Origin of the sequence: Rheinheimera lutimaris (assembly GCF_013283795.1) — a bacterium.
GTDB lineage: Bacteria > Pseudomonadota > Gammaproteobacteria > Enterobacterales > Alteromonadaceae > Alishewanella > Alishewanella lutimaris.
On record NZ_JABSOD010000009.1, the window covers coordinates 115343 to 173013 of the forward strand.

General features: G+C 49.0%; 50 protein-coding genes and 4 tRNA genes (2 of these 54 running past the window's edge). 39 read left to right on the forward strand and 15 right to left on the reverse strand.

Annotation, left to right across the window (positions count from 1 at the left end):
* From pyrD to HRH59_RS11070, 3 genes are all read left to right on the forward strand, one after another.
* A protein-coding gene (pyrD, locus tag HRH59_RS11060) for a quinone-dependent dihydroorotate dehydrogenase (RefSeq protein ID WP_173501324.1) crosses the window boundary here: on the forward strand, positions 1–922 show its 3' portion. Its footprint begins 89 nt before the window's first position; 922 of the gene's 1011 nt are visible here — the last part of the coding sequence; the start codon falls outside the window, past its left edge; its stop codon occupies positions 920–922.
* Positions 923–1038: 116 nt separating this feature from the next.
* Positions 1039–1554, forward strand: a complete 516-nt coding sequence (locus tag HRH59_RS11065; RefSeq protein ID WP_173501325.1) for a cell division protein ZapC domain-containing protein — start codon at positions 1039–1041, stop codon at positions 1552–1554.
* 75 nt (positions 1555–1629) lie between these two features.
* Entirely contained in the window at positions 1630–2826 is a 1197-nt protein-coding gene (locus HRH59_RS11070; protein WP_173501326.1) for a class I SAM-dependent methyltransferase, read from the forward strand.
* Here the strand turns inward: HRH59_RS11070 and HRH59_RS11075 are convergent.
* Positions 2823–3638, reverse strand: coding sequence for a CLCA_X family protein (locus HRH59_RS11075; RefSeq protein ID WP_173501327.1), 816 nt, complete (start codon positions 3636–3638; stop codon positions 2823–2825). The genes HRH59_RS11070 and HRH59_RS11075 overlap by 4 nt on opposite strands.
* 163 nt (positions 3639–3801) lie before the next feature.
* Between HRH59_RS11075 and HRH59_RS11080 the strand changes: the two genes are divergently transcribed.
* The gene (locus HRH59_RS11080; protein ID WP_173501328.1) at positions 3802–6498 is read left to right on the forward strand and encodes a M14 family metallopeptidase; all 2697 of its coding nucleotides are present in this window, start codon (positions 3802–3804) and stop codon (positions 6496–6498) included.
* An 8-nt stretch (positions 6499–6506) separates the two neighbouring features.
* On the opposite strand, the gene HRH59_RS11085 is transcribed toward HRH59_RS11080, so the two are convergent.
* Both HRH59_RS11085 and HRH59_RS11090 read right to left on the reverse strand, forming a co-directional pair.
* On the reverse strand, positions 6507–7028 hold the full coding sequence (locus tag HRH59_RS11085; RefSeq protein ID WP_173501329.1) for a YgjV family protein: 522 nt from the start codon (positions 7026–7028) through the stop codon (positions 6507–6509).
* A gap of 85 nt (positions 7029–7113) precedes the next feature.
* Positions 7114–8583 (reverse strand): protein adenylyltransferase SelO, encoded by a 1470-nt coding sequence (locus tag HRH59_RS11090; RefSeq protein WP_173501330.1) that lies wholly within the window; start codon positions 8581–8583, stop codon positions 7114–7116.
* 361 nt (positions 8584–8944) lie between these two features.
* Here HRH59_RS11090 and HRH59_RS11095 point away from each other — a divergent pair, with 361 nt between their 5' ends.
* The 6 genes from HRH59_RS11095 to HRH59_RS11120 all read left to right on the forward strand — a co-directional run bounded on the left by HRH59_RS11095 (position 8945) and on the right by HRH59_RS11120 (position 13605).
* Positions 8945–9823: a hypothetical protein gene (locus HRH59_RS11095; RefSeq protein WP_173501331.1), complete on the forward strand. Its 879-nt coding sequence runs from the start codon at positions 8945–8947 to the stop codon at positions 9821–9823.
* A gap of 69 nt (positions 9824–9892) precedes the next feature.
* The gene (locus HRH59_RS11100) at positions 9893–10810 is read left to right on the forward strand and encodes a restriction endonuclease (protein WP_173501332.1); all 918 of its coding nucleotides are present in this window, start codon (positions 9893–9895) and stop codon (positions 10808–10810) included.
* A gap of 70 nt (positions 10811–10880) precedes the next feature.
* On the forward strand, positions 10881–11747 hold the full coding sequence (locus tag HRH59_RS11105) for a hypothetical protein (protein ID WP_173501333.1): 867 nt from the start codon (positions 10881–10883) through the stop codon (positions 11745–11747).
* Positions 11748–11759: 12 nt separating this feature from the next.
* Positions 11760–12773, forward strand: coding sequence for a nuclease-related domain-containing protein (locus HRH59_RS11110; protein ID WP_173501334.1), 1014 nt, complete (start codon positions 11760–11762; stop codon positions 12771–12773).
* Between the two features lie 74 nt (positions 12774–12847).
* A complete protein-coding gene (locus tag HRH59_RS11115; RefSeq protein WP_173501335.1) occupies positions 12848–13114 on the forward strand; it encodes a type II toxin-antitoxin system TacA family antitoxin in 267 nt (88 codons plus the stop codon).
* A complete protein-coding gene (locus HRH59_RS11120) occupies positions 13111–13605 on the forward strand; it encodes a GNAT family N-acetyltransferase (RefSeq protein ID WP_173501336.1) in 495 nt (164 codons plus the stop codon). The genes HRH59_RS11115 and HRH59_RS11120 overlap by 4 nt, the downstream gene beginning before the upstream one ends.
* 379 nt (positions 13606–13984) lie before the next feature.
* Here the strand turns inward: HRH59_RS11120 and HRH59_RS11125 are convergent.
* The 4 genes from HRH59_RS11125 to HRH59_RS11140 form a co-directional block, all read right to left on the reverse strand.
* Positions 13985–14061: transfer RNA gene (locus HRH59_RS11125), tRNA-Met, on the reverse strand.
* A gap of 85 nt (positions 14062–14146) precedes the next feature.
* Positions 14147–14223: transfer RNA gene (locus HRH59_RS11130), tRNA-Met, on the reverse strand.
* An 85-nt stretch (positions 14224–14308) separates the two neighbouring features.
* Positions 14309–14385 (reverse strand) — tRNA-Met (locus tag HRH59_RS11135).
* A gap of 85 nt (positions 14386–14470) precedes the next feature.
* Positions 14471–14547, reverse strand: a tRNA-Met gene (locus tag HRH59_RS11140).
* Positions 14548–14752: 205 nt separating this feature from the next.
* On the opposite strand from HRH59_RS11140, the gene rlmKL reads away from it, so the two are divergent.
* The 4 genes from rlmKL to HRH59_RS11160 are packed head-to-tail and all read left to right on the forward strand — an operon-like array spanning position 14753 to position 20786.
* Positions 14753–16867, forward strand: coding sequence for a bifunctional 23S rRNA (guanine(2069)-N(7))-methyltransferase RlmK/23S rRNA (guanine(2445)-N(2))-methyltransferase RlmL (rlmKL, locus tag HRH59_RS11145; RefSeq protein ID WP_173501337.1), 2115 nt, complete (start codon positions 14753–14755; stop codon positions 16865–16867).
* 4 nt (positions 16868–16871) lie between these two features.
* Positions 16872–17108 carry a glutaredoxin family protein gene (locus HRH59_RS11150; protein ID WP_173501338.1) on the forward strand — a complete coding sequence of 79 codons (237 nt, stop codon included), beginning with the start codon at positions 16872–16874 and terminating at the stop codon, positions 17106–17108.
* Positions 17108–19009 carry an ATP-binding cassette ATPase Uup gene (gene uup / locus HRH59_RS11155; protein WP_173501339.1) on the forward strand — a complete coding sequence of 634 codons (1902 nt, stop codon included), beginning with the start codon at positions 17108–17110 and terminating at the stop codon, positions 19007–19009. Before HRH59_RS11150 ends, uup begins: the two co-directional genes overlap by 1 nt.
* A 28-nt stretch (positions 19010–19037) precedes the next feature.
* Positions 19038–20786: a DUF3466 family protein gene (locus HRH59_RS11160; RefSeq protein WP_173501340.1), complete on the forward strand. Its 1749-nt coding sequence runs from the start codon at positions 19038–19040 to the stop codon at positions 20784–20786.
* Positions 20787–20851: 65 nt separating this feature from the next.
* Here HRH59_RS11160 and HRH59_RS11165 read toward each other — a convergent pair whose 3' ends face one another.
* Both HRH59_RS11165 and HRH59_RS11170 read right to left on the reverse strand, forming a co-directional pair.
* Entirely contained in the window at positions 20852–21616 is a 765-nt protein-coding gene (locus HRH59_RS11165; protein ID WP_173501341.1) for a hypothetical protein, read from the reverse strand.
* 14 nt (positions 21617–21630) lie between these two features.
* On the reverse strand, positions 21631–22707 hold the full coding sequence (locus tag HRH59_RS11170; RefSeq protein ID WP_173501342.1) for a hypothetical protein: 1077 nt from the start codon (positions 22705–22707) through the stop codon (positions 21631–21633).
* 336 nt (positions 22708–23043) lie between these two features.
* Here HRH59_RS11170 and rmf point away from each other — a divergent pair, with 336 nt between their 5' ends.
* On the forward strand, positions 23044–23226 hold the full coding sequence (gene rmf / locus HRH59_RS11175) for a ribosome modulation factor (RefSeq protein WP_068238104.1): 183 nt from the start codon (positions 23044–23046) through the stop codon (positions 23224–23226).
* Positions 23227–23307: 81 nt separating this feature from the next.
* On the opposite strand, the gene fabA is transcribed toward rmf, so the two are convergent.
* Positions 23308–23820 (reverse strand): bifunctional 3-hydroxydecanoyl-ACP dehydratase/trans-2-decenoyl-ACP isomerase, encoded by a 513-nt coding sequence (fabA, locus tag HRH59_RS11180; protein WP_173501343.1) that lies wholly within the window; start codon positions 23818–23820, stop codon positions 23308–23310.
* A 145-nt stretch (positions 23821–23965) separates the two neighbouring features.
* On the opposite strand from fabA, the gene HRH59_RS11185 reads away from it, so the two are divergent.
* The 3 genes from HRH59_RS11185 (at position 23966) to HRH59_RS11195 (ending at position 25941) form a co-directional block, all read left to right on the forward strand.
* Positions 23966–24223: a hypothetical protein gene (locus HRH59_RS11185; protein WP_173501344.1), complete on the forward strand. Its 258-nt coding sequence runs from the start codon at positions 23966–23968 to the stop codon at positions 24221–24223.
* 82 nt (positions 24224–24305) lie between these two features.
* Positions 24306–25163 (forward strand): 6-carboxytetrahydropterin synthase, encoded by an 858-nt coding sequence (locus tag HRH59_RS11190; protein ID WP_173501345.1) that lies wholly within the window; start codon positions 24306–24308, stop codon positions 25161–25163.
* Positions 25126–25941, forward strand: a complete 816-nt coding sequence (locus HRH59_RS11195) for a M23 family metallopeptidase (RefSeq protein WP_173501346.1) — start codon at positions 25126–25128, stop codon at positions 25939–25941. Before HRH59_RS11190 ends, HRH59_RS11195 begins: the two co-directional genes overlap by 38 nt.
* A gap of 5 nt (positions 25942–25946) precedes the next feature.
* Here HRH59_RS11195 and HRH59_RS11200 read toward each other — a convergent pair whose 3' ends face one another.
* Complete coding sequence (locus HRH59_RS11200; protein ID WP_173501347.1) at positions 25947–27722, reverse strand: M61 family metallopeptidase; 1776 nt, start codon at positions 27720–27722, stop codon at positions 25947–25949.
* A 77-nt stretch (positions 27723–27799) separates the two neighbouring features.
* Here HRH59_RS11200 and HRH59_RS11205 point away from each other — a divergent pair, with 77 nt between their 5' ends.
* The 4 genes from HRH59_RS11205 (at position 27800) to HRH59_RS11220 (ending at position 30712) form a co-directional block, all read left to right on the forward strand.
* On the forward strand, positions 27800–28150 hold the full coding sequence (locus HRH59_RS11205; protein WP_173501348.1) for an HIT domain-containing protein: 351 nt from the start codon (positions 27800–27802) through the stop codon (positions 28148–28150).
* Positions 28151–28271: 121 nt separating this feature from the next.
* On the forward strand, positions 28272–28670 hold the full coding sequence (locus tag HRH59_RS11210) for an acyl-CoA thioesterase (RefSeq protein WP_173501349.1): 399 nt from the start codon (positions 28272–28274) through the stop codon (positions 28668–28670).
* 148 nt (positions 28671–28818) lie between these two features.
* Entirely contained in the window at positions 28819–29901 is a 1083-nt protein-coding gene (locus HRH59_RS11215; RefSeq protein ID WP_173501350.1) for a sensor histidine kinase, read from the forward strand.
* The gene (locus tag HRH59_RS11220) at positions 29894–30712 is read left to right on the forward strand and encodes a LytR/AlgR family response regulator transcription factor (RefSeq protein ID WP_173501351.1); all 819 of its coding nucleotides are present in this window, start codon (positions 29894–29896) and stop codon (positions 30710–30712) included. The genes HRH59_RS11215 and HRH59_RS11220 overlap by 8 nt, the downstream gene beginning before the upstream one ends.
* Positions 30713–30720: 8 nt before the next feature.
* Here the strand turns inward: HRH59_RS11220 and HRH59_RS11225 are convergent, their stop codons facing one another.
* Entirely contained in the window at positions 30721–31710 is a 990-nt protein-coding gene (locus HRH59_RS11225) for a 6-phosphofructokinase (protein ID WP_173501352.1), read from the reverse strand.
* A gap of 188 nt (positions 31711–31898) precedes the next feature.
* Here HRH59_RS11225 and HRH59_RS11230 point away from each other — a divergent pair, with 188 nt between their 5' ends.
* Entirely contained in the window at positions 31899–32870 is a 972-nt protein-coding gene (locus HRH59_RS11230) for a DMT family transporter (protein WP_173501353.1), read from the forward strand.
* A gap of 94 nt (positions 32871–32964) precedes the next feature.
* Here HRH59_RS11230 and pyk read toward each other — a convergent pair whose 3' ends face one another.
* Positions 32965–34401 (reverse strand): pyruvate kinase, encoded by a 1437-nt coding sequence (gene pyk, locus HRH59_RS11235; RefSeq protein ID WP_173501354.1) that lies wholly within the window; start codon positions 34399–34401, stop codon positions 32965–32967.
* Between the two features lie 133 nt (positions 34402–34534).
* Positions 34535–35392, reverse strand: coding sequence for a MurR/RpiR family transcriptional regulator (locus HRH59_RS11240; RefSeq protein WP_173501355.1), 858 nt, complete (start codon positions 35390–35392; stop codon positions 34535–34537).
* A 267-nt stretch (positions 35393–35659) separates the two neighbouring features.
* Here HRH59_RS11240 and zwf point away from each other — a divergent pair, with 267 nt between their 5' ends.
* The 15 genes from zwf to HRH59_RS11315 all read left to right on the forward strand — a co-directional run bounded on the left by zwf (position 35660) and on the right by HRH59_RS11315 (position 56425).
* The gene (zwf, locus tag HRH59_RS11245; RefSeq protein ID WP_173501356.1) at positions 35660–37129 is read left to right on the forward strand and encodes a glucose-6-phosphate dehydrogenase; all 1470 of its coding nucleotides are present in this window, start codon (positions 35660–35662) and stop codon (positions 37127–37129) included.
* A 3-nt stretch (positions 37130–37132) separates the two neighbouring features.
* A complete protein-coding gene (gene pgl / locus HRH59_RS11250; protein ID WP_218573502.1) occupies positions 37133–37831 on the forward strand; it encodes a 6-phosphogluconolactonase in 699 nt (232 codons plus the stop codon).
* A 3-nt stretch (positions 37832–37834) separates the two neighbouring features.
* A complete protein-coding gene (edd, locus tag HRH59_RS11255; protein ID WP_173501357.1) occupies positions 37835–39667 on the forward strand; it encodes a phosphogluconate dehydratase in 1833 nt (610 codons plus the stop codon).
* A complete protein-coding gene (locus HRH59_RS11260) occupies positions 39660–40634 on the forward strand; it encodes a glucokinase (RefSeq protein ID WP_173501358.1) in 975 nt (324 codons plus the stop codon). Before edd ends, HRH59_RS11260 begins: the two co-directional genes overlap by 8 nt.
* Position 40635: 1 nt before the next feature.
* Entirely contained in the window at positions 40636–41283 is a 648-nt protein-coding gene (locus tag HRH59_RS11265) for a bifunctional 4-hydroxy-2-oxoglutarate aldolase/2-dehydro-3-deoxy-phosphogluconate aldolase (RefSeq protein WP_173501359.1), read from the forward strand.
* A 148-nt stretch (positions 41284–41431) separates the two neighbouring features.
* Complete coding sequence (locus tag HRH59_RS11270) at positions 41432–43024, forward strand: ABC-F family ATPase (RefSeq protein ID WP_173501360.1); 1593 nt, start codon at positions 41432–41434, stop codon at positions 43022–43024.
* Positions 43025–43228: 204 nt separating this feature from the next.
* Positions 43229–43696: a Dps family protein gene (locus HRH59_RS11275; RefSeq protein ID WP_173501361.1), complete on the forward strand. Its 468-nt coding sequence runs from the start codon at positions 43229–43231 to the stop codon at positions 43694–43696.
* Positions 43697–43882: 186 nt separating this feature from the next.
* Positions 43883–44728, forward strand: coding sequence for an HDOD domain-containing protein (locus tag HRH59_RS11280; protein ID WP_173501362.1), 846 nt, complete (start codon positions 43883–43885; stop codon positions 44726–44728).
* A 71-nt stretch (positions 44729–44799) separates the two neighbouring features.
* Positions 44800–46482, forward strand: coding sequence for an NAD-dependent malic enzyme (locus HRH59_RS11285; protein ID WP_331460172.1), 1683 nt, complete (start codon positions 44800–44802; stop codon positions 46480–46482).
* A 94-nt stretch (positions 46483–46576) separates the two neighbouring features.
* Positions 46577–48433 (forward strand): DUF885 domain-containing protein, encoded by a 1857-nt coding sequence (locus tag HRH59_RS11290; RefSeq protein WP_173501364.1) that lies wholly within the window; start codon positions 46577–46579, stop codon positions 48431–48433.
* 231 nt (positions 48434–48664) lie between these two features.
* Positions 48665–49720, forward strand: coding sequence for an efflux RND transporter periplasmic adaptor subunit (locus HRH59_RS11295; RefSeq protein WP_173501365.1), 1056 nt, complete (start codon positions 48665–48667; stop codon positions 49718–49720).
* The gene (locus HRH59_RS11300) at positions 49717–52812 is read left to right on the forward strand and encodes an efflux RND transporter permease subunit (RefSeq protein ID WP_173501366.1); all 3096 of its coding nucleotides are present in this window, start codon (positions 49717–49719) and stop codon (positions 52810–52812) included. Before HRH59_RS11295 ends, HRH59_RS11300 begins: the two co-directional genes overlap by 4 nt.
* A gap of 91 nt (positions 52813–52903) precedes the next feature.
* Positions 52904–54205 carry a ribonuclease J gene (locus HRH59_RS11305; protein WP_173501367.1) on the forward strand — a complete coding sequence of 434 codons (1302 nt, stop codon included), beginning with the start codon at positions 52904–52906 and terminating at the stop codon, positions 54203–54205.
* Between the two features lie 85 nt (positions 54206–54290).
* The gene (locus HRH59_RS11310; RefSeq protein ID WP_173501368.1) at positions 54291–55607 is read left to right on the forward strand and encodes an ABC1 kinase family protein; all 1317 of its coding nucleotides are present in this window, start codon (positions 54291–54293) and stop codon (positions 55605–55607) included.
* Positions 55604–56425, forward strand: coding sequence for a MipA/OmpV family protein (locus HRH59_RS11315; RefSeq protein WP_173501369.1), 822 nt, complete (start codon positions 55604–55606; stop codon positions 56423–56425). The genes HRH59_RS11310 and HRH59_RS11315 overlap by 4 nt, the downstream gene beginning before the upstream one ends.
* A 48-nt stretch (positions 56426–56473) precedes the next feature.
* Here HRH59_RS11315 and yghU read toward each other — a convergent pair whose 3' ends face one another.
* A complete protein-coding gene (gene yghU / locus HRH59_RS11320) occupies positions 56474–57313 on the reverse strand; it encodes a glutathione-dependent disulfide-bond oxidoreductase (RefSeq protein ID WP_173501370.1) in 840 nt (279 codons plus the stop codon).
* A 147-nt stretch (positions 57314–57460) separates the two neighbouring features.
* Here yghU and HRH59_RS11325 point away from each other — a divergent pair, with 147 nt between their 5' ends.
* On the forward strand, positions 57461–57671 hold the beginning of the coding sequence (locus HRH59_RS11325) for a GNAT family N-acetyltransferase (RefSeq protein WP_173501371.1). 1013 nt of this gene lie beyond the right edge of the window; only the first 211 of its 1224 coding nucleotides appear in the window; its start codon is at positions 57461–57463; its stop codon lies off the right edge, out of view.

Genomic DNA, 57671 nt, shown 5'->3' on the forward strand with positions numbered 1-57671 from the left:
ACATACGCCCTTTGCCGGGTTGTGGCGGCAGCAACTGCCGTTAAAGCCGGTTACTGTTGCCGGGATCCGTTTTGACAACCCGTTGGGTTTAGCCGCCGGGCTGGATAAAAATGCCGAATGCATTGATGCCTTTGGTGAAATGGGTTTTGGCTTTATTGAAGTCGGTACGGTAACACCACGGCCGCAAGTGGGGAATGACAAGCCGCGAATTTTCCGGCTGCCGCAGTCTCAAGCCATTATTAACCGTATGGGCTTTAATAACAAAGGCGTTGATTATCTGGTAGAAAATGTAAAAAACGCCAGCTATAAAGGTGTGCTTGGTATTAATATCGGTAAAAACAAAGATACACCGAATGAGCAGGGTAAAGACGACTACATTCACTGTATGCGTAAAGTGTATGCACATGCCGGTTACATCACGGTGAATATTTCCTCTCCCAATACGCCGGGTTTGCGCGATCTGCAATTTGGTGATGCGCTGCTGGATTTGCTGCAAAGCGTGAAAAATGAACAATTGGATTTACAGGCATTACACGATAAATACGTGCCGGTGTTTGTAAAAATTGCCCCCGATATGGATCCGGTAGCGGTTAATCAGGTAGCCGAAACCTTGCTGAAAAGCAAAATGGACGGCGTGGTTGCAACCAACACCACCCTGGACAGAAGCCTGGTGCAGGGGCAACGTTATGCTGACGAAGCCGGTGGTTTAAGCGGCTTGCCGGTGCGGGAAAAAAGCACCGAAGTGCTGCGACTGCTGCGGGCGGCTGTTGGCCCGAAGCTGCCGATTATTGGTGTTGGCGGCATCAGCGATACTGAGTCAGCACAGGAAAAACTGGCCGCCGGCGCGAATTTGTTGCAGGTGTATACCGGCTTTATTTACCGTGGACCGGAGTTGATTAAACAGATCGTTACCAGCTTATAAGGATCTTCAGCTGATCTTGCATAGTTAGAACAAAATAGTCTTTAACATCTTGATCAGCTTAGTGTATTTCTTTAAATGTTTAATAAATAACCGTGTGGTACAGGGCAGGGAGTTGCATGCTTAAGCCGTCAGAGCGTTGGTACTGGACCTATTGTCCGCAAAAAGACCGCTTGTTGCTGGATATCAGTGACCAGGCGCAATTTTGCGCGCCTTTTGGTGCCTCGCAGTTAATACAGCTGCCGCAGCGCCAGGCGTTGACTATGGCTGAAGCTGAAGCTTTCCAGTTAATCGAAGACAGTCTGCAACAACTAGACATGCCCGCGGCAGTGCGGCTGGAGCTTTGCCTTACGGCATTGTGCGCGCCTTTTTTACAACAACAGGCGCATAAAAGCTGGTATTTTCAGCAAGGCAGTGACGCTGCCACAGCACAGTATGACATTGTGATGCTGCGCGGTTTAAGCAGCCAGTATGCCATAGTGTTGTCGGCTGACAGCGATTGCGCCAATTGTCTGCTGTTGGGTGACATCAGCACCCTGGCCGGTAAAAATGTGGCGCGGTTACAGGTAGTTCGCGTATTGCACAACCGTGTCAGTGCGCTTAATGTCAGCATTCCGTATCGCCACAGCGCCTGATTTTTAACGGCGTTATTTCCCTCAGCAGCAGATCCGACTACACTAGCGGCAATTTTTACCGTTGCGGAACCACCTATGTCTGCCTTAGCCGCTGTAGCAACTGAACTTGAACCTTTTTTACAACAATTGAGCAGCGCCATAATCGACCGGCAATTGCATAAACTGGTATTGAGTAAATATCATGGCTCTGAGCCGTTAAAACAGCTGCAGGTTCGTCCTGTCATGCTGAAACAACAATGGCAACTCAGCTTTACCTATAAATACCAAACTAACGATGTGACGCGTAATTTCAGTGCCGATGCTGCGCTTGGCGAAATAACAACCTTGCTGGGCCAGAGTTTCAGCGCGGCCAATTTGTTTACCGCAGAAACTGAAGTGCAACTGACGATCAGTAAAAAAGGTAAGGTGTTGTATCAACAAAAACGCCTGAGTCAGCCGTTGCACACGGCGCAAACTGAGCATAACCGTGATAAACAGCGTTATTTAACGCTGCAGCGACCGTTTTTGCGCGAGTTAGGGGTAACCGATGCCCAGCAGCAGTTGATCCCCGCCATGTCGCGAAAATGGAAGCAGATTAATAAGTTTATTGAAATTTTCTCCGGCGCTGTGCAAGACACCGGACTGAGCGCTAAAAAGCAATTACACATCGCCGATTTTGGCTCCGGCAAGGCTTACTTAACCTTTGCCGTGCATGATTACTTAACCAACACCCTGGCTCTGGATGCTAAAGTGACCGGAGTGGAGCTGCGGCAAAACCTGGTCGATTTATGTAACGGCACCGCGACCAAGCTTGGCTTAAGCGGTATTCAGTTTGAACAGGGCGACGTAAAGCATTTTAAAGCCCGTGGTATCAACGTAATGATAGCGCTGCATGCCTGTGACACCGCTACCGACTATGCCATTCATATGGGCATTGCTACCGGTGCTGAGATTATTATGTGCTCACCGTGCTGTCACAAGCAAATCCGGCCGCAAATACAACTGCCACAAGTATTGGCACCAATGTTAGTGCACGGTATTCACCTGGGCCAGGAAGCCGAAATGGTTACCGATAGCCTGCGGGCGTTACTGTTGGAAGCGCACGGCTATGATACCAAGGTGTTTGAGTTTATTTCGCTGGAGCATACCAGCAAAAATAAGATGATCCTCGCGACTAAACGTAAGCAGCCGCGGGATAACACTAAAATATTGCAGCAAATCGCCGCTATTAAGCAGTTTTACGGCATCACTGAACATTGCCTGGAAAGCTTGTTGCTGCAAGAACAGCATTAATTCTCATGCTGCCGGTTTTGCGCTTTGTAGCGTAAACCTTGCCCAAGCAGGTAAAAATACTCCAGCCAAACTTGGCTAAGCGCATCGCACAGCGGATCAGCCGGATAAATGCCGGCTGCCGCTGCTTTGCCTTTTTGTGTTCCTGATACCAGAAAGTTATTTTTCAGCGGCTGGCGTTGCAGCACTTTTTCAAAGGCTCTGGCGGCCATTTCTTCCGGCATGGCCAAATACAGCCGGTTGCGATTGGCATCCAGTTGCCGACAATGGCGAAAAAATTCGCTTTCATGTTCACCGTCCGCCGACAAGTACAATAATTTGTAGGCAGAACCGAGTAACTCATTGAGATAATGCGGAATAATCGGCAGGCTCTGCAGCCATGCTGAGCTGGAAAACTGGTTACGCGTAGCGTTTTTGCCAAACATTTTGCCGGCAATATAATGGTCAAAGGCATGAAACCACTCATGTACCAGGCTGCCGCCGCCGGCATTTTTTGCCAGTGCCAAAATACGCCCCTGTGGCTGATAGTGCGCACAAACCCCTGGTTGGCCGCCAATGCCAAAGGTAATCGCTAAACTGCCGTTAAGTGAGATCACTTGTGGTGGTACCTGCAGTAACTGCTGTAAATCACAAAAGGCATCAAAGAATAAATTGGCTGCCAGTTGCAACTCTTCAGCGGTTACCCAGCGCCCGATATGAATGCTGTTAAAACCAAAAATCTTAACCAGGTCGGCAAAGCTGACGTCGGCGCCACCACGATGCGGCGGGCCGTTGCGATAATACTTACGCTGAATGCGCGGAACGGAAATTGTCATCTGCTGATGATAGCGATAATTGGTATTTGGCGAAATACTCCGGGTTGTTCAAACCAGCGATAAAAACCGGGGTTTAGTCGCAGTACTTTTATCAGCCGATTGCCAAGCGGGCAGCAGCAAGGTAGTTTGCTGTTATAACAATACCGAAAATCATGGGAGCAACATGCGCAGTAACATCCGGCGGACCTTTATTCTCAGTGCTATTTTTGCAGCTTTAGGCAGCAGCTTTACAGTGTCGGCGTTGCCGGAATTTCCCGGTAGCCAATACAACAACAGCGTACCTGATACACAGCAAGTGCTGGGTTATAAATTGGGTAGCCGTATCTCAGAGCCTGCGGCCATCCGGCAGTATTTTATGACGTTGGCGGCGCAGTATCCGCAGCAACTTAAGCTGGTACCTTATGGCGAAAGCTGGCAGGGGCGACAGCTGTTTTATGTGGTGATAGGCTCAGCGCAAAATATCGCCCGTTTGGATCAACTTGAACAGAATATGCGCCGCCTGGCAGATCCGGTTAACACCAGCGAGGCAGACGCTAAAGCCCTGATTGCACAGCAACCGGCGTCAGTATGGATTGCCAATACTTTGCACGGCAATGAACTTAGCCCGGCGGAGTCCTCTATGGCACTGGCCTGGCACTTGTTAGCCGACCAAAGTGAGTTTACCGCTAATATTTTGGCCAATACGCTGGTGTATATTGATCCATTGCAAAACCCGGATGGCCACCATCGTTTTGTCAGCCGCTACTACGCTACCGCCGGTATGGAGCATTCAGACGATCGCTTGTCTGCCGAGCAAAACGAGCCCTGGCCCAATGGCCGCAGCAACCATTATTTGTTTGATATGAACCGCGACTGGATCAGCTTAACCCAGCCGGAAAACCGTGGCCGGGTAAAAGCGTTACAACGTGTCTATCCGCTGCTGTTTGTCGACTCGCATGAAATGGGCGGCGATATGACATACTACTTCAGCCCGGAGGCTGAGCCTTATAACCCGCATATTCAGCAGGCACAGCGGGAAGTATTAAACTGGGTGGGGCAAAACAATGCCAAATGGTTTGACCGCTTTGGTTATCACTATTTTACCCGCGAAATTTTTGATGCGTTTTACCCGGGTTATGGCGCCAGTTGGCCGCTGTATCAGGGCAGTATTGCCATGACCTATGAAATGGCGTCGGCCCGCGGCCATCATTACCGCCGCAGCGACGGTACTGTAGTCACTTTTGCCGACGGTATTCAGCGCAACTTTGTGGCTTTTATGGCTACGTTAGAAACCGCCAGCCAGCGCGCCAAACCCTTGCTGCAACGGTTTTATCAGTACCGTAAAGACGCTGTGGCACAGGGCCGTAAAGCCAAAACCCGCAGTTATATTTTTCCGGCCAGCCGCGATAAAGCCGGGCATCAGCGTTTAACCGCATTACTAACAGAGCAGGGCATCAAGGTTACTCAGGCAACGAAAGCCTTCAGCGCCTGTGGTACCGATTACCAGCTCGGTGCCTATGTAATAGACAGTGCCCAGAGCACCTATCATTTGCTGCGCACCTTACTCGATAGTGACGTACCTATGGACCAGCCGTTTATTAAGCAGCAGGAAGCGCTGCGGGCGAATAACTTACCGGATCAAATATACGATGTAACGGCATGGTCATTGCCGCTGATGTTTAATCTGGAAATGAATGAATGCAGCCGCAGTGTTAACGTCGAAGGTGTCACCGTAACTGAGCAGCGTATTTTACCCGGCAGCCTGACGCGACCCGATGCAAGCTACGGTTTTATTCTGCCATGGGATGGTATGGACGCCGCCCGCTTTGCTGCCGAAGCGTTAAAAGCCGGAGTGGTGATGCGTAGCAGCGACTTGCCTTTTACCCATCAGAACGGTACGCGTTACCCTTCCGGCAGCTTAATTATTGCCAGAGCAGATAACAATGCTGAGCTTAATCAAACTCTTGAAAAGCTCGCGGCACTAAGCGGTGCGGTATTGCAAGGTGTAGACAGCAGCTGGCATACCGACGGCCCTAATGCCGGTTCAGCTAATATGGTGCGGCTGCAACCGGTTAAGGTGGCCATGTTATGGGACGAGCCGGCCAGCAGTTTAAGTGCCGGTAGCGCCCGGTTTGTGTTGGAGCGGGAACTGGGGCAACCGGTAACCGCTATCCGGCCGGCGCAGTTAAAACAGGCTGATTTAAGCCGCTATCAGGTACTGGTGCTGCCCGCGAGTGCCGGTGGCAGTTATCAACAGGCACTGGGTGAAGCCGGTTATAACAATATCCGCCACTGGACAGAGCGCGGCGGTGTGCTTATTACGCTGGGTAACGCCACCAACTTTGCGTTAAGCGGTGAAACACCGCTACTGGCCAGTAAGCGTGAATACAAAGCAACAGATGCACCGGCAGCTGACACTAAAGACAGCAAGGATAAGCAGAAAGATCAGGTTGCCGGCACGGTACTGAATACTGAGCAGTATCAGCAAATGCTCAAAGCCAAACAGGCCCGGCCGGATTGGGTACCGGGTTTTCTGGCAAAAGCAGAGGTAGATCAGTCGCACTGGTTAACTGCGGGTTTGCCGGCCAGCGCAACAACAGTGTATGTGGGTAACGAGATTTACCAGCCGCTGGCAATAAACCACGGCCGTAACCTGCTGAAATTTGCCGGCGCCGATGAGGTTAAAGCCAGTGGTTTTGTCTGGCAGGATAACCAGCAGCAAATTGCGCATAAACCGTTGTTAATGTGGGCACCACAAGGGGACGGTATGGTTATCAGCTTTACGCAGGAACCTAACTACCGTGCTTATGTAAATGGCTTACATATCGCGCTGGCCAATGCGGTGTTGCTGGCACCGGCACACAGTGGTGCAGTGCGTTAAAACAGGCGTTAATGCTCAGCCGCAGGTAAACTTTGCCTGCGGCTTCTGATATAGCCCACCAGATTACTGCTTAAAAACGCCAGTTCCATCAGTACCGCAACCGGTGAACCCACCAGCAAGTTATGGATAATCCAGGACGTTGCGCCAATGGCCATCAGCAGCCGAACCCAAAGTACATTTTTTTGAAAACTGCCGACAGTACCTACTACTGCTGCCAGATAAGGCAACAAATTAACCGGGTTGCTGTAGCTAAGCACAATCAGCAAGGTGGAGAGTGCCAGAAAACAATACATCCAGCGTTGACGCGGGCTTATCGCCGCCACCAAAAAACGTATTGCGGTTAAGCCGACAAAAAACGCTGCTTCGTACTGGCCCAGTACAGCGAAATGGCTGGCATTAAGCAAGGCAGAGACAAACCAGAATTTCAGCATGCTGGCTCTGTCATAGCGCTGAAAAGCCACGATACCACTGATAAAGGCTACTACGGCTAAGCACTGCGACAAAGCAAAACTAATGGTTATGTCCGGCAAGGAGTTGACTCTGTGTGGCTGATCAAGACGGCTAGTTTACCGAATTTAGTCGCCATCTGCCTGCAGCAGATGGCATAAGTTATAATCAGGTGCCGCAAAACGTGTTCTTAACAAGCTGCTGTGGCTCAGGCGGCAGGGCAAAATCAGCATTGGCGTCTGCCAGGCTATAAGGCGTCGCCAGTGCTTGCTGCAGGCGGTTAAACAGGGTTAAATCGGCGTGCTCAGTGGCTTGTTTAATTGCTTGTGCAACCAGATGGTTACGCGCAATAAGTGCCGGGTTAGTGCTGTCCATTTGCCGGCTTACCAGCGCCGGGTCAATGCCTTGTGCAGTAAGGCGTTGTTGCCATCTTGCTGCCCAGTCAGCCCAACCTTGCTTGTCGGCAAATAATACTGCCGCACCGGCGTTACTATCGCTTACCGAGCGGCTAAGTAAACGAAAGCTCTGGCTGAAGTCGGCTTTATTAGCGCTCATCAGATTAAGCAAGTCGCGGATCAACACTTCGTCGCTATCGGTTGCACTGGCAATACCAATTTTCGCCGCCATCAGGCGTAAAAATTCAGCTTCATTTAGCCCGTTAAAACCTTGCAGTGCTTCAGTGGCCAGCTCTACGGCCTGTTCCGGTTGCTCAGTCAGCAGCGGCAGCAGAGTTTCAGCAAAGCGCGCCAGGTTCCAGGCGGCAATACGTGGCTGGTTGCCCCATGCATAGCGGCCCTGGCTATCAATAAAGCTGTATACCTGCGCCGGATTAAAGGTATCCATAAAGGCGCAGGGGCCGTAGTCAATGGTTTCACCGGCGATACTCATATTGTCGGTGTTCATTACGCCATGAATAAAGCCCAGACTCATCCATTTGGCAATCAGCCCGGCTTGTCTGCTAACGACGGCATTTAGCAGTGCCAGATAAGGATTTTCGTCGTCAGCACAATCAGGGTAGTGACGCTTGATAACATAATCAGCAAAGATCTTCAGCTGCGCTGTATCGCCATGGGCAGCAATATACTGAAAGCTGCCGATACGAATATGGCTGGCCGCTACCCGTGTCAGCACTGCACCGGGTTCTGCGGTTTCACGCTGTACCCAGTCACCGGTTAATACTGCGGCCAGAGCGCGGGTAGTGGGTACGCCCAGCGCATGCATAGCTTCGCTGACTAAATACTCGCGCAGTACCGGCCCTAATGGCGCGCGGCCATCTCCGCGGCGGGAAAACGGTGTTTGGCCGGCACCTTTAAGCTGAATATCAAAACGGTTGTTGTCTGCGCTGATAACCTCTGCCAGCAATAAAGCACGGCCATCACCCAATTGCGGCACAAAGTGACCAAACTGATGGCCGGCATAAGCATGCGCCCGCGGTGTCGCCCAGTTTGGTAAAGCATTACCGCTAAATACCGCCAGGCCGTCGTCAGAATGCCAATACTGCTGTGGTAAGCGCAGCTCTGCTGCCAGTTCAGTATTAAATGCCAGCCACTGCGGCGCCGGCACCGGGGTTGGATTGCAAGGCACAGAAAAGGGCGCGCCCAAATCGGCCAGACTGTGTTGTACGGTAAAATTGCTCATATCAGCTGTTCGCATTGAAGGGTTATAGCGCTAGTGTACAGAGGGGCTGTTGCAGATACAAAAAAACGCGTACTTAGGTTCAGGAAAAGTTGTCAGCCGTTGCTACTAATGATACAAACATACTTAAATATTTTAATTGTAAAACATACATTTGCGTTGGAAAGTTTTGCAAAAGGCAGTCCAAAAGTTATTACTCGCGCTTTTGAGTAAACTCTACAATGGGTGATGAACTTATACCGATGTTTAGTAAAATGTTGAGCTTGTTAGCGGCGATAACAGCCCCACGGCTTGTTGGACAGGAAAACAGTCGGTAAAGAATACCAAATGTACCTAATTCGACCTTGATATTTGGGGCTTGTAAATGGATTTAAAAACACTTTTGAACAAGGCAGGGCTAAAGCCCGCTTTAGTAATTGGTAATGGCATCAATAGGTATAATTCAGACGATAAAAATAATTCTTGGGAGAAATTACTGATTCGACTTTGGAGTAAGCGGGTGGGTACCAAAGCTTTAGATATTCCAATAGGTATTTCACTGACCGAGTTTTACGATGCATTGGATTTAACTAGCGAAAAGCAAAGTAAGAGCTTGCAAGTCGAATTTTGTGAATTGATGGCTAAATGGCAAGTGAAGCCCCAACATAAGCTAATTGTAGAGTGGGCCTCTAAAAATAACGCTCCCATTTTGACTACCAACTTTGAAAGTACTCTTTCTGATGTATTCGATGCAAAAATCAAACATCTTGAACCTAAAAAGTTTACCGATTATTACCCTTGGGGAAGTTACTATTCGCCAAATATTGTAAAGAATATTTCTGATGACTTTGGTATTTGGCATATTAATGGCCTTCAGAAATATAGCCGAAGTATCAGGCTAGGTTTATCTCATTACATGGGGGCGGTCGAAAGAGCTCGCCCTTATTTGCACAGAGGCAATGACCGTTTATTCAAAACTGCAGACGTAAATAATTGGCTAGGTAAAAATACATGGTTAAATATTTTTTTTAAAAACGACCTAATTTTCTTTGGTCTGGCTTTAGATTCAGCCGAGATTTTTTTGCGTTGGTTATTGATCGAAAGAGCCAAGTTTTTCAAAAAACACCCACAGTGCAAGCGTGAAGGCTATTACTTTCATGTTGATAAACTACCACTTGGTCAGAAACTGTTTCTGGAAAGCATAGGCTTTAAAATTATTCAAGTAACTGACTATATTGAAATTTATGAGAATCCATGGCAGTAACGGTCGTATCGGCTGTCTTGTTTTTCATTCGTGATTTCCAGAAGTTTTATTTTTATAACGGATTAAATAATGACAATTCCCACTTACGACCAATTTATTGAACCCGTGCTTCGTTTTTTAGCTACTCGGCCTGAGGGTGCGCTTGCCCGTGAGGTATACGAAGCTGCGGCTGAGATAATGCAGTTAACAGACGATGAGCGTGCTGAGTTATTACCAAGCCAGGCACAGCAGGTTTATAAGAATCGCATAGGCTGGGCGCATGACCGTTTAAAGCGGGCTGGCTTGTCTAGCTCCGCCAGACGCGGAGTTTGGTGCTTAACGGATGAAGGTAAAATATTTGCCGCCAGTAACGTAGGTCCGTTATCGCAAGGGCAAGTTGCCGATCTTGCTTTTGGTTATATGGATGTGCGGTTAAAAGAAGCAACTTCAACCACTGAACCCGTGATTACTCCAACTAAAAACGATAGTTCAACGAAAACTTCAAGCCCAGAAGAACGCTTAGGTGCGGCCGTTAAAGAGATGCGCGAAAGCGTAGCCGCTGATTTATTGGAAACGCTTGCTAAGGTAAGCCCGACTTACTTTGAAACCATCGTTTTAGACTTGTTACATAAGATGGGATATGGCGCAAACCGTAATGACCTGCAGCGGGTAGGTGGCTCGGGTGATGGTGGTATTGATGGTGTGATCTCGTTAGATAAATTAGGCCTGGAGAAAGTATATGTGCAGGCAAAACGCTGGCAAAGCAGTGTTGGCAGGCCAGAAATCCAGGGCTTTTACGGTGCTTTAGCGGGGCAACGTGCGACTAAGGGCGTGTTTATTACCACTTCTGCTTACACCGCCCAAGCCATTGATTTTGCCAAATCAGTAGAGCGTATTGTGCTGGTAGACGGTATCAAACTGGCAGAGCTGATGATTGATCACGAAGTTGGTGTATCGACCCGCATTGTCAAAATCCCCAAGTTCGACAGCGACTATTTTGAAGATTAAGTGTTTGTTCTGAATGAAGGCAGTTTAGTCAATTGTATTAATTAAAACCAAAGTTAGCAAAGGAGTTGCTTTGTCAGTTCTCGGTATCAGCGACAAAACAAAAAATGTTTATATTGGCGATAGTGCTATTTACGGCAGGCCCATTGTCACAAATCAACTTGTCATTCCGATTAGCTTTCCTAGATTGGTTTCCAGTGTCTATAGATCGCTAGGGGAGTATCCGGGCCTAATTTTCCTTGAAGACATTTATGAGCCAGCGGCTGGGATAAAACGTGGCAGGGTGTTTTGTCTTCCAATTTCAAATAAAGATTGGATGCAGAGTGTTTTTGTTCGGCAAGTGGAATGGGCTGGAGTTGCTCCCGCAAAAGTCCAAGAGCAATATTTTTACCATTACCAGATCTACAACATGCATCACTACATTTCTGATACTAAAAGTAACCAAGCGATTCTTGGTAATGGTGAATATGCATCATTCTGGAAAGTGATTGCGGTCGAGCAGGTATTTGGCAGTGACGTTGTTGTAACACTTAAAAGCACTCGCTCGAACGGCGTTTTGCCAGTGCTATTATCTAATGATATTTCCGCAGAAGACTATCAGCGCCTTAGCATTACTCTCGATGAGGTGCAGACAGCGAACCGCAAAATAAGCCCATTTCATTTGGTGGAAAGCTGCCGCAGTGCCGCGGCCTGTGCGGTGGGTATTGCCATTAGCGACCCTGTGCCAGATTTAGGCAAAGCACTCAGTAAACTAGCAGCTTTGGCGCCGCAAAATACAATAAGTCAATACACCGGTAATATAATCGCTCGCTTACATTCACGCGCTAAACCCAATGCCCAGGCGCAACACGGCACTCGCGATTTAACGGAAGAAGATGCGCAAACAGCGCTGCATTCCTTGTCATTATTGCTCGTCGAACTTGGCCTTGCCAAATATTGATAGACAAACATTATGATCTTAAAAGACAAAACACAAACCAGTTCGTCCTCACTCAAACTCGATGCTGGCATTAAGCAAGAGCATGACGTGGCGTTTTACTTGCGCCGTGCTTACAAGAACAGTGACAACGTAATGGTGCTGAATGATCTGCGAATTGAGCATGACGGCGAAAGCGCCCAGATAGACCACCTTATTGTGTATACCTACGGCTTTATTGTAGTGGAGTCGAAAAGCATACGCGGCGAAGTGAAGGTAAACGAATACGGTGAGTGGAGCCGCAGTTATAAAGGGCTGTGGAGTGGTGTGCCATCGCCGATTAAACAGGCTGAGCTGCAACTTAAACTACTGAAACAGTACCTGTGTGCCAATACTGAAAAAGTCATCGGTAAATTCTTAGGTATTCAGCAAGGGCTTGGTGCACGTTGCTACGATGTGTTTTGCGCTATCTCCAGCGATGCAATTATCGATCGCTCCAAAGCACCAAAAGACATAGCCACAAAACTGGTGAAATCGGAGTTTGTCACAGATGCGCTGGATAAGAAGATGAACTTTATTAAGTTCTATAATCTGGCTGCCAAAATAGCGGACACGCGTCCAACCTTTAATCAGGATGAGCTGCTATGTATCTGCAATTTTCTACTGGGAGACATTCAGCAACAGAATGTTGTAAATGAAGCTCAGGCAGTATGGGCAGCCCCAGCCACACTGATGACTAACACAGCCGCTGGCTCCGTTCAACCAACACCACAAGCCGCCGTAATTACAAAGCCGCCGACAAAAGCTGTTGCAGTGGATGCCGTTGCTGCGCAGTGCAAACACTGCGGCCAATGCTCAGGCTTAACAGCGCAGTCCGGCCGTTATGGCTATTATGTGCAATGCGGCAGTTGTGGGGGTAATACGCCATTGAAGAGACCATGCCCGGCGTGTAACAGCCTGAATACCAAAGTGAGCAGAGCAAAAGCAGTTTATCGTCTTAACTGCGCAGATTGTTCGACAATAGCTACAGTTGAGTTCAATAGCAATTAGACTGTTGTGTTGACAATAGCTATACGCAGGCCTAGGATCTGTGTAGCTATTGTATTTACATAAAGGGTTTTGTCATGCGTGATGCCGCCATTAATTTACGTGCCTTGCCGGAGCAGCGTGATCTTATTGATCAGGCCGCTAAAGTGCTGGGCAAAAACCGTTCTGACTTTATGTTAGAAGCCGCTTGTGAACGGGCACAAAGCATAATGCTGGATCAACTGCATTTTGCCCTGGATCAGACCAGGTTTAACCAGTTTGTCGCTTTGCTTGATGAACAACCGCAACACAATGCCGGGTTGGAACGTTTGCAGGCAGTGCAGGCTCCCTGGCATAAAGCATGAGTTTTGACCTTGTTGCACCACAGCCGTTAACTGTAAACCACCTGCTTGATAGCTTTAGCTGTGGCGAGACTGAATTAGACAACTGGCTGAAAAAACGGGCAATGGCTAATCAGCTACGCGGTGCCAGCCGCACCTTTGTGGTTACCGACAGGCAAAATACCGTGTTGGGTTATTATGCGTTGGCAGCAGGTGCAGTGGCTTTACAAGCTGCCACTGCTAACGTGCGCAGAAATATGCCTGACCCGGTGCCGGTGTTAGTGCTGGCGCGCTTAGCGGTCGACCGCCGTGCTCAGGGCATTAAGCTGGGGGCAGGGTTGTTGCAAGATGCCGTACAAAGGGCGGTAAATGTGTCGCAAAACACCGGTGTAAGGGCTTTGTTGGTGCATGCGCTGAATGCTCGGGCAAAACAGTTTTATCAGTACTATGGTTTTGCAGAGTCACCACTAAACCCGTTAGTACTTATGCTGCGTTTAACCAGCACAAAACCTTGATCTATTGTTAAAAACGAACCGACGACTTTCAGGTTGTTGAATGTCAGACACAAAAAAACCAGCTAAATGCTTGCTTAAATATTGGTTGCTGGAGCTCTGATCTTTGTGAAGAGCGAACCGACGACTTTCGGGTTGTTGAATTTCAGACACAAAAAAACTTACGTAAAGTAGGTTTAAATGTTGATTGCTGGAGCCCTGATCTTTGTGAAGAGCGAACCGACGAATTTCGGGTGTTGAATAACAGGCACAAAAAAACCGACTATTAAGTCGGCCTTAGTGTTGGTTGCGGGAGCCCTGATCTTTATGAAGAGTGAACCGACGACCTTCGGGTTGTTGAATTTCAGACACAAAAAAACCAGCTAAATGCTGGTTAAGATGTTGGTTGCGGGAGCCGGATTTGAACCGACGACCTTCGGGTTATGAGCCCGACGAGCTACCAGGCTGCTCCATCCCGCGTCCGTGAATTATCCCCGAGCAGTAGAGATAATTTATTGATTTGCAATGCGTTAACTAAGTGCTTCAATTATAAGAAGTGCTAAGTTGGTTGCGGGAGCCGGATTTGAACCGACGACCTTCGGGTTATGAGCCCGACGAGCTACCAGGCTGCTCCATCCCGCGTCCGTGAATTATCCCCGAGCAGTAGAGATAATTTATTGATTTGCAATGCGTTAACTAAGTGCTTCAATTATAAGAAGTGCTAAGTTGGTTGCGGGAGCCGGATTTGAACCGACGACCTTCGGGTGATGAGCCCGACGAGCTACCAGGCTGCTCCATCCCGCGTCCGTGACTTATCCCCGAGCAGTAGAGATAATTGATTGATTTGCAATGCGTTAACTAAGTGCTTCAATTATACGAAGTGCTAAGTTGGTTGCGGGAGCCGGATTTGAACCGACGACCTTCGGGTGATGAGCCCGACGAGCTACCAGGCTGCTCCATCCCGCGTCCGTCATTGCGGGGCGCATCTTAGTGTTTTTAACAAAGCCATGCAAGCCCTTATCTGCTTTTATTTTTAAGATGCTGCTTAACTGCTGCTTTGTTAAGCAAAGCGCTGTTTTAAGCGGCAATTTGGCGCTATTGCAAAAACTCAAACGGTTAAATGCGACATTCTGCTATACTAAGCGCCATTTTTGACAGGGGTTTGGGTAGCATGCTGGAATTCTGGGCGTTAACGTCTAAAGGGGTAGAGGAACTGCTGGCGGAGGAAATTCGCGGGCAGGGTGGCGAGATAGTAAAAGTTACTATGGGCGTAGTGCGCTTTAAAGCCGAATTACGCACCGGCTACCAATTATGTTTGTGGTCGCGTTTGGCTACCCGTATCTTGCGTTTAATACAATCTGAGCCGGTTACCGCCGAAAGCGATATTTATCAGGTGGCGCAAAAGATTGATTGGCCGCAGCAAATGTCACTGCGCAATACACTGGCGGTAGATTGTGTTGGCAAACACCCGAAAATCGACAACACCCAGTTTGGTGCTATCCGTTTAAAAGACGCCATTGTTGATCAATTCCGTGAAGAAACCGGTAACAGGCCCGACGTTGACCGTATGGATCCGGATGTACGCTTCCAGGTGCGGTTGGATAAAAACCATTTCCACTTTTTACAAGACTTTTCCGGTCCGTCTTTGCACCAACGCGGCTATCGTGCCGGCCAGGGCGAAGCACCGTTAAAGGAACACTTAGCGGCAGCGCTGTTAAAGCGCTCCGGCTGGCAGGCAGAGCAGCCACTGTTTGACCCGTTTTGCGGTAGCGGCACTATAGTGCTGGAAGCAGCATTGATCGCGCTGAATAAAGCGCCTGGCTTAAGCCGCGAAAAGTTCGCCTTTGAGGGCTGGCCAGGCCATCGTGACGCTGTTTGGCAGCAATTAAAGCAAGAGGCTAAAGCAGCTGAGCGCACTATACCGGCTACTGTGCAGTTTTGGGGCTCTGATTTTGATGAGCGTAATTTAGCCAAAGCCAGGCAAAATGCTGCCCGTGCCGGTGTTGCCGCTTATGTGCACTTCGAATATGCCGATGCAACAGCTTTAAAAGCGCCGGTAAGCTCTACTGCAGGCGTTATTGTTACCAACCCGCCGTATGGCGAGCGCTTGGGCGATTTACCCTCATTAATACCGCTGTACAGTAAGTTTTCCTTAGCGTTAAAGCAGCACTATCAGGGTTGGCGTTTGGCTATTATTACCTCAAACACCGATTTACTGCGTGCACTGCGTTTATCAAAAAGCAAAAGCTATAAATTTACCAACGGCCCGCTGGATTGTGATTTCACCTTGTTTGATTTAACTGAAAAACAGGTGGCGGTAAGCTCTGATGCGCCGGCGCTGTTTTTCAGTGAAAGCAGCTCTTTTGGCAACCGCTTGGCGAAGAATGTAAAACAGCTGCAAAAATGGGCAAAAAAAGAAGGCATAAGCTGCTACCGCTTATATGATGCCGATATTCCGGAATATAACGTGGCGGTAGATTGGTATGACGGTGAAGTGGTGGTGCATGAATATGCAGCGCCAGCCACGGTTGATGAGCAGGTATCACAAAAACGCTTGTTTGATGTGGTAAACCAGGTGCCGCAGGTATTGGGCATCAGCTCTGATAAAATGATTTTAAAAGTGCGTGAAAAGCAAAAAGGCACGTCGCAGTATCAGGCGCTGAACAAAGCAGGCCAATATAAAGAAGTAAGCGAATACGGCGCGAAGTTTTTAGTTAACCTGCGCGATTACCTTGATACCGGTTTGTTTTTAGACCATCGCATTACACGCAGAATGATCCAGCAACAAGCCAAAGCTAAAACCGTATTAAACCTGTTTGCTTATACCGGCAGTGCCTCGGTGCATGCTGCTATTGGCGGTGCCGCCAGTGTTACTACGGTAGATATGTCTAACACCTATTTAGACTGGGCTAAACGCAACTTCACTGTTAATGGCTTAACCGGCAAGCAATATCAGTTTGAACAAGCAGACTGCCTGCAGTGGCTTAGCCGCTGTCGTGCGCAGTTTGATTTGATTTTTGTTGACCCGCCAACCTTTTCCAACTCGAAACGGATGCAGGACAGCTGGGATGTGCAGCGCGACCACGTAAACTTGTTAAATATGCTCACGCCGCGGCTGGTGCCGGGTGGCAAAGTGATTTTCTCTAACAACAAACGTCGCTTTAAAATTGATACTCAGGCGCTTAACGATGCCGGCTGGCAGGTAAAAGATATCTCGGCGGCTACTTTGCCGGAAGATTATAAGCGTAACCCGAATATTCACGTCTGTTTTGAGTTAACACGTTAACAGTATGCAGCAGACGTTAACGTTATACAGTACCTGGGGCTGTCATCTGTGTGAGCAGGCTGAGCAGTTGCTGCAGCAAGCCGGGCTGGAAGGGCAGTTTCAGGTTACCGATATTGTCGATGACGAGCAGGCATTTGCGCGCTACCGCTTAATGATCCCGGTGTTACGCCGGGGAGATAACGAATTGTGCTGGCCCTTTGATGCGGACCGGCTTGCAACATGGCTTAAGGATGTAAAGTAGTGGAATTATTACGTTTTCAGCAGGCGTGTTTAGCCTTTGGTACGCACCCGATTTTGGATCACGTCGATTTTAGCTTGTTTAGCGGTGAGCGCGTGTGTCTGGTAGGGCGCAACGGCGCCGGCAAATCGTCGTTTTTGAAATTGCTGACCGGTCAGCAAAACTTGGATGATGGCCAGATAGTGGTGAATACCGGCGTGGTGCTGAGCCGACTGGAACAAGATCCACCGGCCAAAATGGATGTGAAAATTGCCGACTTTATCCGTGAAGGCGCCGGTGATTTAGCGCAAATTGCACAGCAGTTTTATACCTTGTCAGAAAATTTAGACGGCGCCTCAGATGCCGATTATCGCTTGTTTGAGCAGTTACAAAGTGAAATGGATACCCGCGATGGTTGGGGGCTGGATTCCCGCGTAGCTGATTTGTGCCAGCAGTTTGACATGAACCCCGATGCCAGTTTAGCCACCTTATCCGGCGGCTGGTTACGTAAAGCCGCCCTGGCGCGGGCTTTAGCCGCCAGACCGGATATTTTATTACTCGATGAGCCAACCAACCATTTGGATGTGGCAGCTATCCAGTGGCTGGAGCAATTTTTACTGAATTTCTCCGGTGCCATTATCTTTATCTCACACGACCGTGCCTTTATCCGTGCTTTGGCTACCCGCATTATTGATCTCGACCGCGGCCAGTTAACCTCGCACCCGGGCAATTATCAGGAATACCTGGATCGTAAACAAAAAATGCTCGAAGACGAACAGCAGCACAATGCACTGTTTGACAAAAAACTGGCCGAAGAGGAAGTGTGGATCCGTCAGGGCATTAAAGCCAGGCGTACCCGTAACGAAGGTCGTGTAAGAGCACTGAAAGCGCTGCGCCGCGAACGCGCTGAGCGGGTCGAAACTTTAGGCAAAGTAGACTTTAATATTGAGCAAGCGGACCGCTCCGGTAAGCTGGTATTTGAAACCAAAGCCATCAGCTGCAGTTTTAATGGTAAAACTGTAATAGACAAGCTTGATTTGCTGGTAATGCGTGGTGATCGTATTGCTCTGGTTGGCCCTAACGGGGTGGGTAAATCAACGCTGATTAAGCTGTTATTGGGTGACTATAAACACGATAGCGGCGAGATAAAGCGCGGTACTAATATTGAGGTGGCTTATTTTGACCAGCACCGTATCTCCCTCGATTTAGAGGCTACAGTGCAGGACAACGTCTCTGAAGGTAAGCAGGAGATCATGCAAAACGGTAAAAGCCGGCATGTGCTCAGCTACCTGCAAGATTTTTTATTTCCACCGGCACGGGCCCGTACTCCGGTAAAAGCTTTATCCGGTGGTGAAAAAAACCGTTTATTGCTGGCCAAATTATTTGCCAGACCAAGTAACTTGTTGATCCTCGATGAGCCAACCAACGACTTAGATGTTGAAACACTGGAGTTGCTGGAAGATATTTTACAGCAATATCAAGGCACAGTGTTATTGGTTAGCCATGACCGCGAGTTTGTTAATAACACCGTTACCAGTTCGCTACTGTTTGCCGGAGCCGGCCGTATTATTGATATAGCCGGTGGCTATGACGACGTTATTGCTTACCAGCAACGCATGCAAGCACCTGCTACCACAGCACAAAAAGTGACAAAAGCATCACAGGCTGTAACAGAAGAAATACCACCACAGGCTTCTGTTGCCGGTACTAAGAAGTTATCATACAAAGAACAACGTGAACTGGAACAACTGCCCGCTTTGCTGGAACAGCTTGAAACTGAACTGGAAGCCTTGCAGAGCAAAGTGAATGATGCCGAGTTCTTTAAGCAGAGTGCTGAGCAAACGCAAGCCACGTTGAACCAATTACAACAGACCGAGTCGAAGCTGGCGCAAGCGTATGCACGCTGGGAAGAATTAGACGCATAAGAATCGTAGTAAATTTTAGGGGCCCCGAATGAAGTTATCACGCATCAGCCTGGCGATATTGCCGCTGTTAAGTCTGTGTTCTGTACAAGCGGCAGTGTACAGCGTTGTTGAGATTGGTGAAGTCAGCGAAGTAAAGTCCACGTATGCTGCGGCAATAAATGATGCCGGCAGTGTGGTTGTTAATGGTGCTTTAAGTACTAATACATCGGGCAATGGTAATGGTTTAGGGGCATTTAATTTCCCGTTAGATCTTGATGCGATAGATTTTGAAAGCGCCGCTGTGACTGCATTACTATCGGATCAGCAGTTGGCTGATGCGATAAACGGCAATATTGATGCTACTGTGCTGAATATTTTGTTGCGTTTGAACCCTGCTGGTCAGCCCATCGGCTCTGCGCTGAGTTATATTGGTGGCACGGACGGTATATTACAAAATATGCCGCTACGCGATGTTGCACTGCAGCGGCGTAACAGCGAATACCTGTACGATATTAATAATGCCGGCATTGCGGTGGGTACAGCCAGTACAACGTTTAATTTACAAAGTTTTACGCCAGAACCAACAGACACGACGCCAGAACCTGAAGAGCGAAATGTGTGGGTGCCTGAGCTGTCTTATCAATTGGGCGTGGTGCTACAAGATAATCAGGTAACCACTATTCCTGCACCTTACCAACAACTGGGTGGTGGTTTTACTGTAGTTAGAGCTATTAGCGATAGCGGCTGGATTGCCGGTTATGGCAGTATTGATTTGGTCGATGAAGCTGTTGCCTCCCTAGAAGGAAATTGCGATGGTGATAGTCAGCCGGAGAGTCTCTGTTATTACAGCTATCACACCAACAGTACGACAATACCTGGTGCCTACAACCAGCTGCTAAATTCATTTGGTTATACGCAAAGGGGCTTATTATGGCAACTGAATGGCAGTGAAGTTTCTACGCCAAAAATTTTAAGCTTTTTAGGTGATAAAAGTAGTCAGGCAGTTCATAACAGAGAAGGTTTTAAAGCAATTAACTATTATAGCCGCGCTTTGGACGTAAATAACTCAGGTGTTGCGGTGGGCGTGTCATTATACAGCGACTCAGACAGGGTTGCAGTTACCAGAGATCAGATATATCGCACTGAGCATGCAACGTTATTTGTTGACGACGAAGCGCTGCCAATTATTGATGTTGCTGAATGGATTAGCAGTAGAGCTATTGCAATTAACAACAATGATATTGTGGTTGGCTACGCGAGTAAAACAATTAATTCGCAAACCCGCAGCAAGTTTTTTTACCACGATTACAGTTCTGCGCAAACCGTATTTCCGCAAGACCTGTTTACCAGCTCAACTTCTATGCCGAACGCCATAAATGATCTTGATCAAGTAGTGGGTAGCGCAGAGGTAATGTTGGCCGGTACCACTACCCGGCGTTTGCATGGCTTTATTTATGATATCGCGGCTGATAGCTTCCGTGACTTGAATAGCTTAATTGGGTGCGACCTGCCTTACACCATCGTGGATGCAAAGGATATTAACAACAACGGTGAGATTTTGGCTACTGCTCTGGTGAAACGTGAGCTGCGTGATGCGTTTGGTGATGTTGTGTTAGATGACGCTGGCAACGCTATCGAAGAAGATGTAGCAACAGGGGTGAAATTATTGCCCATAGCTAATGGCGAAGCCGAAAATTGCAGCACAGAGGAAACGTCATACGAACGTAAGGGGGGCACTTTACCCTGGAGTTTATTACTAGTGCTAAGCACTCTTTGTTTCTTTCGTTTACGGAGCTAATATTATTCAGATTGAAAGTAAGCGGCGGTTTATCCGCCGCTTACTTTTTTCAAAGTAAATGAAAACTATTTAACAAGCTCATGATTTAAAATAACCTTTCTTTGCTTAGGTGTTGAGGTATTCCAAGTGTTTGCTAGTTCAATAATTTCGTAGTAGTCACTTGACTCTATATTTTTGGCAAGGTCATTAACAATGTCATCTTTATTAAGTATTTTTGCATAAAATAGTTTTTGCATTTCGTCGAAAGCTACATTGTCAAAATTCATGTCTATATCATTCATCGCCTCTTGTGACCATGTCGAGGCTTGCATCAACCAATATCTACCGTGAGAGAACCCAGGAGGGTTAATCTTTGCTAACATAAGTTCAGCATATTGATTTCCAAGTTTCAATTCTTCTTCATATCTTAGACTAAGTTGGCCCCAATCTTTGACAGTTACTCCTTCGCACTTTGAGATATCATTATCAACCTCAGCATAATCATCACCTGTAGTTAGCCTTTCCTGAATATATTCATCGACATTTGAATTGCTTTGTACTGACCTGCAAAATTCAGTAAAAAAATATTCGGATAATTCTTTAAGATACCATTCTTTTAACGGTTCAATTGGCTCGTCAATTGTTTCCGCATCCGCAATGTTAAATGTGTCGGACTGTTCTTCTGACGGAGTTGCATTGCTGCTGCTAACTCCAGTATCTCGTTCACCTGTTTTTGCATGATAAATGGATTTACTCTCTTCTTGCCTATCGTTATTATCAGTTAAAATATATATAACTGACAATGTGATTGGAAAGAAGAGGGTGATTAACACTCTCTTCTTCATATTCATAATTCTAACTATATTTATGGGATTTGACAGGTTGGGCAAGGTCTTACATCAATAGGTCTCGGTGGGGCTGTTTCAAATATTTTTTTCAATGAGCTTGACATGTTGCCATCACTGACGGTTACAATTGCACTGTAATAGTTACCAGAAATCCCGCTCAAGCTAATTGTTTTGCCTGTTTTGTAATGCTTTCTATTATTGATATCTGTGACTTCCCATGTGTAAGATAAATAACTGTCGGCTGTGTGTTTGTCCGTAGCTGATGCAGTCAGGTTGCTTGCGTTCTTAACTATAGAATGAATTGTAGGTTTTGCATTTCTTTCTACTTTTATTTTATATAATGTTGTTGCATAACACTTTTCACCATTTATTTTAGCTGATGGCCAATCCATATTAATATTTCCGGTAAAATCGCTGCCAATGCTGCCACCAATGCTAAAAGAGTACTCTCTTGTACCACGTGACATATTGCTTAACACTTGGTAAGTTTTCGGATTATTGTCTATGGAAAAGGTCATTGGGCCAGTATTGCTATGTCCGTTTTTTCTTCCGTTAATTACATTTGGTGCCTTCTCATTTCCAAAGCTTGGGTCTGACGGGCTGATTATCCATTGCGAATACCATTTATCCAGTCTGTTTGTGCCTCTTTTACTCTGATCTTTTTGATGTAATTCATAAGGTGTGTTTGCAGATATCGTATAGGTATCTGCCTTAAAATTAATTTGTGTGGGTATAAACCAATTTTCGCTAGTCGGCATATGAGAACCTACAACACTCATAGGAACTTCACTTCGGCTTTGGCATCCTATAGGTCCGGGTAAAATGGACAGGTCTAACGATCCACGTATGACCTCAACATCATCAATATAGGAACCTCTAATTTGTCTTTGAGCGTACTTACAGCCTCGCTTGAAAATAGTATTAGTAATTGCAGCGAGACTAAACCAACTACTTGTATCATTCCACTTAACCGTCTGCCCATTGGGTTTGCATGAGTACTCAGTCAGCGGTATTTGCTCGAATGTACTCGAATGGACAGATGGTGATACCATAACGAGAATGGCTAAGTATTTAATAGTGTTATAGTTTTTCATTTATTTTTCCATTGTTAAAAAACGGTGGCATTATAGCCATAAATAATTTTATGTAAATAATTTATTTTGTTTTTTACTGTGCATGCTCATTTTTTGCTTTTAAGTTTTAGAAAGTTAATTTTTCTGAGTGATATATGCGGGGTCATTTTTATAATAATTAGGTATAAATAAATCTGTCATCAAATCTTAAACAAGTTCAGTTTGTTAGCCGTTGTCAAGTAATTAATCTGCTGTATTCAAATTGAACCTTTGAGCAGTCCGGGCTATCTATTAACAGGTAGCCGCAGGATATGTTGTGGTTATTTTTATCACATAAAAGTTGAGGAAGACCGCCGTATGAAAAGACAAAAACGTGATCGTCTGGAACGTGCTCATGCTCAAGGTTATCGTGCCGGTGTTACCGGACGGTCAAAAGAAATTTGCCCTTATCAAGGTTTAGATACGCGCTCACAATGGTTAGGAGGCTGGCGCGAGGCCATCGAAGATCGCAATGTTGGATTATTTAACAAAGGCCAATAGTTTTCTGTACATCTTTTAACGCATTAAAAAAGCCCCGGCAAGAGTATTCTGCGGGGCTTTTGTCATTGTAGTGCAATTACATCAGAAGCTGGATGTATCCTGAAATAAACCAACTTTTAAATCTTCTGCTGCATAAATGTCGCGGCCATCCACACTGACAACACCATCAGCAATACCCATAAACAGTTTACGTTTAATCACGCGCTTCATATTGATGGTATAAGTAACTTTTTTTGCCGTTGGCAGAATTTGACCGGTAAACTTAACCTCGCCCACGCCCAGGGCGCGGCCTTTACCCGGGCCTTCACACCAACCTAAAAAGAAGCCGACTAATTGCCACATCGCGTCCAGGCCTAAACAGCCGGGCATTACCGGGTCGCCTTTAAAATGACAGGCGAAAAACCAGAGATCCGGCGTAATATCCAGCTCAGCGATAATTTGGCCTTTACCGTATAAGCCGCCTTCTTCTGAAATGTGGATTATGCGGTCCATCATTAACATATTGTCAGATGGTAGTTGGCTGTTGCCTTCACCAAATAATTCGCCGTTAGCACAAGCGATTAAATCTTCTTTTGTAAAGCTATTCTTAGTCATGTATGTTTAATCCAGTGAAAATACCGGGCCACTTTAGCGAACACTTGTACGCCAGACAAGTCCGATTTGTATAAAGCCTGATATTTACCTGCAAACCGGCCTTCCGGTTAAGTGTATGACAGTATGATTGCCAAAGAGTGACATCATGACCAATTCCAGTGGAAAAGCGCTGACCAACGCTGAAAAACAACAACGCTATCGCGAGCGGCAAAAACAATCCGGTAAAAAAGAGCTGCGCGGCTATCTGACGCCCGAGGCGTTAAGCTGTTATGAAGAGATCCAGAAAAAAACCGAATGGAGCGACAGTATCTTACTCAGTAATGCTATCCGTTTAATGTATGCCGCGCATAAATGTGGCCAGGTGGGGATTTTAAACAGTTGGTTAACCGAGCATAAGCGCTGAACACCTGCGCTGCAGGTGTTGTCGTCGCGGGTAAAGCGTTATAATGCCGTTAGTATATGCCTGAGTAACCAGAGAGCTGTAAATGATTTTGTTCGTCCGGGATTTAACCGTTATTGATTTTTCCTACCTGTGCGCCAAGCGCGGTATGTTAGGTGAAAGCTATATTGTTGACGTAGAGCTGCTCGGCGGCCTGGATCAAACGTCAATGGTGTTGGATTTTTCAAAAGTTAAAAAGGTAATTAAGCAGGCTATTGATCAGCTGGTGGATCACAAATTGGCTATACCGGCTTTATCTGCAGCATTAACATCAGATACCAGCGGTGATCTGCAGCGTTTAAGCTTCCAATCGGCGCGGGGGCACATCAAGATGGCCGCACCGCAACAAGCCATTGTGGCTATTGCGGCAGAGCAAATAAATGAACACAGTGTAACGGAATTTTTGCAGCAGCAAATTACCCCCTTACTGCCGGATAATGTGCAACAGCTGGTGTTGACGCTACGCCCCGAAACCAGCAACGGCTTTTACTATCATTACAGCCATGGTTTAAAGAAACATGACGGTAATTGCCAACGTATTGCGCATGGTCACCGCTCCACTATTCAGATCTACAGCGACGGTATGTTATCGCCGCGATTAAACAAATATTGGTGCGAACGCTGGCAGGATATTTATCTGGGTACGGCAGAGGATCTATGCACCCCAGCAGATTTACAGCATCTGAGCGCTAATGACGGCGACTACTGCTTTCGCTATCAGGCGGCGCAGGGCTGGTTTGAATTGACGATGCCTGCGGCACACTGCGAAATTGTCGACTGTGATACCACAGTTGAATGTTTGGCTGATTATATTGCAATACAGCTTAAGCAAACAGACAGCACTAAACAGTATAAGGTTGTGGCATATGAAGGTGTGGGTAAAGGCGCTATCGCTGTTAGCTAGTGTCAGTTTTACGCTGCTGGCTGAGCCGGCGCTGCAGTTGGAAGGGCAGTTGACTCAGGGCAGTTTATTGCGCGGCAAAGCGCCTGTTGGTAGTCAGGTATTTTTTAACGATATTGAATTGCCGGTAAGCAGCGACGGGCGTTTTGTGTTTGGTATTGGCCGCGATGCGCCGCTTGAGCATCAGCTGACATGGCAACTTGACGGCAAACAGCATATAACGCCGCTGAGTTTTACTGTGCGACAATACGACATTCAGCATGTTAACGGCGTAGCGCAAAAATATGTCACACCGCCGGCAGAAGTAACAGAACGTATCCATCGCGATAATCAGCAAGTACGGGCAGTGCGGCAAACGGTATCCGGCCTCAACTATATTTTTGATACCCCGGTAATGCCGGCGAAAGGGCGCATATCCGGTGTTTATGGCAGCCAACGGGTATTTAACGGCGAGCCACGCAATCCGCACTATGGCCTTGATGTTGCCGCGCCCGTTGGGGCTGCGGTAATAGCGCCACTTGGTGGCACAGTGCTGCTGGCGGAAGACTTATACTATTCCGGCCTGACCCTGATAGTGGACCACGGCTTTGGTATCAGCTCTACCTTTATGCATCTGAGTAAATTTGATGTCGCTGTGGGGGATGCCATAACGCAGGGCCGGAAGATTGCCGAAATAGGCGCTACCGGTCGCGTTACCGGCCCGCATTTAGATTGGCGTATTAACTGGCAGCAGGAACGGCTGGATCCGGCCCTGCTGCCGGGTTTGCTGATGCCTGAATAAAAGCGTTAATCCTGCTCAGTGCGCCACAACCAGTTGTCACACTTAGCTTGCCCGGCCACAGTAAGTACAGCAACCTGTTGCAGCGCGCTATTTAACGTTAAATTGCTTTGCAGTAAGCGATCTTTACGATAAAAATGCAGAGTTAAGCTGCTGCCGTGACGGTAGCGTTTTAACAGCTGTGGCAGGCTGCTTTGGGTGATTTTACGCCCATCCAGCGCCAGCAGCTGATCGCCGGTCATTAAACCGGCCTGATGAGCGTTGCCATCACAATAAACCTGTGTCAGTTGCAGCAGACCATTCACCAGCTTGGTTTGGGCGCCGATAAACGGCAAGGTGTCGGTTGAAACGCCACCGAAATCATCAGCATGTTGCATTGGCCGCAGCGTAAGCTCCAGCCCCAATGCCGGTATCCATTGTGCTAAAGGTAAACTTGCCGCCTGGTTTAGCCAGCTGTCGGTTAAGGTGGCAAGTTCTGTAAACCCCATCTGGTTCAGCACTGTTTGCAGCGCATTATCCGGCGTACCGCTTGGCAGGTACTGCTGCCATAACCGGCGCACCACGTCGTCCAGTGAGCTGTTGTGGTCGCGCAGCCAGGCATCGAGGCACAGTGCCAGTAAAGCCCCTTTGGCGTAGTAACTTACTACTGCATTAACGGCGTTTTCATCCTGCTTATAAAACTTGGTCCAAGCAGTAAAACTGCTGTCTGTCAGGCTTTGCTGCGTATCGCTTGGGTTACGCGTGACTCTGGATATGGTTTTTTCCAGTGTTTTAACATAGCTTTGGCTGTCAATTAAGCCGGCGCGAACCAATGCCAGGTCATCATAATAGGAAGTAAAGCCTTCATATAACCACAGCTGCGGAGTGTATTGCTCTGCTGTCAGCTGATACTGCGTGAAGCAAGCCGGTTTTAACCGCTTAACCCACCAGGTGTGAAAATATTCATGGCTGCAAAGTGCCAGCAGGTTTTGATAGTTATCATCAATTTCTGCAGCGTAGGGCGCAGGTAAGTCAAAACGGCTGCACAATAACAGCGTGGAGTTAAGATGCTCCAGGCCGCCGTAACCGTCTTCTGTTACCCAGAGTAAAAACCAGTAACTGGTTAAATCGGCCGGCAAACTGCCAAAAGTTTTTATTTGTTGCCGGCAGATTTTCTCTACATCGCGGCTAAAACGTGGCAAGTCGGTTAAATTATCACCTGTGACCAGCAGGTAGTGCTCAATACCATCAATGCTGAACTGTGCCAGCTGAAAATGGCCCGCCAATACCGGGCTGTCTATCAGCAGCTGATAGTTTGCCGCCTGATATTCACCAAAGCCAAGAAAATCAGTACCTTCTGCTCTTGCTAGCGCGCTGGCCAGTCGCCAGTTCTTGGTTACGCGTGACTTGGGTTTGCTGATATGCAGCCGATGCGGCAGTTGCTCTAACGCACTGACACTCAGGCACAGGCTGGCAGGGTTCAGCACAGCAACTTCATCGTCAATATAGGCTGCCCGCACCGAAATATCATAGGCATACACCTGGTAGGTTACCGTTACGGTGCGCCCTGTGCAGTGCAATTGCCAGCGCTGTTTGTCCAGCTGTTGCAGCCTTAGCGGGCCGCTTGTGTCGGCGGCACTGATACTGACAATATTGCGGGCGAAGTCGCGGATCATATAACTGCCCGGGATCCATGCCGGCAGCAACAATTCATGGATGTTACTTACCGGCTTAAAACTTAACTTCACCGTCAGTAAATGTGCGGCTATATCGCTTATCTCAAGCTGGTACTTCACAAATTTCATAGTTTTACTCTTTGCCTGTCGTGCTGTGGCGTATTAAGCTGGCTATTATGCCGCTAAAACCAATGAAGGAAAACGATATGGCAGTAGAAACGGTATTCAGTAAAATTATCCGCCGCGAAGCCAATGCCGATATTTTATATCAGGATGAGTTGGTAACGGCATTTCGCGATATCCGTCCCAGGGCGCCGGTGCATATTTTATTGGTGCCAAATCAGTTGATCCCGACAGTAAATGACGTAGAGCCGCATCACGAAGCGGCACTGGGGCGCTTGTTCAGTGTGGCGCGTAAGCTGGCAGCAGAGCACGGTATTGCTGATAAAGGTTATCGCTTGATTATGAATTGTAACGCCCACGGCGGTCAGGAGGTGTACCATATCCATCTGCATTTGGTCGGTGGCAGGGCACTGGGCCCTATGTTAAGCCGTTAAGCAAACAAAGAACTAAACTGCAGCGTCCGGCGCTGAACAGCTATTTCTGTGCGATACTGTTGCAATTGCAGACAAGTCTTATAGAATCCGCGTCCTGATGCCTTCCCAGCAGAGTACAACTATGAACAATGACGCCCTTATTGCCAAACGGATGGAACATGCGGTTACCCGGGTAACCAAAACGGTATTTCCCGGCCGGACCAATCATCACAATACGTTATTCGGTGGCGAAGCACTGGCGTGGATGGATGAAGCGGCTTTTATTGCTGCCACCCGTTTTTGTCGCAAACCGCTGGTAACTGTCAGCTCAGACCGGGTCGATTTTAAAGAGTCTATTCCGGCCGGCACTATTATTGAACTGGTCGCCAAAGTAGAGCATGTCGGTCGCACCAGTATACGTGTGCATGTCGACATTTTTGTTGAACATATGTACAACGATGATCAGCACAAAGCCATCTCCGGCAGTTTTACTTTTGTCGCTCTGGGTCCGGATCGTAAGCCGACACCGGTACTGGGTTAAGCGCGGGTGCCGCCAACTGTGGCTGACTGCTTTTACACAGCGAATGTAATGCGATCAATACGGGGCCAAACACGCTCAGTGAGCAGGGCAGTTGTGTCTTATTTGGTTATAATCGGGCCATTGTCCGGCCATAGCGCAGGTTTTATTGGTGTATAAGTTACTTGAAGATCGTACCAGGCAGTTTTGGATACTGCATACTCTGGGCTGGTTAGGTTTTGCCATTGTTAATTATCTCGGGTCTTTAGTGCAGGAAACCCGTGATGCCTATTTAATAGTGATTGCACTGGACTCCTACATCGGTTGGTTAATCACCATACCGCTGCGTTATGCCTATCAGAAAGTGTGGCATTGGATCCCGTGGAAAATGGTGCTGACGATCTTATTACTGGCATTCGCGGTAGCGGCAATTTGGACCGCCGTGCGTAACTTTAACTACTGGGAAATATATCGTCATGGCGCAAGGCCGGATGATTGGTTAAAGTATGTGCGCGATACGCCGGTTGCCTTTTATGTCATCTTAAGCTGGAGCGGGTTATATTTTGGCATTAAGTACTATCAAACCCTGCAACTGGAAAAACAAAAATCTTTAACCGCCACCAACAAAGCCCACGAGGCCCAGCTGAAAATGCTGCGGTATCAGCTTAATCCGCACTTTTTATTTAATACCTTAAACGCTATTTCTACCCTGGTATTAATCAACGAAGCTGACACCGCCAATAAAATGGTAACAAGGCTTAGTGACTTTTTGCGCTATTCGTTGTACAAAGATCCTATTAACAAAGTTGCGCTGGAGCAGGAGATATACGCCGCCCGGTTATACCTTGAAATTGAGCGGGTACGGTTTTCTGAACGATTGTCGATAGTATTTGATATTGAGCCAGGTACAGAACACGCGCTGGTGCCCAGCCTGATACTGCAACCGCTGATAGAAAATGCCATAAAGTATGCGGTGGCCAGCCAGATAAACGGTGGTGAAATAGCCATTACGGCGAAAAAATTTGGTCACGATTTGTTGCTGGAAGTGGCAGACAATGGCCCGGGCATGACTATCGATGATGGCTTGCCGAAAAGTAATGATAGTGGCGTAGGTCTGGTGAATACCAAAGAGCGGTTGGCGGCGCTGTATGATAATGATTTCGCGTTGGTATTGACGCACAACCAACCGCGTGGTGTAAAAGTAAATATAAGAATTCCATTACAACTAGAAAAAACGGAACAGGAACATGCTTAAGGTAATAGTAGTTGACGACGAGCCTCTGGCCCGTAAGGGTATGTTGGTAAGATTAAAAGAATTTTCTGAGCTCGATGTTGTCGCTGAATGCAGCAATGGCCAGCAAGCGATAGAGAGCATCAGCCAGCATAAACCTGACCTGGTGTTTTTGGATGTGGAAATGCCGGGCATGGACGGCTTTAGCGTATTAAAACAATTGCAGGCGCAGCAGCAAACGCTGCCGTATATTGTGTTTGTTACCGCCTATGATCACTATGCATTTAATGCTTTTGAAGTCAGTGCGCTGGACTACGTACTGAAGCCGGTAGAACCCGAACGCTTACGACAAGCAGTCGAAAAAGTGCTGAAATTGTATCAGGCGCAGGATACGCAAAAACACAAAGGTCAGTTAGCAGAAGCTGTCGCTAAGCTTACCGGTGATGAAGCCGGTAATATTTTGCAACGGCTGGACAATGCCGAACCGGTGGTAAACGATCGCTTTCCGGATGCAATCAGCATTAAAGACAGCGGCGAGATTACCCGGGTTCCGGTATCGGCTATCGAGTGGGTTGATGCCGCCGGCGACTACATGTGTATTCATACCCGCGACGGCCAAACCCATATACTGCGCCGTACCATGAAAGAGCTGGAGCAGGAGTTAGATCCGCGGCTGTTTGTCCGGGTACACCGTTCGGCCATCGTTAACGTGCATACCATTGCCAAGCTGCAAATGCTGGCGAACGGCGAGCACCAGCTAATGTTAACCAACGGTCAGTCGGTAAAAGTCAGCCGCAGTTACAAAGACCGTGTAAAGCAGGTGTTCAGTAACTGATACTGCGTTTAGTCGCTGGCAATCTGTTGTTGCCAGCGCACTAAATAGGGATCAATCTGCTTTTTGCGCTCACCGGTTTGGGCCAGCGGATATAACGCCGCTTGTTGATTTACTTCTCCTGCCATCATCAGATGGGCACCGTTAACCAATTGCTCTACTGCATAGGCCGCCAATTTTGTAGCCAGAATGCGGTCGGCACCTACCGGCGAGCCGCCGCGTTGAATATGGCCCAATATACAGGCGCGGCACTCTATACCCAAAGCTGTGCTTAGCGCTTCTGCCAGCGCCGTGGTGCCGCCCGGGTAACTGTTTTCGGCCACCACTATAATGTAACTGCTTTTACCGCGCAGCAGCTGCGCATGCTGAATGGGTTTGATCAACGCTTTTAACTCATTGGCTTGCAAAGTGCCGAACTCAGGGCAGATAATTTGCTCGGCGCCGGCGGCTATGCCGGCAGAAAGTGCAATATAGCCGGAATGGCGGCCCATTAACTCCACCAGAAAAATACGTTCAAACGCATCAGCGGTATCACGTATTTTATCTATCGCATCCAGCGCGGTATCAATAGCAGTAGCAAAACCGATAGTAAAATCGGTGCCGTCAACATCATTATCGATGGTACCCGGCACACCGATGATTTGGCCGCGGTAATGCTGGGCAATGGCCAGAGCGCCACGAAAACTGCCGTCGCCGCCAATAATCAGCAGTGCATCCAATTGCAACCGATGCAGCGCTTCTGCCGCCTGGCGTGCGCCGGCATCGGTATGCAGTGCTTTGCAGCGGGCACTTTTTAACACAGTACCGCCATGCTGAATGATATGCTGCACATGCTGTGGTAACAGCGTTTGCTGATCATCCTCCAGCAGGCCGTTAAAGCCGTGGCGAAAGCCGATAACATCGATATTGTGCGCCGCAGCTGTTAATACCGCGGCGCGGATAGCGGCGTTCATACCGGGGGCGTCACCACCGGAGGTTAATATCCCCATGCGCTTTATCATACTGCTGCTGTCTCATCTGTTCAGTTCAAAACTGTGTTCAGTATAGAAGCTGATAGCCCTGCCGGTATTTGATGTAGCGCAAGCAGGAGTAAATTAGTCGCAACGCGAACAATATAAGGCGACAAGCCTGTGGTAAATAAGCGAAAATGCCGTTTTGTGCCACAGCTGTGTTATATCGGGATCCTGCCATGCATCAAATTACGGGTAAAAGCTTGTCGGGCTTACTGTTAGCCTTAACCACAGCAGTGCTGTGGGGCATGCTGCCGATAGCACTGAAACTACTGCTGGATGTGATAACGGCCAATACAATCACCGCTATTCGCTTTGTGGCCGCTGCCGTTATGGTAGGCATATGGCTGGGGATGCGCGGTAAGCTGCCGGCGCTTGCCGTACTGCTAAATCGTAAAGCTGGCTGGCTGATGCTGATTGCTGTGGCGGGCTTGCTGTCAAACTACATTATGTACCTCAGCGGTTTAAACTATCTGACCGCAGAAACCGGCCAGGTTGTGATACAACTGGCGCCGTTTTTAATGATGCTCGGCGGTGTGATCATTTTTAAAGAGCGCTTACTGCTGTGGCAAAAAGCCGGCGCGATTATGCTGGTGGCAGGGTTGCTGTTATTCTTTAATGAACGTTTGCTGGTATTAGTACTGCAAGCCGGCAGTGAAACCCTCGGCGTGTTGTTAGTCATTGCCGCCGGCGTTACGTGGGCTGCCTATGCACTGGCACAAAAGCAGTTGTTGGTGCACTACAGTTCAAAGCAAATTATGTACTTACTCTACTTTGCCGGTAGCATCGCTTTTCTGCCGTTAGCAGATTTCTCCCCGCTGCAGAGCATGAGTCAGCTTCATTGGGCTTTGCTGGTATTTTGCTGCTTAAATACCGTGGTAGCTTATGGTGCTTTCGCCGAAGCGCTGCATCACTGGGAAGCGTCAAAGGTCAGTGCGGTACTGGCAGTAACACCATTGTTTACCATCTTATTTGCTAATGTGATTGGTTGGCTGTTACCGGATTTTTTAGTGCCGCAGCAACTTAATCTGTGGTCATGGCTGGGGGCGGTTTTTGTTGTGTTAGGATCAGCACTTACCGCGCTGGCACCGCAATTTGTTGAGTATCGCGCAGCACGAAAAGTACGCAAGCTGCAGCGCGACGTGTTCTGAGCCAAAAGTACATCAGGTAAAGAGTACAACAAGTAAAAAGGGCCCTTAACCGGGCCCTTTATCTATGCGTTGTTATGCGTTGTGTATCTGCTGCTTATTTAACCTGCACGATTCTGCAGGTGTTAGACGCACCGATAGTTTCCATTACATCGCCGTGCGTCATAATGACCAGGTCGCCGCTTTTCAGCCCGGCTTTAACCTTAATAGCGTCAATTGCCGCATCAGCCAGTGATTGACCAACAAGGGCAGTACTGTCAAAAAATGCCGGGTACACGCCGCGATACAGCGCCATTTTGTTAAGCGTTTTGCTGTGGCGTGACAGCGCATAAATAGGCTGCGGTGAGGTAATACGTGACATCAACTTGGCAGTATAGCCTGACTCTGTCAGCGTAATAATGGCTTTAATGCCTTCCAGGTGGTTGGCTGCGTACATCGCCGATAACGCGATGGTTTCGCTTATTTCGGTAAAGGTAACATCCATCCGGTGTTTGGAAATTTGTACGCTGGGATGTTTTTCGGCGCCATCACATACACGGGCCATAGCCCGCACGGTTTCGGTCGGGTATTTACCCGCTGCCGTTTCCGCCGACAGCATAACGGCATCGGTGCCATCCAGTACCGCGTTAGCCACATCCATCACTTCTGCGCGGGTTGGCATCGGGCTTTCAATCATGCTTTCCATCATCTGGGTCGCCGTGATCACTACACGGTTTAACTGACGCGAGCGGGCAATTATGCGCTTTTGCTGGCCAACCAATTCAGCATCGCCAATTTCTACGCCTAAATCGCCACGGGCAACCATTACCGCATCTGAAGCGCGAATAATATCATCCAGTGTCGCGTCATCGGCCACAGCTTCAGCACGTTCAATCTTGGCCATAATGCGGGCTTCAGAGCCGGCAGCCTGCGCCAGTTCACGGGCTAAACGTAAATCATCGCCACAGCGCGGGAATGATACGGCTAAAAAGTCGACATCAATTTCAGCGGCAGTAATAATGTCACGCTTGTCTTTTTCGGTCAGGGCAGGGGCTGTTAAACCACCACCCTGGCGATTAATGCCTTTATTGTTGCTCAGCTTGCCGCCGACAGTAACAGTAGTATAAACACGGGCACCTTCTACGCGATCAACACTCAGCTGAATACGGCCATCGTCCAGCAGCAATAAATCGCCGGGCTCTACGTCCTGCGGCAGTTGCTTATAATCAATACCAACCTGGTGCTCATCACCTTCGCCTTTGGCTAATTCGGCATCCAGTACATAAGGTTGGCCTTCTTCTAATTGTACCGCGCCGTTTTTAAAGGTAGACACACGGATTTTCGGGCCCTGTAAATCGCCGAGTATTGCAACATGAGCCCCCAGTTTATCTGCGGCAGCTCGCACCATAGCGGCACGCTCGCGGTGATCATCAGCACTGCCATGCGAGAAATTTAACCGAAATACCGACGCGCCGGCCTGGATCAACTTTTCAATTGAAACTTGCGTACTGGTAGCCGGGCCGAGGGTGGCGACAATTTTAGTTCTTCTGTGCATGGTCTTTTCCTGCTGATAACAAAGAGGGAGTCTTACATGCATTTAAGTGTAATGTAATTTTATTACAGAATACAGCAAGGCGGCGAAGAAAAATTACAGGTTGGTGCAGTTGCTGCTACAACTGCCACCGTGATCAGTTGTTGAAGTCTTTCTTGTCGAAGCGTGAACCGCGCAAGCTGTCTTTGACTTTTTTCAGGTTTTCGCGAAATTTAGTGCCGCGGCGTAACGTAAAACCGGTGGCCAGTATATCAATCAGCACCAATTGCGCCACGCGGGAGGCCATTGGCATATACATATCGGTATCTTCCGGTACATCCAGTGACAATACCAGGGTACATTCTTTGGCCAACGGGCTGTCATAAGCCGTAACGCCGATAACTGTCGCATCGTTTTCCCGTGCAATGGCGGCGATATCACACAAATTCTTGGTGCGGCCGGTGTGGCTGATACATACCACCACATCGCCTTCAGCACTGTTAATAGCGCTCATGCGCTGCATAACAATGTCATCAAAACACACCACAGGTACATTAAAACGGAAAAACTTATTTTGCGCATCATGTGCCACTGAGGCTGAAGCACCAAGGCCAAAAAAAGAAATTTTCTTTGCTTGAGTCAATACATCGACAGCGCGATTAATAGTATTAATATCAACGCGTTGTCTGGCGGTATCCAACGCTGCCATCGTTGACTCAAAAATCTTTGCCGTATACGCTTCCGGGCCGTCTTCTTCTTCCACATGCCGGTTTACATAAGGCGTACCGTTTGCCAGGCTTTGTGCTAAATGCAGCTTAAAGTCAGGAAAGCCTTTGGTATCCAGTCTGCGGCAGAAGCGGTTAACGGTGGGTTCGCTGACATCGGCCATTTTTGCCAGTGCCGCTATACTACTGTGGATAGTGGTCTGCGGATTGGCCAGGATCACATCGGCAACTTTACGTTCCGACTTGCTAAAGCTATTGACGCTATTGACGATTTTTTCCAGCACATTCATCCGGCAATTCCTGACTTATAATTAGGCCTGATACAGCCTGTAACGCTTAGTGTTATACAACGGTTTATGCAACGCTGCTGCCATCAAAATAGTATTAAATTTACCACAAAACGACAGATCCGTTGCTAAGGCTGCCTTATTATATAAGAATAGTCAAAACATTACGCGTTATGTAATTTAATTACAAGATATCTGGTTTACAACCCCGTTATGCTGCGCTAGTATGGCCAAAGTGTTGTAAAATTACATCTAAATCAAGGGTCAGTTATGACGACAACAGCACAAAATTCCGCCTGCGACTTAATTCTGTTTGGTACCAAAGGCGACCTGGCAAGGCGTAAGCTTTTGCCCGCCATGTACCAGCTGGAAAAAGCAGATTTACTCTGTCCGCAGTCACGTATTATTGGTGTTGCCCGCGATGAAATGAGCACTGAAGCCTATGTTGAGCTGGTGCTGACCAATTTAAATAAGTTTTTAAAAGAACCGCTGGATAACGCGGTATGGCAACGCCTGCAAAGCAAGCTGGTGTATGTGCAGCTGGACTTAGCTAACGAGCAGGATTATCACAAGTTAACCGCCGTTACTGATATCAGCCAACGCGTACCGGTAAGCTATTTTGCCACGCCGCCATCGCTGTTTGGCGCTATTTGTAAAGGCCTGGCCGCGGCCGGGCTGGCGCAGGACCCTGCAAGGGTGGTGCTGGAAAAGCCTATTGGCCACGATTTAGCGTCGTCTAAAGTTATTAATGATCAGGTGGCGGAGTTTTTTAAAGAAAGCCAGATCTACCGGATTGACCATTACCTGGGTAAAGAAACCGTGCTTAACCTGTTGGCGCTGCGCTTTGCTAACGCCATTTTCGCCGGTAACTGGGATCATAACTCAATTGATCATGTGCAAATTACCGTAGCCGAGGAAGTCGGTGTAGAAGGCCGCTGGAGTTATTACGACGATGCCGGCCAAATGCGCGATATGGTGCAAAACCATTTGCTGCAGGTGTTAACCTTAATTGCCATGGAGCCGCCGGCCAGACTGGATGCCGACAGTATTCGGGATGAAAAGTTAAAAGTGCTTAAAGCACTGCGCCGTATTGATATCAGTAATATTCAGGAAAAAACCGTACGTGGCCAATACGCCAGTGGTTTTGTTGCCGGTAAGGCAGCACCGGGCTATCTGGAAGAAGAGGGTGCCCGGCCTAACAGCAAAACCGAAACCTTTGTGGCTATTAAAGTTGATATCGACAACTGGCGCTGGGCCGGGGTACCGTTTTACCTGCGTACCGGTAAGCGGATGGCGGGTAAGCTCAGCGAAGTGGTTATTTGCTTTAAACCGCAGCCGCACAATATCTTCCACGCTACTTATAACCAATTGCCGGCGAACAAACTGATTATTCGCCTGCAACCGGATGAAGGCGTGGAAATTCAGGTATTGAATAAAATTCCGGGCCTGGGCGAGCATATGCGCCTGCAGGAAAGCAAACTGGATTTAAGCTTCGATGAAACCTTTAAATCACAACGCATTGCCGATGCTTACGAGCGTTTGTTGTTGGAAGCTATGCTGGGGAACCAATACTTGTTTGTACGACGTGATGAAGTTGAGCACGCGTGGAGCTGGGTAGACGGCATTCTGAACGCATGGAAAACCAGCAATGAGCCACCGAAAACCTATCAGGCCGGCAGTTGGGGCCCCGTAGCCGCGATTTCGATGCTGGCACGTGACGAGCGCAACTGGGAAGAATAAGCCATGATGCAACTGAATCAATTCGCCGACACAGCGGCATTAAACACCGATTTTGCTAAACGGCTGGTCGCCATTTTGCAGCAGGCCATCAACGAGCGTGGCGCCGCTTATTTGGTGGTGTCCGGTGGTAAAACGCCGCAAGCCTTGTTTACCGCATTAAGTCAGGTCGATTTAGCCTGGGATAAAGTGACCGTGTTGCTGGCAGATGATCGCTGGCTGGACGATACGCAAAGCGATTCCAATGAACGGCTGGTAAAAGCTGTGTTATTGCAAAATAACGCTAAAGCAGCAAAGTTTATCAGCTTGTACGCCGATACGGCATCTGCCTTTGATGGCGTAGCACAAGTATTGCAGCGTATTGCCGCTTTGCCGACCTTTGATGCAGTGATCCTCGGCATGGGTGAAGACGGCCACACCGCGTCGTTATTTCCCTGCAGCGAACAAATTCAAGCCGGGTTGGCAGCCGATGCCCCGGCTGTGCTGGCGGTAAAGCCAACAACCGCGCCTTACGAGCGTATGTCATTAAGCCTGCCCAGGTTACTCGACAGCCGGCATCTGTTTTTGCATCTGGTGGGCGCCAATAAACTCGCGGTACTGAACAAGGCCATGGCTGAGCAAGATGTGCCTGCCATGCCAATCCGTGCCTTTTTACACCATCCTGTGGCGCAAGTTGCAGTGATGTATACCGAACATCAGGGGTAAATCATGGATCCTGTGATTCAGAAAGTAACCGACAGAATTATCGCCCGCAGCCAACGCAGCCGCGATATCTATTTGCAGCGTTTAGAACAGGCCCGGTTAAAAGGGCCACATCGCGGCGTATTAAGCTGCGGCAATCTGGCGCATGGTTTTGCCGCCTGTAATCAACAGGACAAAGGCGATTTACGCAGCCTGACCAAAGCCAATATCGGCATAGTGTCATCTTACAATGACATGTTGTCGGCGCATCAGCCCTATGAGCATTACCCGGCCATTATTAAGCAAGCGGTACAAGAGGTAGGTAGCGTAGCGCAATTTGCCGGTGGTGTACCGGCGATGTGTGATGGCGTTACACAAGGCCAGCCGGGTATGGAGCTGAGCTTGCTCAGCCGCGATATTATTGCCATGTCGGCAGCCGTTGGTTTGTCGCACAATATGTTTGACGGCGGGTTAATGCTGGGCATTTGCGACAAAATTGTGCCCGGTTTATTTATGGCCGCGTTAAGTTTTGGCCACTTACCCTTTGTATTTGTACCGGCCGGGCCTATGCCATCCGGTATTCCGAACAAAGAAAAAGCCCGGGTACGCCAGCTGTATGCCGAAGGTAAAGTAGGCAAGGAAGAGCTGTTGGCAGCAGAGTCAGCATCTTATCACTCTGCCGGTACCTGTACGTTTTACGGCACGGCCAACTCTAACCAGTTAGTGGTCGAAATTATGGGCCTGCATTTACCCGGCTCATCTTTTGTTAACCCGGGCACAGAGCTGCGTGATGAGCTGACTAAAGCCGCTGCGCGTCAGGTTACGCGTTTAACGGATTTAGGTACTGATTATCTGCCGGTAGGTAAGTTAGTCGATGCTAAAGCTATCGTTAACGGTATTGTTGGCCTGCTTGCTACCGGCGGCTCTACTAACCACACCATGCACTTAATTGCCATGGCGCGCTCAGCCGGCTTTATTGTTAACTGGGACGACTTTGCTGAATTATCTGCTGCCACACCGCTGTTGACGCGGATTTACCCGAACGGTCAGGCTGATATTAACCACTTCCAACATGCCGGCGGTATGGCTCTGCTTATTCGTGAGCTGCTGGATGCCGGTTTATTGCATGAAGATGTACAAACTGTAGCAGGGCCGGGTTTACGCCGCTATACGCAGCAGCCGGTAATGCAGGATGGCAAACTGGTGTGGGTTGATGCACCGCAAAGCTCATTGGACCTTGATGTACTGGCTACAGTGAAAAAGCCGTTTAAAGATCACGGTGGTTTGGAAGTGCTGTCCGGCAATGTCGGCCGCGGTGTAATTAAAACCTCTGCGCTGCGTGAAGGCACTGAAGTGGTAAAAGCCCCGGCCGTGGTGTTTTCCAGCCAGCATGAGCTGGATGCCGCCTTTAAAGCCGGCGAACTGAATAAAGATTGTATTGTAGTAGTACGCTTCCAGGGGCCCAAAGCCTGTGGTATGCCGGAGCTGCATAAGTTAACACCACCGCTGGGTGTGCTGCAGGACCGCGGTTTTAAAGTAGCATTGGTAACCGACGGACGTATGTCCGGCGCTTCGGGCAAAGTGCCTGCAGCCATCCATGTTACGCCCGAAGCTATTGATGGCGGTAATATCGCTAAGATAAAAACCGGCGATATGATGTTGGTCGATGGCAACACCGGCCGGTTGGAAGTGCTGGTATCTGATGCCGAAATGGCCGCCCGTGAGGTTGCTACACAGGATATGGCCGGTAGCTATTACGGCATGGGCCGCGAAATGTTTGGTGCGCTGCGCAGCCAGTTAACCGGTGCAGAGCAGGGCGCCTGTAGCCTATTTACTACTGAGGAGCATTTGCATGGCTAAGTTGCCTACCCATGCCATAGTTGCCGATATTGGTGGTACCAACGCCCGTTTCAGCCGTGTTGATTTAGCCAGTTTAGCGCTGGATCAGGTTGCGGTTTATCCTTGTGCAGAATTTGCCACCCTGGCCGATGCGCTTACGCATTACCGGCAACAGCATCAACTTAACGCTGTTAAACACGTTGCTATTGCTATTGCCTGTCCGGTAAATGGCGATGAAGTCAGCATGACTAATTTTCACTGGCAATTCTCGGTGCGTGCTATGCAGCAGCAACTGGTGTTAGATGCGCTGCAGGTGATTAATGATTTTACTGCTGTGGCTATGTGCTTACCGGCACTAACTGCGACAGAAAAGGTGCAGCTTGGCGGCGGCGACGTACAGCCTGGCAAGCCGATGGCTGTATTAGGTGCCGGCACCGGTTTGGGTGTGGCGCACTTGTTGCCGGTAAATGACAGTTATATTCCGTTACCCGGTGAAGGTGGCCATATTGATTGGGCCGCACAAAACGAACAGGAATGGTTTATTCAGCAGATGCTGGCTAAAGAATACGGCCATGTTTCACCGGAGCGCCTGTTGTCCGGCCCCGGGCTTGAAGCCATTTATAAGGCATTGGCGTTATATCGTCGCCAGGTGGCAGAGCCGTTATCAGCAGCAGATATCGCGCAACAAGCCTTAAGTGGCGAATCGGCACTGGCTACGGCGACCGTGCAACAGTTTTTTGCTGCGTTGGGCAGTGTGGCAGGCAACTTAGCGCTGACATTAAGCACCTTTGGTGGTGTTTATGTTGCCGGCGGTATAGCACCGAAATTATTACCTCTGGCTGGCCAAAGCGAGTTCAGAGCGCGTTTTGAAGCAAAAGGCCGGTTTAGCGCATTTAATCGCCGGATCGCCACCTATGTCGTTACTGCAGAGCAGCCGGGTTTAGTGGGTGCGGCAGTTTACCTGAAACAATTTTTGGCGAGTAATTAATATGGCATTTGAAAATTGGCAGTTGCAACCAGACACCCTGTTTGCGCAAGGTCCGGTCGTTCCGGTGATTGTTATCAAAGACTTAGCTGACGCCGTGCCTATGGCGAAGGCGTTACTGGCCGGCGGCATTAAGGTGCTGGAAGTTACTCTGCGTACTCCGGTAGCGCTGGATGCCATCCGCTTACTGGCGCAGGAAGTGCCCGACGCCATTGTTGGTGCTGGCACCGTCACCACGGCAGCGCAGTTACAACAGGTTGTCAATGCCGGTGCTAAGTTTGCTATCAGCCCGGGCTTAACCCGTGAGCTGTTGCAAGCCGGTAAAGATGCCGCTATTCCGCTGATCCCCGGTATTGCCAGCATTTCCGAGCTGATGGAAGGTACCGGGCTGGGCTATACACACTTTAAATTCTTCCCGGCAGAAGCTGCCGGTGGCGTGAAGACATTAAAGTCGATCCACGGCCCTTTTGCTGATATCCGCTTTTGCCCCACCGGCGGCATAAACGAGAGCAACTTTCGCGACTACCTGGCGTTACCCAACGTAAAATGTGTCGGCGGCTCCTGGATAGTACCGGACGATGCGGTTGCCGCAAAAGACTGGGCCAGAATCACCCAATTGTGTCAAACCGCAGTGGCACAAGCCAAAGGCTAAACACCACTTTGAAAACTGATTTGCTTAACGCCCGGTATTTACCGGGCGTTTGTTTTGAAATTGCGGCTGAAAACGCGTATAGTAGCGCACTTTTTGCCCTTGGCTGTTTGTCTTAATTTATCTGTCATAACCTGGTCTGGAACACACTGTGATATCAACTGCTAACATTACAATGCAATTTGGCGCTAAGCCGCTGTTTGAAAATATTTCGATTAAATTCGGCGAAGGTAATCGCTACGGTTTAATCGGCGCCAACGGCTGCGGTAAGTCTACATTTATGAAGATTTTAAGCCGTGAACTGGAGCCAAGCGCCGGTAATGTGTTTGTTGAGCCGAATCATCGTGTGGCGAAGTTAAACCAGGATCAATTTGCTTTTGAGCAGTATTCGGTTATCGATACCGTGATTATGGGCCATGGTGAGCTGTGGGCAGTTAAAGAAGAGCGTGATCGCATCTATTCCAGCGCTGAAATGAGCGAAGAAGACGGTATGAAGGTTGCCGATCTTGAAGTTGCTTTTGGCGAAATGGACGGTTATACCGCAGAATCACGCGCCGGTGAGCTGTTAATTGGTGTTGGTATTCCGGTAGAACAGCACTTTGGCCTGATGTCAGCCATTGCACCGGGCTTTAAGCTGCGGGTATTGTTAGCACAGGTGTTGTTTGCTGATCCGGAAATAATGCTGCTGGACGAACCGACCAACAACCTGGATATCAATACCATCCGCTGGTTGGAAAACGTGTTGGCTGAGCGCAACAGCACCATGGTAATTATTTCGCACGACCGTCACTTCTTAAACAGCGTTTGTACCCATATGGCCGATTTGGATTACGGCGAGCTGCGCTTATATCCGGGTAACTATGACGAATATATGTTTGCCGCTACCCAGGCCCGCGAGCGCTTATTATCTGACAATGCCAAGAAAAAAGCCCAGATAGCCGAGCTGCAAACCTTCGTCAGCCGCTTTTCTGCCAACGCCTCTAAAGCCAAACAGGCCACTTCGCGCGCCAAGCAAATTGATAAAATTCAGCTGGAAGAAGTAAAAGCCTCCAGCCGTGTAAACCCGTTTATTCGCTTTGAACAGCAAAAACAGCTGTACCGTTTAGCACTGGAAGTAGAAGGTCTGAGCAAAAGCTTTGGCGAGCTTAAGCTGTTGAAAAATCTCGGCCTTACCATTGAAGTAGGCGAAAAAGTGGCTATTTTGGGTGCCAACGGTATTGGTAAAACCACCTTACTGAAATGTTTGGTCGGTGATTTAACACCGGAGTCGGGCACGGTTAAGTGGTCGGAAAATTCCAAAATAGGTTATTACGCTCAGGATCATGCGCACGAATTCAGTGAAGCCATGACATTATTCGACTGGATGACACAGTGGAAACAACCGTCGGACGATGAGCAGGCGATTCGTGGCATATTAGGCCGGTTATTGTTCTCACAGGACGATATTAAAAAGTCAGTAAAAGTGTTATCCGGTGGTGAGAAAGGCCGGATGATGTTTGGTAAATTAATGCTGCAACGACCGAATATTCTGGTAATGGATGAACCGACTAACCACCTGGATATGGAGTCTATCGAGTCACTAAACCTGGCACTGGAACACTACAAAGGCACCTTGCTGTTTGTAAGTCATGACCGCGAATTTGTCTCGTCGCTGGCCAGCCGTATCATTGAGATTACCGATAAAGATATGCGTAATTTCGTTGGCAGCTACGAAGAATACCTCGCTGCTCAGTTGGCCGGTTAAGTTGGCCAATTAATTCCATGCGCCGGTCACTATTGACCGGCGTTTTTGTTTAAACGCTTGATTTTTCCCACTTTGCCCCCATAACTATTACAGCTGTTTCATTCACGTAGGGTTAGGCCGGCATGCTTTTGAGCCGTAGTCATTTTATACCGCCGGTTTTATGCTATGTTGCTGCTAACACCTTACTCAATCAGAGGATCTGTTATGAAAATCAATATTGGTATTAACGAAGAACAGCGTAAAGCCATTGCTGACGGTTTGTCTGTGCTATTGGCCGACAGCTACACGCTGTATTTAAAAACACACAACTATCATTGGAACGTTACCGGGCCGATGTTTCAAACCCTGCATACCTTGTTTGAAACCCAATACACCGAATTAGCGGTTGCGGTGGATGATATTGCTGAGCGTATCCGTGCTTTGGGTGAGTTTGCCCCGGGCTCTTACAAAGAGTACGCCAAACTGACCAGCATCAAAGAAGCTGATGGTATCCCCTCAGCAGAAGAGATGATTAAAGACCTGGTAAAAGGCCAGGAAGCCATTGCGAAAACCGCCCGCTCTATTGTGCCGGTAGCAGACCAGGCTTCCGATGAAGTAACGCTGGATTTACTTACCCAGCGTATGACAGTGCATGAAAAAACCGCCTGGATGTTGCGCAGCCTGGTGGCATAATCTGATCCTCTATGTAGCCCGGTTCGCCGGGCCGCATGTTCACTGCATTCAGCAAACCTGTAAAATTGTCATTCTGACAAAAAACACTAAGTTTTTCCTGCCAAAGCTTGTAAAATCGCGCCAAGCAGTAACACTTAGAGCAGACATGCTTTGTCAGCAGCGTTCTGCTGCGGGAGACTTAAGTCAATGCAAGCCTTGCAATATGCACAGAATGTTGCAGACCTTTTCGCTTTGCCGGAAGGCTACTTACGCGTTAAACAGTTAATGGACTCTGACACGGCCAGTCTGGACGAAGTCGCGGAAGTGATTTTGCTGGACCCGGTGCTAACCTCAAAGCTGTTAAAACTGGCGAACAGTGCTATTTATAATTTGCCATATCAGGTTGAAAGCGTCAGCAAAGCGTTATTAGTATTGGGTAAAACCCAGGTGTATAACCTTGTATTGAGTATTGGTATAGCCTCGGCGTGCAGCAAGGTCGATACTGCAGCCATTGATTTGGAACGGTTTTGGGAGCAAAGCGTTAACGCGGCACTGATTGCGCAATTTTTGGCGCAGTGCTGTGGTTTAAAGCCGTCAGACCGGTTTTATGTCGCCGGCTTATTACACAATATCGGTGAAATGGTGGTGTTGCACCACAACTCGCAGCAAGCAAATCAGTGTCAAAATTACACTGCAGATGAATTGCCCTGGCAGATACAACAACAGGTGCTGGGCTTTACCTACGCCCGTTGCGGTGCCGAATTGCTGCATTTATGGCAATTACCTGACAGCATCGTTGAACCGATAGCATTACAACACAGCACTAGTTTCAGCCAACAGAACAAAGCGCAGTTAATTGTCTATTTAGCCGCGCGGTTGGCATTAACCAATCAACATCCCGAGTTGTACACCAGTAAGCAACTGGTCGATCCATTTGTTTTAGAGTTGCTGGAACTGAGCCAGCCTGACATTATCCGTGCTATCGATTTTTGTAACACTGAAGGTCTGTTTATCCTGTCTGTTTTAAACCCACGGATCAGCACTATCTATTAATCTTCTGTCAGTTAGTTGTCGCTATAGCACAGCTAACTGATTATCGGGAATATCCATCCATGAGTAGTCTTGTGAAAAAAACACCTTTATATACCGCCTATGCCGGCTCAGCCTTACTGGAAACACCGTTATTAAATAAAGGCAGTGCCTTTACTGCTGAAGAGCGGCTGGCGTTTAATTTAGCCGGGTTATTACCACCGCGCTACGAAACCATTGAAGAGCAGGTAAGTCGTGCTTATATGCAATACAAGAGTTTCGATACTGCCATTAATAAACACATTTATCTGCGTGTTATTCAGGACAACAACGAAACCTTGTTTTACCGCTTGTTGCAGCAACATCTGGAAGAGATGATCCCGATTATCTACACGCCAACGGTTGGTGATGCCTGTGAGCAGTTTTCCGATATTTACCGCAGTGCCCGCGGTTTATTTATCAGTTATCAGGACAGGCATCAGTTGGATGACGTGTTGCGTAACGCGACCAAGCGCAAAGTGAAGGTAATTGTGGTTACCGACGGTGAGCGGGTGCTGGGCCTGGGCGACCAGGGTATCGGCGGCATGGGAATTTCTATCGGCAAGCTGTCACTTTATACCGCCTGTGGCGGCATCAGTCCGGCTTATACCTTACCGGTAATGCTGGATGTGGGAACCAACAACGAAAAACTGCTGAATGACCCTATGTACATGGGACTGCGGCAAAAGCGGGTAAACCAGGCTGAATACGACGAGTTTGTCGACTTGTTTATCAAGGCTGTCAAACGCCGCTGGCCGGAAGCGATTATTCAGTTTGAAGATTTTGCCCAGCCCAATGCTATGCCATTATTACAGCGTTATCGTGACCAGGTATGTTGTTTTAACGATGATATTCAGGGTACTGCAGCGGTAACGGTAGGCACCTTGCTGGCAGCGTGTCGCAGTAAAAACACGCGGTTATCAGAGCAAAAAGTGGTCTTTGTCGGCGCCGGCTCAGCCGGTTGTGGTATTGCTGAGCAAGTGATCAGCCAAATGGTGGCCGAGGGGCTCAGTGAAACACAGGCCCGTGCGCAGGTATATATGGTCGACCGCTTTGGTCTGCTTACCGACACTACCCCGGGGTTGCGGGACTTTCAGCAAGCATTAACACAATCGTCAGCTACGATTGCGCAGTGGAGTTACAGCAGTGAGTTTCCAAGTCTGCTGGATGTGATGAATTGCGCCCAACCGGGTATTTTAATCGGGGTATCCGGCCAGGCCGGTTTGTTTACTGAAGCGGTTGTTCGGGCGATGAAAAAGGGTTGTACCACACCGGTTATTTTCCCGCTGAGTAACCCGTCACGTCAGGTTGAAGCCACACCGGAGCAGGTAATTAACTGGACTGACGGCGATGTGATTATTGCCACCGGCAGTCCTTTTGCGCCGGTAGAGTTTAACGGTAAGCGTTATGCCATTGCGCAGTGTAACAACAGCTATATTTTCCCGGGCGTTGGGTTAGGCGTTATCGCCAGCAAAGCGCGGCTTATCAGCGACGAAATGTTACGTGAGGCCAGTAAAACCCTGGCGGCAGCCTCGCCGAAAGCCAATAACGGCAGCGGTGGGTTATTACCGGCCTTTACTGAACTGGCAGCATTAAGCAAAGTGATTGCGTTTAATGTTGCTAAAGTGGCCATGCAACAAGGCCTGGCATTAGAGTTGGATGATGCGCAGCTGCAACAGAAAATAGACGATAATTTCTGGGTGCCGCAATACCGGCAATATAAACGCGTCAGTGCCTGAAATTAAATCTGCTTACAATTTGTTTTAGACTAATACACTGTGGGGCGGTAGGCTGTATTTTGGTAATAACCAAAAACAACAAGGACCTTGCACTATGTATAAGTCTCTAATCGCTCTGGCTGTTGCCGGCATTGTTGCCGGCTGCAACCCGGCACCGGATACCGCTACTGTCACCCCGGTTAATGCTGCGGCAGAGCAAACACAACAATCTGAAACTGCACGGCTTAACCAGTGGTTTGAAGTTAAATACGAAGAACAATTACAACAAAGCCCGCTTCAAATGACCTTTCTGGGCCGCAAAGATAAGTACGACCAGGTTGATGACACCTCAATAGCAGCAGAAGATGAACAGATAGCCTGGCTGGCCGCCACCGTTGCTGAACTGAAAAGCAGTTTTGACTACAATAAGCTGGATCTTGAGGCACAAACCTCATATGACGTTTGGGTATACCAATACGAGCAGGCTAAAGAGGGCGTAGCCTTTCGCAAAAACGGCTATGTGTTTACCCAAATGCAGGGTATTCATGCCATGCTGCCGCAGATCATGATTAACTTTCATAAAGTAGACACTGCTGAAGACATGCAGGCCTATGTTAAGCGTATTGAAGGTATCAGCCGTGCAATAACGCAGTTGTTAGAGCGGGCACAAGCCAATGCTGAGCACGACGTGCGGCCTCCGCGGTTTGCTTATGACGGCGTATTGCAGCAAATTACTAATTTAATTAATGGCGCACCTTTTACTGAGTCAGAGCAGGATATCCCGCTGTGGAGTGATGCCAAAGGCAAAATTGACGCCCTGGTCAAAGCCGACAAACTCACCGACGAGCAGGCCAAACAGTTAGCAGCGGACACTCAAACGGCATTGCAAAACCACTTTTTACCGGCTTATACCGCATTAAAGCAATGGTTAGAGCAGGACATCGGTAACACTGATGAAATTGCTACCGGGGTAGGCAAGCAAAAAGATGGTACCGATTATTACAACTACCGGTTAAAAGTATCCACCACTACAGATCTGACCGCAGAGCAAATTCACCAAATTGGTTTAGACGAAGTTGAGCGTTTAACCAAAGAGATGATCGCCATTAAAGATCAGGTGGGCTTTAAAGGCGACTTAGCCGCGTTTTTTAAATTTATTAAAGATGATGATCAGTTCTATTATCCGGAAACCGACGAAGGCCGTGAAGGCTACCTGGAAGACTCACGCCAATATCTGGCCTTTATCAATGAGCAACTGCCGAAGTATTTCGGCATTTTGCCCAAGGCCGACTTAATCGTAAAACGGGTAGAACCGTTTCGTGAACAACCCGGCGCCGCCCAGCATTATTTCCCGGGCACACCGGATGGCGCGCGGCCCGGCATTTACTATGCGCATTTATCTGATATGCGCTCTATGCCGAAAAATGAAATGGAAGCCATTGCTTATCATGAAGGCAACCCCGGCCACCATATGCAAATTTCGATTGCGCAGGAGCTAACCACAGTACCGACTTTCCGCACTCAGGCCGGCTTTACCGCTTACTCTGAGGGCTGGGCGCTGTATTCCGAGCTGCTGGCCAAAGAAATGGGCGCCTATCAAAACCCGTATTCTGATTTTGGCCGCTTAATCACCGAGATGTGGCGTGCGGTGCGGTTGGTGGTAGATACCGGCTTACACAGCAAAGGCTGGAATGAGCAACAGGCGATAGACTACTTTATGGAAAAAACACCGATTGCTCAGGGTGCGGTTATTTCTGAAGTGCGTCGTTATATTGTTTGGCCGGGCCAGGCAACGGCATACAAAATCGGCATGATTAAAATTCAGCAATTACGCAGCAAAGCTGAAACTGAACTGGGCGATAAATTTGATATCCGCGCCTTTCATGACACCGTGCTCGGCGGCGGTGCCTTGCCGCTAAGCGTGCTGGAAAAACGGGTAAATAATTGGATAAACAGTGTAAAAGCAGCGTAATTCATAGCGTTTGCCATAAGCAGGCACCCTAAACGGTAGCCTGACCTTTTATAAAGGCTGTTCATCGTGTATGAGCAGCCTTTTTTGATCGTGCCGGCGCTAAAGCCGTATATTAGCTACATGCTAAAGCTCTGCGCCGGGTAAACGTATGGTAAATATCGTTGATAGGCCAAAGCGAACATCCGTATAGTAAGCCGCGAAAACATAACCAGCTAAGTTAAAGGACTTTAAATGACGTTGATACGCCAAACCGCCTGGCTTTGTGCCCTGTTAACACTAACGCCGTTGCAGGCGCAAGTTGCCGGCTCCGGCCGTGCCGCGCAGGTAATTACCACACCGGTTAGTTTTGAGCAGCAAATCAGCCGGGTAGAGGCGGTAGGTACCGCAGAAGCGGTGCAGTCAGTGGTGGTGTATCCGGCGGTAGGCGATAAAGTTACCGCGGTAAATTTTGTGCCGGGCCAATATGTAGAACGTGGTGATATTTTGCTGCAACTGGACTCCAGGCGCCAGCAAGTTGCGCTGGACCGGGCCAGTATTCAATTGGCTGATGCGCAGCGCACTCTTACCAGGCTGCAGGAAAGTCGCAAGCGCGGCGCTATTGCCCAGAGCGAGCTGGACGACGCTATAACAGCCAGAGACCTGATACAAGTGCAACTGGCTGAAGCAAAAACAGAGCTGGAAGACAGAACAGTGCGGGCGCCGTTTGCCGGCGTTGTCGGCCTGACTGACATTGAACAGGGCGATCGGATTAATCAGCAAAGCGCCATTACCACTATCGATAACCGTAAACAGCTGTTTATTAACTTTAGTGCGCCTGAAGCGGCTTTAGCTATTTTGCAAGGTAATGCCAGTGTTGAGCTGGAACCCTGGCAAGCAGCTGGGCAACGTATTCGCGCTGATATTCAGCAAGTTGACTCGCGCATCGACAGCCTTAACCGCAGCATCCGCGTGCGGGCGTTACTGCATAACGAAGAGGATTTATACCGGCCCGGCATGAGCTTTCGGGTAATACTGCAATTGGCCGGACAAGAATATGCAGTGATACCTGAAGCCGCTTTACTGTGGGGCGCTACCAGTGCTTATGTATGGCTGGCCGATAATGGCACAGCAAAACGGGTCGATGTACAAATTCGCCAGCGTTTAAGCGGCCGCTTACTGGTATCCGGTGCGCTGAGCGCGGGAGATGAGTTGATTATCGAGGGGGTACAAACGCTGCGTGAGGGCCAGGCAGTAAATGCGGTGTTGTCAGCAGAGTCGCTTACTGCAGCCAGGGAACGCAGCTTATGAGCCGGCCGTTACCACAAAACGATTTACCTTCGCTGTCTATCCGCCGCCCGGTACTGATTGTTGTACTTAATTTACTGATTATTATTGCCGGTTTTGCCGCGCTTAATGCCATTGAAGTACGTGAACTACCCGATGTTGACCGGCCTATAGTGTCAGTTACGGCATCGTTTCCCGGCGGCTCACCGGAAACCGTTGATACCGAAGTCACCAGCAAACTGGAAGGCGCGGTAGCCCGCGTTAGCGGCGTTAAATCGATTAATGCCTCCAGTGAAGAAGGCAGCTCACGGGTACGGGTTGAGTTTCGTCCGGGCATAAACCTCGATGATGCCGCCAACGAAACCCGTGAGGCTGTCAGCCGCGTGCAACGCGAACTTCCTGAAGCTGTTGAAAGGCTGGCCATTATCAAAGCAGACAATGATGCTGAAGCGGTGGTGAGCCTGGCAGTATCAAGCGAAACGCTGGATTTGGAAACCCTGACCGAACGGGTAGAAACCGATTTGGCCCCGTTGTTTTTAAGCATTCCCGGCGTAGCCGATGTGCGGCTGAACGGCGATCGTGAACGGGTACTGCGGGTCGTGCTTGATCCACTGCGCCTGACCAGTTTTAATCTGGCGGTAACGGATGTTGCGGCCGCACTGCGTCAAGCGCCGTTTGACGTGCCGGCCGGCAGCATGAAATCTACCGATCAGCAGTTGATTGTGCGTGCTGATGCAACGTCTGTCAGCGCTGAGCAGGTTAGCGATATTATTATCAGTGGTAATACCCGTGTCGGTGATGTGGCCACGGTGTATTTTAGCCCGGCTGACGCGCAAAGCCTGGTGCGATTGGATGGCAAGCCGGTAATAGGTTTGGGCGTGATCCGCCAGGCACGGTCTAATACTATTGAAATATCCGATGAAGTTTTAGCAATGGTAAAGCACCTGGAAAGCCGCTTTCCCGAGCTGCAAATCCAGGTAACTTCGGATGATGCCGAATTTATCCGTGGTTCGGTAAAAGAGGTTATCACCTCATTATTGCTGACCATTGCGCTGGTTGTTGCCACGCTGTGGCTGTTTATCGGCTCCGGCCGCGCCACTATAGTACCGGCCTTATCGATACCGGTGTCCCTGATAGGTGCGCTGGCAGCCATTTGGTTAATGGGCTTCTCGATTAATATTCTGACCTTACTGGCGCTGGTGTTGGCCACCGGTTTAATTGTAGATGACGCCATTGTGGTTACGGAAAATATTCAGCGCCGGCGCAGTATGGGCCTGGGCGCGCGGGCTGCCGCAGTTATCGGTACCCGCGAAGTATTTTTTGCCGTGGTGGCCACCACGGCGGTGTTGGTGGCGGTATTTGTGCCGATTGCCTTTTTGCCATCAACGGCGGGGCGCTTATTCCGTGAGTTCGGTGGTGTGCTGGCCATAGCAGTGATTATTTCTTCTTTTGTGGCCTTATCGCTGGTGCCGGCTTTAACTGCCCGGCTGCCGCTGAAACAACACAGCCGCAATAAGTTTGCCGGCATTGGTAACAGCGTATTGGCCGGTTACCGGCGCAGCTTGCATGTTGCGCTGGATAAAGCCTGGTGGGTGTTTATCGCCAGCCTGGTGGCGGCTGTCGCAGCGATAAGCCTGTATACCGTGTTGGATAATGAACTGATGCCGGCGGAAGATCGCGGCAGTATCCGTATTTTTGCCCGCGGTCCGGATGGGGTCGGCTTAAACTTTATGGACCGCCAGGCTGACAAAATGGAAGATATTTTATTGCCTTACGTTAACGGCGGTAATATCGACTCCATCTACACCGTGGTGGGCCAATGGGACCCCAATTTAGTGTTTATTACCGTGCCGTTAAAAAACTGGAGCGAGCGCGACGCCTCACAACAAGAGATTATCAACCAAATCAGTGGTCCGCTGGCGGCTATCCCCGGGGCGCCGGCACGGGCTTTTGGCTCAAACAGCCTGAATTTGCGCGGTCAGGGCGGTGGTCTTGAGCTGGCTCTTACCGGTGAAAGTTATGCCGGTATTTTTGCTGCAGCCCAGGCGTTTTCTAAGGTGATACAACAGCAATTGCCGGAACTTGGCATGCCGCGAATTTCATATCAGCCAACTCAACCACAGTTACGGGTGAATATAGACCGGCGTCGCGCAGAAGAGTTGGGGGTGCCTTTATCCGATATAGCTGCGACCTTACGGGTTGCCATTAATGGTGATGATTTAGCGGATCTTAACGTAGGCGATCAGGCCATCCCCGTTATTCTTCAGGCTAACACGACACAGGTTAAAGATCCGACCGACCTGGCGAATTTGTATGTCGGCTCAAACAACGGCAGTTTAGTGCCGTTATCCAGCCTGGCCTACATTTCAGAAGAGGGCGTAGCCGCTGAGCTTGAGCGTCAGGCACAGCGCCGTGCTATCGAGATGGAAATGCAATTGCCGGCCGGGCTGTCTATTCAGCAGGTGGTAGAACAATTGCGTGCCCTGGCAGAGCAACATTTACCGGCCAATATTGGTTTGGTGTTTTTAGGCGAAGCGCAAACCTTTGAAGAGACCGCCCGCGAAGTCACGCTAACCTACGTGCTGGCGTTTATTATTGTACTGCTGGTGTTAGCGGCGCAGTTTGAAAGCCTGAACAGTGCAGTAGTAGTAATGGCTACCGTACCCTTTGGTATTGCTGCAGCCTTGTTTGCCCTGTTTTTAACCGGCACCTCTATCAATATTTACTCGCAAATCGGCCTGGTGATGCTGATAGGTTTGTTGGCAAAAAATGCTATTCTGCTGGTCGAATTTGCCGACCAACTGCGCGACCAGGGTTATAAAGTACGCGAAGCAGTAGAACAAGCCGCTGCCATCCGCTTAAGGCCGATTATTATGACGTTGTTATCTACCTTGCTTGGCGGTCTGCCGTTAATTTTATCCAGCGGCGCCGGCGCCGAAGCCCGCAATGCTATTGGCTGGGTGGTTTTTGGCGGCCTGGGCATTGCGGTGGTGTTTACGCTGTATTTAACCCCGGTGCTGTATCTGGCGCTGGCCCGGTTTGCTAAGCCGCGGGCAGATGAAACCACACGCTTGCAAACCGAGTTAGACCAGGCGGAGCAATTAGAGCAAGCTTAAGGAGAATATTATTAACAGCATAAGTGCAGCGGCAACGCCGGGTGAGGCAGACTTATGGTTTCTGCCGCTTGGCGGTACCGGCGAAATAGGCATGAACCTGAATTTGTATGGTCATGCCGGCCGCTGGCTGATGGTGGATTGCGGTGTAACCTTTAACAGCCCGCTGGCACCGCAGCGCGATGGCACAGAAAATGTTATGCAAGCTGAAGTATTGGCGGCTGATCCGGGCTTTATCAGTGCGCAAAAAGAAAACTTATGCGGCATTGTTATTACCCATGCGCATGAAGATCATATCGGTGCCTTGCCACAATTGTGGCCACGCTTTAACTGCCCGGTGTATACCACGCCCTTTACCGCGGAAATATTGCGCCGCAAACTGGCCGGCACCGGCTTGCTGGATAAAATGCCGCTGATAGAGATAGCAAGCGGGGCCACGCTGAATGTCGGCCCGTTTTGTTTGCATTGGCTGGCAATTACCCACTCTATTCCTGAGCCGCATGCGCTGCTGATTAAAACGGCTGCCGGCAACGTATTTCATACCGCAGACTGGAAAATGGATGCCGGCCCCATTGTTGGCCGTGCCTTTAAAGATGCAGTATTTAAACGACTGGTACAGCACAATATTACCGCTATGGTGTGCGATTCCACCAATGCGCTGCGCGACGGGTTTTCTGTCTCAGAAACAGACTGCGCGGCGGCATTGCATCAGGTGATCAAGGCGGCAAGCGGCAGAGTGGTGGTTAGCGGCTTTAGCTCCAATGTTGGCCGGCTTATTTCACTGGCGCGCATTGCGGCAAAAACCGGTCGTTACCTGGCACTGCTTGGCCGTTCGCTGAATAATATGGTAGGCGCCGCCCGTGCTACCGGTTACTGGCCGGATGAACTTACCGTGGTAGACGCGGCGCATATTGGTTATCTGCCCAAAGAAGAAGTACTGGTTATTGCCACCGGCTCCCAGGGCGAACCGCGGGCTGCCCTTAGCCGGCTGGCAGATGATAACCATCCGCTGTTGTTACTGGAGCAGGGAGATTTGGTCATTTTCAGTTCTATCATCATTCCCGGCAATGAAATGCTGATCAGCCGGTTGGTAGAGAAGTTTCATGCCCGCAAAATTCAAACCTTACAAAGCCACGATACTGAGCTGCCGGTGCATGTATCAGGACACCCGAACCGCGGTGAGCTGGATTTACTGTATCGTTGGGTACAGCCACAAATCGCGGTACCGGTGCATGGCGAGGCAGCGCACTTAGCGGCTAATGCGGCAGTCGCCAAAGCTGCCGGCGTGCCGCAGCAGCTTACCGGTTTAAACGGCGATTTATTTGTGCTGGCACCGACACCGCGCCTATGGCCGGGGTTTACCAAGGCAGGGCGCATTGCTATACAACAACACTGAGCTTAACAGCGAAAACTTACGTAATCACAGGTAGTTTTGTTAAATAAACCTATGTTGAGTAGTGGTCATATTATTGCAGGTGGTTATGTCTTCAGATTCTAAAGTGCCGGTAAACCGGTTGTCGCGATTGGGTAATTTGGCGTCGTTAGCAAGTCGGGTTGCCGGCGGTATGGTGGCCGAGGGCGCGCGTCAGCTGGCTCAGGGTAACAGACCCACTAAAGCCGGTATGTTACTTACTACCGCTAATGTGCGCCGTGTCGCCGACAAACTAGCGCATTTACGTGGCGCAGCGATGAAAGTGGGGCAGCTGCTGTCAATGGACGCCGGGGACATGTTACCGCCGGAGCTGAGCGATATTTTGGCCCGCTTACGCGCCGGCGCCAACCCGATGTTGCCAAAGCAACTAACGCAGGTATTACGCACTGAACTGGGCGAAAACTGGCTGTCACATTTCAGTGATTTCAGCTATCAGCCGCTGGCAGCAGCTTCTATCGGTCAGGTACACCTGGCCTATCATGATAACGGCACCCGGCTGGCAGTAAAGGTGCAATACCCGGGTATAAAAGACAGCATCGACAGCGATGTGGACAATGTCGCCAGCTTGCTGCGCATCAGTGGTTTGTTGCCTGAAGCCGTAGATTACCAAAGCCTGTTACAGCAGGCCAAACTGCAACTTAAAAACGAAGCCGATTATTTATCGGAAGCGGCATACTTGCAGCGCTATCGTGATTTTTTGCAGCACGATAATGCCTATTTATTGCCCGAGCCGTTTATGGCGATCAGTACCGCCAATATTCTGTGCATGAGTTATGTCGACGGGGTGGCAATAGAGTCTTTACAACAGGATAGCCAGGCAGAACGTGACAGGGTAATGCAGTTGCTGTTCAGTCTGTTTTTTCGAGAGCTGTTTGAGTTTAAATTGGTGCAAACGGATCCGAATTTCGCCAATTACCTGTATAACCGCGCAACGGGGCAACTGGTGTTACTGGATTTTGGAGCCTGTCGCGATTATCCGCCGGCTTTTAGTAACGCGTATCGTAATTTATTTGCGGCTGCTATTATTGATGACCAGCACGCAATAGATAAGGCCCTGACAGATATCGGCTTTTTTAGTCAGCATATTCAGCCCGGGCAAAAGCAGGCTGTCATTAATTTAGTGCAGTTGGCCTGTGAGCCGTTAAAACAACAGCGGTTTGATTTTGGCCAGAGCGATCTGGCCCGCCGGCTGCGCGATGCCGGCACTGCATTAAGCCTGAAACAAGACTACTGGCATACGCCACCGGTTGATGCGCTGTTTTTGCACCGCAAAATTGCCGGTTTATATTTGTTAGCGGCCAAACTTAATGCCGGCGTTAATGTGCGCGGGCTGCTGCAACCTTATTTAGCACCGGAGGCTGAATGACGCTTTTTTACCGTTCTGCTGTCGCGGCAGCCACGTTAATCTGCCTGCCGCTGTCGGCAGAACAGCCGGCATTACCGTTGTGGGAAGCTGGTGTAGTGGGCATTAATGTTAATCAGTTGGCGTATCCGGGCTCCGATCAACTGGTGCGGCGCAATTTTGTTTTGCCCTACCTGGTGTATCGCGGTGATATTTTGCGCGCCGATCGCGATAATGTCGGCTTAAGAGCGTTTAAAACCGATAGTTTAGAGCTGGATGTGGGTTTTGCCGGCTCTTTGGGCTCGTCAGACACCGATATTGCCGTGCGTGACGGTATGAAAAACTTAGGTACCTTAATAGAAGCCGGCCCGCGCTTACGCTGGACCTTAAGTGAAGATGTATTTGGCGCCAGAGTGCGGGCTGATTTTCCGCTGCGTGCCGTATTTGATTTAAGCAACAGCCTTAATTATAACGGTGTCAGTTTTGAACCCGGCCTGTATGCCGATATCACCACAGCAAAGGGTACCTTTTATGCATTGGGTGCCAGCGCAGTGTTTGGCAGTGAAAAGCTCAGTGATTACTTTTATCAGGTATCCGCCGCCGATGTAACGCCAAACCGGCCATTGTTTAATGCACAAGGCGGTTTAATTGCGCTGCGCGGCTCTGTAAGTGTTGGCAAACGATTTACGCCCAAATGGCGTGGCTTTGGTTTTGGCCGTTATGAGTCGACACAGGGCGCTAAAAATGCCGACAGCCCGCTGTTAGTAGAGCGCAGCGGCTGGTCATTTGGTGTTGGGGTAACCTATATCTGGGCAGAGTCGGCGCAAAAAGTAGCCTATTAAACCGGCGGCGCTGCATTGCGGCGCCGGTGATAAACCGCTACTGATGCATTACAGTTTAAAGGCCGCAAAATCGTCGTTGCTGTGACGTTCAGGCAGTTGCGGCCCGTCGCCAAAGTTACGGTTAACAATGTAACCGCGTTTAACCGCAGGGCGCGCATCAAGCTGTTTTGCCCAGCGCATTAAATGCGTGTAGCTTTGGGTATCTAAAAACTCTGCTGCATTGTAAGCACGGTTTAACGCTATACCGCCATACCACGGCCAAATGGCCATATCGGCAATGCTGTATTCATCGCCGGCGACAAACTCATACTTAGCCAGTTGTTTATCTAACACGTCTAACTGGCGTTTGGTTTCCATGGCATAACGGTTTATCGGGTATTCAAACTTTTCCGGGGCGTACGCATAAAAGTGGCCAAAGCCACCCCCAACAAAGGGGGCACTGCCCATTTGCCAAAACAGCCAGTTCAGCACTTCGGTGCGTTTGGCGTGGTCTTTGGGTAAAAAGGCACCGAACTTTTCCGCCAGGTACAACAATATAGAGCCGGACTCGAACACCCTGGTACCGGTGGTAGTATCCAGCAGCGCCGGAATTTTAGAATTAGGGTTTAGCTCAACAAAGCCACTGCCAAACTGCTCGCCGTCTTTAATACTGATCAGCCAGGCGTCGTATTCAGCGTTTTTATGTCCTGCGGCCAGTAATTCTTCCAGCATAATGTTGACTTTAACGCCGTTAGGCGTTGCCAGAGAGTATAACTGCAACGGCTGTTTACCAACCGGCAGGGTTTTGTCATGCGTCGCACCGGCTACCGGGCGGTTAATGGCTGCAAACTGGCCGCCATTTTCGGCGTCCCACTGCCAGACTTTGGGCGGGGTATACTGTTGGCTCATAATGGCTCCTTAAACCGGGCGTTGAAAATATATATACGATGAACAGACTTACACAGGATATAGTTACGCAGGCAAAATATCTCAAGAGGCTGACAAGTAACATGCATACCACTTTGTTCTACCAGATAACCAAACCAACTAACCGCTATGCAGCTTAAATGGCTTAATTCGCTGACACAGGTATCGCCGCAGCAGTGGGATGCTTTGTTTACCAACGATAACAACGACAAAAATCCGTTTTGCCGGCATGCGTTTTTATTGGCGCTGGAGCAGGGCGGCAGTGTTGGTGCCGGCGCTGCTTTGCATCATAGCGGCTGGCAGAGCCAACATCTTACGTTGTGGCAGGACGACGTTTTAC

Excerpts from the sequence above, each read along its gene's own strand:
- HRH59_RS11295 (WP_173501365.1), top strand. The coding sequence starts at position 48,665 with ATGACGTTGATACGCCAAACCGCCTGGCTTTGTGCCCTGTTAACACTA.
- fabA (WP_173501343.1), bottom strand. The coding sequence starts at position 23,820 with ATGACTAAGAATAGCTTTACAAAAGAAGATTTAATCGCTTGTGCTAAC.
- HRH59_RS11075 (WP_173501327.1), bottom strand. The coding sequence starts at position 3,638 with ATGACAATTTCCGTTCCGCGCATTCAGCGTAAGTATTATCGCAACGGC.
- HRH59_RS11110 (WP_173501334.1), top strand. The coding sequence starts at position 11,760 with ATGATCTTAAAAGACAAAACACAAACCAGTTCGTCCTCACTCAAACTC.
- HRH59_RS11300 (WP_173501366.1), top strand. The coding sequence starts at position 49,717 with ATGAGCCGGCCGTTACCACAAAACGATTTACCTTCGCTGTCTATCCGC.
- HRH59_RS11190 (WP_173501345.1), top strand. The coding sequence starts at position 24,306 with ATGATTTTGTTCGTCCGGGATTTAACCGTTATTGATTTTTCCTACCTG.
- yghU (WP_173501370.1), bottom strand. The coding sequence starts at position 57,313 with ATGAGCCAACAGTATACCCCGCCCAAAGTCTGGCAGTGGGACGCCGAA.
- HRH59_RS11150 (WP_173501338.1), top strand. The coding sequence starts at position 16,872 with ATGCAGCAGACGTTAACGTTATACAGTACCTGGGGCTGTCATCTGTGT.
- HRH59_RS11205 (WP_173501348.1), top strand. The coding sequence starts at position 27,800 with ATGGCAGTAGAAACGGTATTCAGTAAAATTATCCGCCGCGAAGCCAAT.
- HRH59_RS11200 (WP_173501347.1), bottom strand. The coding sequence starts at position 27,722 with ATGAAATTTGTGAAGTACCAGCTTGAGATAAGCGATATAGCCGCACAT.
- pgl (WP_218573502.1), top strand. The coding sequence starts at position 37,133 with ATGATGCAACTGAATCAATTCGCCGACACAGCGGCATTAAACACCGAT.
- edd (WP_173501357.1), top strand. The coding sequence starts at position 37,835 with ATGGATCCTGTGATTCAGAAAGTAACCGACAGAATTATCGCCCGCAGC.
- HRH59_RS11210 (WP_173501349.1), top strand. The coding sequence starts at position 28,272 with ATGAACAATGACGCCCTTATTGCCAAACGGATGGAACATGCGGTTACC.
- HRH59_RS11095 (WP_173501331.1), top strand. The coding sequence starts at position 8,945 with ATGGATTTAAAAACACTTTTGAACAAGGCAGGGCTAAAGCCCGCTTTA.
- HRH59_RS11185 (WP_173501344.1), top strand. The coding sequence starts at position 23,966 with ATGACCAATTCCAGTGGAAAAGCGCTGACCAACGCTGAAAAACAACAA.
- pyk (WP_173501354.1), bottom strand. The coding sequence starts at position 34,401 with ATGCACAGAAGAACTAAAATTGTCGCCACCCTCGGCCCGGCTACCAGT.
- HRH59_RS11240 (WP_173501355.1), bottom strand. The coding sequence starts at position 35,392 with ATGAATGTGCTGGAAAAAATCGTCAATAGCGTCAATAGCTTTAGCAAG.
- HRH59_RS11160 (WP_173501340.1), top strand. The coding sequence starts at position 19,038 with ATGAAGTTATCACGCATCAGCCTGGCGATATTGCCGCTGTTAAGTCTG.
- HRH59_RS11195 (WP_173501346.1), top strand. The coding sequence starts at position 25,126 with ATGAAGGTGTGGGTAAAGGCGCTATCGCTGTTAGCTAGTGTCAGTTTT.
- rmf (WP_068238104.1), top strand. The coding sequence starts at position 23,044 with ATGAAAAGACAAAAACGTGATCGTCTGGAACGTGCTCATGCTCAAGGT.
- HRH59_RS11090 (WP_173501330.1), bottom strand. The coding sequence starts at position 8,583 with ATGAGCAATTTTACCGTACAACACAGTCTGGCCGATTTGGGCGCGCCC.
- HRH59_RS11230 (WP_173501353.1), top strand. The coding sequence starts at position 31,899 with ATGCATCAAATTACGGGTAAAAGCTTGTCGGGCTTACTGTTAGCCTTA.
- HRH59_RS11310 (WP_173501368.1), top strand. The coding sequence starts at position 54,291 with ATGTCTTCAGATTCTAAAGTGCCGGTAAACCGGTTGTCGCGATTGGGT.
- HRH59_RS11290 (WP_173501364.1), top strand. The coding sequence starts at position 46,577 with ATGTATAAGTCTCTAATCGCTCTGGCTGTTGCCGGCATTGTTGCCGGC.
- HRH59_RS11280 (WP_173501362.1), top strand. The coding sequence starts at position 43,883 with ATGCAAGCCTTGCAATATGCACAGAATGTTGCAGACCTTTTCGCTTTG.
- HRH59_RS11260 (WP_173501358.1), top strand. The coding sequence starts at position 39,660 with ATGGCTAAGTTGCCTACCCATGCCATAGTTGCCGATATTGGTGGTACC.
- HRH59_RS11100 (WP_173501332.1), top strand. The coding sequence starts at position 9,893 with ATGACAATTCCCACTTACGACCAATTTATTGAACCCGTGCTTCGTTTT.
- HRH59_RS11065 (WP_173501325.1), top strand. The coding sequence starts at position 1,039 with ATGCTTAAGCCGTCAGAGCGTTGGTACTGGACCTATTGTCCGCAAAAA.
- HRH59_RS11070 (WP_173501326.1), top strand. The coding sequence starts at position 1,630 with ATGTCTGCCTTAGCCGCTGTAGCAACTGAACTTGAACCTTTTTTACAA.
- HRH59_RS11275 (WP_173501361.1), top strand. The coding sequence starts at position 43,229 with ATGAAAATCAATATTGGTATTAACGAAGAACAGCGTAAAGCCATTGCT.
- HRH59_RS11120 (WP_173501336.1), top strand. The coding sequence starts at position 13,111 with ATGAGTTTTGACCTTGTTGCACCACAGCCGTTAACTGTAAACCACCTG.
- HRH59_RS11315 (WP_173501369.1), top strand. The coding sequence starts at position 55,604 with ATGACGCTTTTTTACCGTTCTGCTGTCGCGGCAGCCACGTTAATCTGC.
- HRH59_RS11265 (WP_173501359.1), top strand. The coding sequence starts at position 40,636 with ATGGCATTTGAAAATTGGCAGTTGCAACCAGACACCCTGTTTGCGCAA.
- zwf (WP_173501356.1), top strand. The coding sequence starts at position 35,660 with ATGACGACAACAGCACAAAATTCCGCCTGCGACTTAATTCTGTTTGGT.
- HRH59_RS11170 (WP_173501342.1), bottom strand. The coding sequence starts at position 22,707 with ATGAAAAACTATAACACTATTAAATACTTAGCCATTCTCGTTATGGTA.
- HRH59_RS11115 (WP_173501335.1), top strand. The coding sequence starts at position 12,848 with ATGCGTGATGCCGCCATTAATTTACGTGCCTTGCCGGAGCAGCGTGAT.
- HRH59_RS11305 (WP_173501367.1), top strand. The coding sequence starts at position 52,904 with ATGAACCTGAATTTGTATGGTCATGCCGGCCGCTGGCTGATGGTGGAT.
- rlmKL (WP_173501337.1), top strand. The coding sequence starts at position 14,753 with ATGCTGGAATTCTGGGCGTTAACGTCTAAAGGGGTAGAGGAACTGCTG.
- HRH59_RS11225 (WP_173501352.1), bottom strand. The coding sequence starts at position 31,710 with ATGATAAAGCGCATGGGGATATTAACCTCCGGTGGTGACGCCCCCGGT.
- HRH59_RS11165 (WP_173501341.1), bottom strand. The coding sequence starts at position 21,616 with ATGAATATGAAGAAGAGAGTGTTAATCACCCTCTTCTTTCCAATCACA.
- HRH59_RS11220 (WP_173501351.1), top strand. The coding sequence starts at position 29,894 with ATGCTTAAGGTAATAGTAGTTGACGACGAGCCTCTGGCCCGTAAGGGT.
- HRH59_RS11080 (WP_173501328.1), top strand. The coding sequence starts at position 3,802 with ATGCGCAGTAACATCCGGCGGACCTTTATTCTCAGTGCTATTTTTGCA.